A 57,410-nucleotide genomic window follows, 5' to 3' on the forward strand; every position below is an offset into this window, starting at 1 on the left:
CGTTCGTCACGGGCTGGGCCGAGATCGAGGTGGCGCCGTACGGCGCCGGGTCCCTGGTCGCGTGGCGCGAGGAGATCCGCGTGAGCCCGCTGCCACGATGGTGCGACCCGCTGCTCGCGAGGGCGGGCCGCATGCTGTTCGGCCGAGCCGTCAACAGACTTCTGCAGTACGGCAGTTGAGACCGCGCGTCGGCCGCCCACCCACCCTCCGCGGATCGCGCCCCCTGTCCCGACTGCTCACCCTCTCCCGATGACGCGTCTGGCGCCCGCGAGGACCGCCGTCGCCAGTGTCCAGCCGGACACCATGAGGAAGACGGCGACGGCCTTGCCCGCGCCCTGCGGGTCCCAGGACCCGCGGTAGCCGAGGCTCGCCACGGGGACGAGCAGGTCGACGCTGTACAGGACCGGGTCCCAGGTCCGCTGCCCGGAGCCGCCGACCGCGCGCGGCTCGTGGTACGCGAACCACAGGGACCCCGCGGCAGCCAGGGAGATCAGCCAGACGAGCGCCCGGCGCGGGGCGTAGCCGTAGCCGAACAGCAGGTCCTGGACCAGGCCCCAGACACGCCCCGAAAGCCGGTCGAGGCGGCGCACATGGCGCTCCCTCGCGTGCCGCACGACGCGCGCGGACCGCTCGTCGCCCGCGCTCTCGTAACTCGTCGCCAACTGCTCGAAGGAGCCCGCGCCCGCGTTCGGGTCGCGGGTCAGCCAGCCGATGCGGGTGCGGACGTCGAGAGGCTCGGCGGTTTCGAGGCGCTTGTACGTGAAGCCCTCGACGTTGAGCCGGCCCGGGGCGGGCCATGTGGCGGCCGAGTCCACGAGTACGTCGACGGCCGCGTCCTGGAGCACCACCGCGCCCGCCGGTGGTTCGCGCAGATCGAGGCGGAGCCGTGGCACCCGGAGCCGGCTCAGGAGCAGCGCGCCCGAGGGTCCGCCGACGACGCTGTCGTGGAACGTCACGACACCCTCGATCGCGGCGGCGCGCAACAGCACCTGCCCGGCGCTGCGGAAGCCCCAGTCGGCGTACAGGCCGCGCCCGCAGGCGAGTCCGGTGCCGTCCAGGCCGCCGACGTCCGCGCCGTGGAGGTTGAGGGCGTAGGAGATCTGGGCGTCCCGCAGATAGAGGGCGCCGGAGGCCGTGAGGCCGCGCGCGTGGACCGAGCCCGACACGTTCAGGCGGGGGGCGAGCAGGGACCAGGGGCCCGAGTCGGCGACGGTGAGCTGTTCCACGACGAGGTTGCCGCCCATGCGCGCGTCGGCCAGTTCGAGCACGGCCGAGGCGGAGTCCTCGGGCAGCCGACGCGGCACGCGGGCGCCGTCTCCGGCCGCGGGCGGCCCGGTCAGCGGCCGGGGCACGGGCGTTCCGCTGCCGAGCGTGGCCCCGGACAGCCGCAGGTCGCCGTCGACGGTGATCCGGTTCGCGTGCAGGGCAGGCGCCTTCGACCCCGACAAGTCCAGTGCGCCGACGGTGAGTTCGGCGAAGCGCAGGGGCTCGTCGAAGACGCAGTCGACCATTTCGAGCACGGAGTCCACGCGGCAGCGGGACAGGTCCAGCCGGCCACGTACGCGCAGCCCCTCGAATCTGAGCGGGCCGCCGGTGCCGGCCTCGTGCCCGGTGATCTCCTCGCGCAGCCGTGCCGCGTCGACCGTGTCACCCGGCGCCGGGCGCCACCTCGGGCGCCTGCTTCCCCTCAGACGTACCATCGCCGTCTCCCCCTTCTCGTCCTCCTCGCAGGAGATATCACGCGAGGGCGAACACGCGCGCGGTCCTTGCGGTGATACTGAATTGATGGACGGCTCCCCCCAGTTCGCCCGGTTCGGTGCGCGCACCGCCGCGCTGCTCGACCAGTGGCAGCAGCAGAACCACCGCCCGCTGACGGCCCTGGCCTGGCTCGACACCGGGGGCAGCGGCGCGTCCCTGGCCTCCGTGTTCGTCCGGGACAGCGACCCGGGGCGCACCGCACGCCGGATGATCATCAAACTCTGCTCCCCGGACGGCGACTCCTCGATGGAACCGGGGCGGCTCATCGCCGCGAGGCGGTCCCTGCCGAACGGCGACCCCTCGTTCCCCCGCGACCATCTCGTGGAGCAGCTCTACGATCCGATGCCGGTGGACGACGCCTGGCTGATGTTCCAGGGCTTCGCGGGCAACGACGAGAGCATGGTGACGCTCAGCACGATCCTGCGGCAGCGGCGCATGCCCGGGGTGGCGGCGCAGATCACGCGGTCCCTGCTGGCCGACTGGAACCCGGACGAGAAGTCGGACGGGGAGATGACGGCGGCCGCGTTCGTCTCCGAGCTCCTCGACCAGCGCCTCGAACCGGCGGAACCGCTGGCCGTCTGGGTCCGCGACGCACTGGGCCTCGACCTCGAAACCGCCTGGATCCGACCGGGCCGCGCGAACGCCGCCCTCTTGCCCAACCCCGTACACCTGAGCGGCAGTTGCCCCCTCGCGCAGCACACCCTCGACTATCCGATGCGCGGGCGGGCCCACGGCGATCTGCACCCGGGCAACATCATGGTGCCCAAGGAGCCCGACGCGGACATCGGCCGCTACGTCCTGATCGACCTGTCGCGGTTCGACGAGCGGGCGCTGCTCGCCCGTGACCCCATGCATCTTCTGCTCTGCCTGGTGGCCGACTTCCTGCCGCACATGTCCGACGACGCCCGCGCCGAACTCCTCGACCTGCTCGTCGGCCGGGACACCCCCGGTCTGCTGATCCCGCAGGGGCTCGCCCGGACCGTCGAGGAGGTGCGCAGGGCGCCGGACGGCTGGCTGCACCAGCGCACCATCTCGGGCCAGTGGACCGGTCAGTGGCTCCTGTCGATGCAGGCGTGCGCGCTGATGTTCACGGCCCGCGTCCGGTACGACGCGCGCGACAGGTGGTGGTTCTTCCGGCTCGCGGCGGAAGCGGCAGGCGCCTATCTGGGGCCGGCCGACGCCTACGAGCCGGGTCAGGTGAAGGTCGTGCCGGGGCCACGGGAGGCCGAACCGACGGTGATGGAGGCGGTGGCGGCAGCGGTGAAGCTGCCGCGACAGGTGAACCCGGCCGAAGCGAAGCCCGGGACGGAGCCCGCGCCCGACCCCGTGCGCATCCCCGCACCCGCCTCCACGCCCTTACAGGAGTCCGTCGCGTCCGCCGCCCCCGCAGCCGACGGCACATCACTCCCGGACACAGCCCCCGGGACTCCCGTGGAAGAGCTGCCGGACGCGCTCCCGGCGCTCCTGACCGACCTCCGCAACACCTTCGCGGACCGGCTGGGAGAGCTCAGGCAGTACGAGGCGGGGTCGGTCACCGCCAGGACTCTCGGGCTCATCAGGGAGCAGGCCGACCGGGGACAGGCCGCCGTCGAGGCGCTCCTGACCGCGCGCCACGACACCCTCGGCGAAGAGGCCCGCGACCACCTCGACACGGTCCTCGGCCGGCTCGCCCGTGTCACCGAGGTGGCGAACGCGCCCGGCTTCTCGTACGGACAGCCCTTGTTTCTGCGCGACTTGGCTCATCGGGCGCTCGTCGTGGCGCTCGACACGCTGCTCGGATCCACCCGGGAGGCGGAACTCAGCCTTCAGGCCGGTCGGCCCGGTCAGGGCGGTCAGGGCGGTCAGGGCGGTCAGGGCGGTCAGGGCGGTCAGGCCACTGACCCGATCCGCCCGGAGGGCGACCGCACACCGTCGGGGTGAATCGGCGTGTGGGCGCCCGTCAGCGCGACCCCGCTGCCGCCGCGCCGGTTGGCGACGATCTCCGAGGCGATGGACAGCGCCGTCTCCTCGGGGGTGCGGGCGCCGAGGTCGAGACCGATCGGCGAGCGCAGGCGCGCCAGTTCGAGCTCGGTGACACCGACGTCACGCAGGCGTTCGTTGCGGTCGAGGTGGGTGCGGCGGGACCCCATCGCGCCGACGTAGGCGACGGGCAGGCGCAGCGCGAGCTGGAGGAGCGGGACGTCGAACTTGGCGTCGTGGGTGAGGACGCACAGGACGGTGCGTCCGTCCGTCCGCGTGCGCTCCAGGTACTTGTGGGGCCATTCCACGACGATGTCGTCGGCGTCGGGGAAGCGGGCCGGCGTCGCGAAGACGGGGCGCGCGTCGCACACCGTCACGTGGTAGCCGAGGAACTTGCCGATCCTGACGAGCGCCGCCGCGAAGTCGATGGCCCCGAAGACGATCATGCGGGGCGGCGGGACGGACGACTCGACCAGGAGAGTGAGGGGCTGACCGCAGCGCGAGCCGCTCTCGCCGATCTCGACCGTGCCGGTGCGTCCGGCGTCGAGGAGCGCGCGGGCCTCGCCGGCCGCGGTGCGGTCCAGTTCGGGGTGGCCGCCGAGACTGCCCTCGAAGCCGCCCGCGAAGCCGCTCCCGGGGTCGCCGTCGTCGTGTACGAGGAGGGCGCGGCCCATGAGTTCGGCCGGTCCCCGGGTGATGCGCGCGACCGCCGCCGCCCTTCCTCGGGCGGCGGCGGACAGCGCCGCCGCGAGCACCTCCCGTCCCGGGGTGTCCGCGCGAACCGGGGTGACCAGGATGTCGATGATTCCGCCGCAGGTGAGCCCCACGGCGAAGGCGTCGTCGTCGCTGTAGCCGAAGCGTTCGAGGACGGTCTCGCCGTCCTGGAGCGCCTGTTGGCACAGTTCGTAGACGGCGCCCTCCACGCAGCCGCCGGAGACCGAGCCGATCGCTGTGCCGTCGCTGTCGACGGCGAGTGCGGCTCCCGGCTGCCGGGGCGCGCTCCCGCCGACGGCCACCACGGTGGCCACGGCGAAGTCGCGTCCCTGCTCGACCCACCGGTGCAGCTCTTCGGCGATGTCCAGCATCTCTAGGTCTCCTTCTCGGTTGCGTGGAGGGCGCGGGGCCCTCTCGGGCCGGGCGTCAGTGGACGCCCAGCCATCCTTCGATCGGGTTGAGGGCGAAGTACACGAGGAAGATCACCGTGAGGCCCCACATGAAGGCCCCGATCTCCCGTGCCTTGCCCTGGGCGATCTTGATGGCGACCCAGGAGATGACGCCCGCGGCCACACCGGTGGTGATGGTGTACGTGAAAGGCATCAGGACCACGGTCAGGAAGACGGGGATCGCGGTGGCGCGGTCCGCCCAGTCGACATGCCGGGCGTTCATCATCATCATCGCGCCGATGACGACGAGCGCGGCGGACGCGACCTCCTGGGGCACGATCGCGGTGAGCGGGGTGAAGAACAGACAGGCCGCGAAGAACAGACCGGTCACGGCGGACGCGAGGCCCGTGCGGGCTCCTTCGCCGACGCCGGTCGCGGACTCGACGAACACGGTCTGGCCCGAGCCGCCGGCGACGCCGCCGATGGCACCGCCCGCTCCGTCGATGAACAGGGCCTTGGACAGGCCGGGCATGCGGCCCTTGTCGTCGGCGAGCTCGGCCTCGGTGCCGACGCCGATGATGGTGGCCATCGCGTCGAAGAAGCCGGCGAGCACGAGGGTGAAGACGATCATGCCGACGGTCATCGCGCCGACCTTGCCCCAGCCACCGAACTCGACGTGGCCGAAGAGCGAGAAGTCGGGCGTGGAGACCGCGCTGCCGTGCAGCTCGGGGGCTCCGTTGGCCCACTGCTTGGGGCTGATCACGTCGAGCGCGTTGAGGATCACCGCGACGACGGTGCCGGTGATGATGCCGATGAGGATGGCGCCGGGGGTGTTGCGGGCCTGGAGCATGAAGATCAGGAGCAGGGTGCCCGCGAAGAGCAGCACGGGCCAGCCGGCGAGTTCTCCGGTGGGGCCGAGCGTGAGCGGGGTGGCCTTGCCGACCTGTACGAAGCCGGACTTGTAGAGGCCGATCAGGGCGATGAAGAGGCCGATGCCCATCGTGATGCCGTGCTTGAGCGCGAGCGGAATCGCGTTCATGATCATCTCACGGAGGCCGGTGACCACCAGAAGCATGATCACCACGCCGTACATCACGCACATGCCCATGGCCTGCGGCCACGTCATCTGGGGGGCGACCTGTGAGGAGATCACGCCCGAGACGGAGAGACCGGCGGCGAGCGCGAGGGGCACCTTGCCGACGAAGCCCATGAGGAGCGTGGTGAAGGCCGCGGCGAAGGCGGTGGCGGTGATGAGGGCCTTCTGGCCCATCATGTCGCCCGCCACGTCCTTGCCGGACAGGATCAGGGGGTTGAGCAGCAGGATGTACGCCATGGCCATGAAGGTCGTGACGCCACCGCGCACCTCACGCGCGACGGTGGATCCTCGTTCGGATATGTGGAAGTACCGGTCGAGCCAAGACCTGCCGGCCGACGGACGCGAGCCTGCGCCCGCGTCTTCGGCGGTGGTCTTCGGCTCCAGAGACTGCTGGGTCATGGTGCCTACTCCCAAGGTTCACAGGGACACCCGCACGAACGTGGTTGGAGATCGCGGGATTTGGGATGGTGCGTGGGCTGCACGACCCGGGGGACGGCCCGAGACGAACGGGGTGATGCGTAGCTGCGCTGCGCAAGAAACCGTGCTGCTGGTGATGAGCTGATGCCTGTACTGCTGGAGGTGCCTGTGGTGCTGGAGGTGCTGGTGGTGCTACTGGTGCTGGTGGTGCTGAAAAGGACCGCGAGCGGTGCGGTACTTGTGCGGTACTCGAAGGCTCCGGACGGTGCGGGCTGGGAAGTGTGACGTTCCTGGGAGGCACGCACCGTCCGGAGAGCTGTCAGGCCGGGCCCGTTCCCGTGAGGTGCTCGGGGCGTACCGGGGTCCGGTTGAGCTCCAGGCCCGTCGCGTTGCGGATCGCCGCGAGGACGGCCGGCGTGGACGACAGGGTCGGGGCCTCACCGATGCCGCGCAGCCCGTACGGGGCGTGGTCGTCGGCGAGTTCGAGCACGTCGACGGGGATGGTCGGCGTGTCGAGGATGGTGGGGATCAGGTAGTCCGTGAAGGAGGGGTTGCGCACCTTCGCGGTCTTCGGGTCGACGATGATCTCCTCCATGACCGCGACGCCGAGGCCCTGGGTGGTGCCACCCTGGATCTGGCCGATCACGGACAGCGGGTTGAGCGCCTTGCCGACGTCCTGCGCGCAGGCCAGTTCGATGACCTTGACGAGGCCGAGCTCGGTGTCGACCTCGACGACGGCGCGGTGCGCGGCGAAGCTGTACTGGACATGGCCGTTGCCCTGCCCGGTGACGAGGTCGAACGGCACGGTCGGGCGGTGGCGCCACTCCTCCTCCAGCTCGACGACGTCGTTCTCCAGTACGTCGACGATGTCGGCGAGAACCTCGCCGCCGTCGGTGACGACCTTGCCGCCCTCCAGGAGGAGTTCGGCAGTGGCCCACGCCGGGTGGTAGGTGCCCTTCTTGCGGCGCCCGATCTCCAGGACCTTCTCGCGGACCAGCTCACAGGCGTTCTTGACGGCGCCGCCGGTGACGTACGTCTGACGGGACGCGGACGTCGAACCCGCGGAGCCGACCTGGGTGTCGGCCGGGTGGATGGTCACCTGCGCGACGCCCAGCTCGGTGCGGGCGATCTGCGCGTGGACGGTGACGCCGCCCTGGCCGACCTCCGCCATCGCGGTGTGCACGGTCACCACGGGTTCGCCGCCGATGACCTCCATGCGCACACGGGCGGTCGAGTAGTCGTCGAAGCCCTCGGAGAAGCCGACGTTCTTGATGCCCACCGCGTAGCCCACACCGCGTACGACGCCTTCGCCGTGTGTGGTGTTGGACAGACCGCCGGGCAGCTGGCGCACGTCGGAGCCCTCGGAGGACTCCCACTGGCGCTCGGGCGGCATCGGCATCGCCTTGATGCGGCGCAGGAGTTCGGCGACGGGCGCCGGCGAGTCGACCGGCTGGCCGGTCGGCATCAGGGTGCCCTGCTCCATCGCGTTGAGCTGGCGGAACGCGACCCGGTCCATGCCCACCTCGTCGGCGAGCTTGTCCATCTGGGCCTCGTACGCGAAGCACGCCTGGACCGCGCCGAAGCCGCGCATGGCGCCGCAGGGCGGGTTGTTGCTGTAGAGCGCGATCGCCTCGATGTCGACGTCGTCGACGACGTACGGGCCGACCGCGAGGGACGAGGCGTTGCCGACGACCGCCGGGGAGGCGGACGCGTAGGCGCCGCCGTCCAGGACGATCCTGCACTTCATGTGCGTGAGCTTGCCGTCCTTCGTCGCCCCGTGCTCGTAGTGGAGCTTCGCGGGGTGGCGGTGGACATGGCCGAAGAACGACTCGAACCGGTTGTAGACGATCTTGACGGGCTTGCCCGTGCGCAGCGCGAGGAGGCAGGCGTGGATCTGCATCGACAGGTCCTCGCGGCCGCCGAAGGCGCCGCCGACGCCGGAGAGCGTCATGCGGACCTTGTCCTCGGGCAGGCCGAGGACGGGGGCGATCTGCTTGAGGTCCGAGTGCAGCCACTGGGTGGCGACGTACAGCTCGACGCCGCCGTCCTCGGAGGGCACGGCGAGGCCGGACTCCGGGCCGAGGAAGGCCTGGTCCTGCATGCCGAAGGTGTACTCGCCCCTGACGACGAAGTCGGCCTTCTTCGCCGCCTCGTCGGCGTTGCCGCGGATGATCGGCTGGCGGTGCACGATGTTCGGGTGCGGGACGTGACCGATGTGGTGGTCGTCGCGGTTCTCGTGGATGAGGATCGCGTCGGGCGCGGTCGCGGACGCCTCGTCCGTGATGACCGGCAGCTCCCGGTACTCCACCTTGATCTTGGCGGCGGCGCGGCGCGCGGTCTCCGGGTGGTCGGCGGCCACGAGCGCGACGGGCTCGCCGTGGTGGCGGACCTTGCCGTGCGCGAGGACCGGGGTGTCCTGGATCTCCAGGCCGTAGTTCTTCACGGCCGTGGGCAGGTCGTCGTAGGTCAGGACGGCGTAGACGCCGGACTGGGCGAGGGCCTCGGAGGTGTCGATGGAGACGATCTCCGCGTGGGCGACCGTGGAGCGCAGGATCTGGCCCCACAGCATGTCCTCGTGCCACATGTCGGACGAGTACGCGAACTCGCCGGTGACCTTGAGGGTGCCGTCGGGACGGAGCGTGGACTCGCCGATGCCGCCCTTGGTCTTGGAACCCTGCGTGATGTTCGTGGGTGTACCGGTGGTTCCCATGGTCAGACCGCCTCAGACTGACGGGCGGCCGCGAGGCGGACCGCGTCCATGATCTTCTCGTAGCCGGTGCAGCGGCAGAGGTTGCCGGAGAGCGCCTCGCGGATGTCCGCGTCGGTCGGGCTCGGGTTGTGCTCCAGCATCTCGTCGGCCGCGACGAGCAGGCCGGGGGTGCAGAAGCCGCACTGGACGGCTCCGGCGTCGATGAACGCCTGCTGGATCGGCGAGAGCTCGTCGCCCTCGCCGGTCTGCGAGTCGCTCGGCTTGGACTGCCACTGCTGGGCGTCCTGGAGGGAGGTGCCCGCCTTGCCCGCGTCGTCGCCGCAGGCGCCGCTCGCGCAGCCCCCGTGCTGTGCACGCTGCTTGGCAAAGTCGGCGAGGCCCTCGACGGTGACGACGTCGCGGCCCTCGACCTGGCCGGCCGCGACCAGGCACGAGCAGACCGGCACGCCGTCGAGGCGGACGGTGCAGGAACCGCACTCGCCCTGCTCGCAGGCGTTCTTGGAGCCGGGCAGCCCCATGCGCTCACGCAGGACGTACAGGAGGCTCTCGCCCTCCCACACATCGTCGGCTTCCTGCTGACGGCCGTTGACCGTGAAATTGACGCGCATTACGCGACTCCCTCCGTGCTTGCGGCGGTGCCGCGGTACGACTCCCAGGTCCAGGTCAGGGTGCGGCGGGCCATGATGCCGACGGCGTGCCGGCGGTAGCTCGCGGTGCCCCGGACGTCGTCGATCGGGTTGCAGGCGGCCGAGCAGAGGTCCGCGAACTGCTTGGCGACCGAAGGGGTGATGATCTTGCCGTTGTCCCAGAAGCCGCCCTCTTCGAGCGCCGCGTTCAGGAACTCCTCGGCGGCCTTGGCACGGACCGGGGTCGGCGCGGCGGAGCCGATGCCGGTACGGACCGTACGGGTCTCGGGGTGCAGCGCCAGGCCGAAGGCGCACACGGCGATGACCATCGCGTTGCGGGTGCCCACCTTGGAGTACTGCTGCGGGCCGTCGGCCTTCTTGATGTGGACGGCCCTGATCAGCTCGTCGGGGGCGAGCGCGTTGCGCTTCACGCCGGTGTAGAACGCGTCGATCGGGATACGGCGCGAGCCGCGTACGGACTCCACCTCGACCTCGCAGTCGGCGGCGAGGAGCGCGGGGTGGGCGTCACCGGCGGGCGACGCGGTGCCGAGGTTGCCCCCGACGCCGCCGCGGTTACGGATCTGCGGCGAGGCCACCGTGTGCGAGGCCAGGGCCAGGCCGGGCAGCTCGGCGCGCAGATTCTGCATGATCTTGGTGTAGGGGACGGAGGCGCCGAGACGGACGGTGTCCTGTCCGACCTCCCATTCGCCGAGCTCCCCGATGCGGTTCAGGTCAAGGAGGTACTCGGGGCGCCGGTGGTCGAAGTTGATCTCGACCATCACATCGGTGCCACCCGCGAGCGGCACAGCGGTGGGGTGCTCGGCCTTGGCGGCGAGCGCCTCCTCCCAGCTGGCGGGGCGAAGGAAGTCCATGAGCGGCTCTCTTCTTCGTGATCTCGTGGTCGGTCGTTCGAACGGATCGAGCCACGGGATGTGCGGACCTCGAAGGCTCGTTCATGTGCTGTTTACGTGGAGTGGGCTCAGTACACAGCGCGGCACTCCGCCGTGGTCAGTCACGGAAACCATGAAGGAGTTGGCTGGCCAACCTGGACGTCTTGTAGATTCATATAAACGGCGGTCACCGGAAACCTCACCGCTTCCCCCTGGAAACGCAGAACCACGCGCAACACGGACGCGGTGCCGGGGAGCGGCCCCGGCCGCCTCACCTTCAGACAAGCACAATCTTCGAGACAGATCGGCGGCAACGAGATGCGGCTGCGCGCCCTACTTGATACAGACGCGCTGGGCCTCAGGCTGCTCGGCGGCGAGGACGAACTCGACCGCACCGTGCGCGGTGTGATGACCACGGACCTGCGGGACCCCAGCCGCTACCTCTCCGGCGGCGAGCTGGTCCTCACCGGACTCGCGTGGCGCCGCGACGCGGCGGACGCCGAACCGTTCGTCCGCATCCTCGCGACGGCCGGCGTGGCCGCGCTCGCGGCCGGTGAGGCGGAGCTCGGGGACATCCCCGACGACATCGTCGAGGCCTGCGCGCGCCACCGGCTCCCGCTGTTCGCGGTGAACGAGTCCGTCGCCTTCGCGACGGTCACCGAGCACGTCGTGCGCCAGGTCTCGGGCGAGCGGGCCGGTGACCTGGCCGCCGTCGTCGACCGGCACCGGCGCCTCATGACATCCGGTCCGGCGGGCGGCGGTCCCGACGTCGTCCTGGACCTCCTGGGCACCGACCTCGACCTGCGCGCCTGGGTGCTCTCCCCCGCGGGCCGGGCCATCGCCGGGTCGAGCGCGGCGGGCCCCGAACTGCCCACCGCCGTGTGCGCCCGCCTCGCGGCCGAGCACCTGGCGGCCACCCGCACCGGGCGGCGCGGGCCGCACCGGGTGACGATCGAGGGGGGCGGCGCGAAGCGTCTCGACGAGGGGCGGCGGCCGGGCGACGGGTCGGGAGGCACGACGTACTCGCTCTTCCCGATCCGCAGCGCGGGCCGCGGCGCGACGCCGGGCTCCCGCGACGTGCGCGAGACGGTCCTGTCCGACTGGCTGCTCGCCGTCGAGGCGGACGCGAGCGACTGGCCCGAGGAGCGACTCGACCTGCTCCAGGGCGTGACCCAGCTGATCGCCGTCGAGCGGGACCGGCGCGACGCGGCCCGCACCGTGCGCCGCCGGCTCGCGCAGGAGGTCCTCGAACTGGTCCAGACGGGCGCCGCCCCCGCCGAGATCGCCGCACGCCTGCGCGTCGCCGCGCCCGTGCTGCTCCCCGGCCTCGGCGCCGCCCCGCACTGGCAGGTCATCGTGGCGAAGGTCGAGTGGGACGGCGGCGACGTCGAGGGCGGCCCGGTCGCCCAGTCGCTCCTGGAGGAGATCCTCGTCGACCCCCTGTCGGCCGGGCCCGAGCCGTCCGACCGCATCGCCGTCGCCCACAACGGCGACGAGGCCATCGCCCTGGTGCCGCTGCCCGCCGTGCCGGACGAGCACGACGGGGCGGAGACGGGGCTGCACGCCGACGCGCTCCTGGACTTCGTACGCGACCCGCTGACGGCGGGCCTCGCGGACGACGGCCGGCTCACGCTGGGCGTCAGCGCCGCCGTGCACTCGGCGGAGGGGCTGCGCGGGGCCCTGGAGGAGGCCCGGCACGCCCGGCGCGTCGCCGCGGCCCGCACGGGGCGCGTGTGCGCCGCGGGCCACCAGGAGCTGGCCTCGCACGTCCTGCTGCTGCCGTTCGTCCCGGACGACGTGCGCCGCGCCTTCACGGCCCGCCTCCTCGACCCGCTGCGCGACTACGACCGCAAGCACCGCGCCGAGCTCATCCCGACCCTGGAGGCGTTCCTCGACTGCGACGGCTCATGGACGCGCTGCGCGAGCCGTCTGCACCTCCACGTCAACACGCTGCGCTACCGCGTCGGGCGGATCGAACAGCTCACCAACCGCGATCTCTCGCGGCTGGAGGACAAGCTGGACTTCTTCCTGGCCCTGCGTATGAGCTGAACTCGGGCCCCCTGAAGGGTGTTTCGAACCCCGTCCGCCACCCCATGCGTTTGTGAAATCTTTCACCCACCCCCTTGGCCGAGTGTGCCCATCCGTGCTGAGATGCGCGCACGACAGCTCGGCTCAATGGTGTGCTCGGGGAGGGCAACGTGGCGCATACCGCCATGTCTGGTTCCGGAACGACTGCAGGGGACGATCCACTCCAGACCGCGGTATGGCGGCTGCGCTCGCGCGCCTGCTGGACCGACGCGGCCGCGCTGCTCGAGCGGCTCGCCGCGACGGACGCGCGGGCCGCGCTCCAGCGGGCCGCGCTGCTCGGGGAGCGCTGCCTCTACACCGAACAGGGCTGGGCCGCCGCGGAGGACGCACTGCGCGCCGCCGAGGCCCTGGCCCACAACGACGGCGAACGCGGCGCCGCGGCCTGCGAGCGCGGTCAACTCGCCTACTCGGCAACGCTGTTGGGGGTGCGCGACCGGGCCGACGAGGCGCGCTCCGCGCTCGGCCGGGCCGCCGCGCTGCTCCCGCCCGGCGCCCCGGGACGCGCCCTGCTCGACTTCCGGCGCGGCCTGATGGCGGAGAACCTGTCCGACTCGCCGCAGGCGGCCAGGGCCGCGTACCGCAGGGCCCACGCGGGCGCGACGGCTCACCCCGATCCGCTGCTGCTCTCCTTCACCTGGCGCCATCTGGCCGGACTCGCCCTGCGCGACGGCGAGTTGGCGGAGGCGCGGCACGGCTTCGCCGAGTCGCTGCGGATCCGTGAGGAGCTCGGCTACCTGGTCGGCACGGCCCCCGCGCTCACGTCCCTGGCGGAGGCGGAGCCCGATCCGGAGGCGGCGGCGCGACTGCGCGCGGAGGCGTCCCGCCTGTTCCGCCTTCTGGGCGGCGTCCCGACGTGGCTTGCGGAGCACCTGCCGACGGCGGCCTGACGCCCCGAGGCTCCGCCGGAGGCCCTGGGGTCTTTCGTTTGCATCAGGCCGCCGGACCAGGCCTCCGGATCAGGGAGCCGGGCCCGGCGCCGTGCAACACAAGGCGGCACAAGCAGCCCACCCGGAACGTCAGCGACCGACCACGAGGCCACAGGGCGCGGCGCCGCGCCCCGCGCGAGCCCGGCACGACCCGAACGAAAGGCGGCCCTAGTCCGCCGCTCCGGCGAAGTGCTCCCGCACCAGCGCCTGCACCACCGCGAGGTCCTGGGCCTCCAGCGCCGCGAGAAGTGCCATGTGTTCCGCGGCGTCGGCCACCAGGTCGGCGCGGCGGGACAGCGGTCCGCCGCCGGGCAGGGGCCACTGCGAGCGGCGGTGCAGGTCGTCGGCCACCTGGACGAGCTGTTCGTTGCCGCCGAGGGCGAGCATCGCGCGGTGGAAGGCACGATCCGTCTCCGCGTAGTGCGCGCGGTCGCCGCCGGCCGCCGCGACGGCCGTGGCGTCGGCCAGGGGCCGCAGCTCGGCCCAGTGCGCCGCCGGCACCGTACGGGCGAGCCGCAGCACCACGGGCACCTCGATCAGCGCCCGTACCTCGGCCAGCTCGGCGAGCTCGCGGGCGCTGCGCTCGGTGACGCGGAAGCCGCGGTTCGGCACGACCTCGACGGCGCCCTCGCGGGCCAGCTGCTGCATCGCCTCGCGCACGGGCGTCGCCGAGACGCCGAGGCCGTCCCCGAGGGCGGGCGCGGAGTAGACCTCGCCGGGCACGAGGTCGCCGTCGACGAGCGCGGTGCGCAGCGCGTCGAGCACCTGCCCGCGCACGGAGGTCCGCTCGACGCGGGGACGCGGCAGCGGCGTCTCGCTGTGGGTGTGCTCGCCCCGGGTCTGCTCGGGCACCTGGTGCCACCCGGCGGCGCCCCGCTGCTCGGGAACGCCCGCGGGCAGCACTGAAGCGGCGCTGTCGGCGCGCGTTCTGGCCTGCTCCACCCAGGTCCTCCCCGGTCGTCGGTAATCCGCGGAATTCGTCCAACGCAGAACCATAGGCCGCCGGACCCTCAGTTCAAACCCCCGACCGTTCGGGTAAGGTAAGGCTTACCTGCAAACGATCGCGATTCGGTGGTCCCCTGCATGCCTTTTCCCGCCTCGGCCCCCGCGGCCACCAGCGCGCTCACGCCCGCGTACACCCGGCTGACCGAGGTGTTCGCGGGTCTGCGGATCACCGAGCTCGCCGAGACCGAGCGGCCCCCTCAGGGCAGCGGCTGGGTCGCCGCCGCCCGGCTCGCGGAAGGCGGACCCGCCCTCGACGCGTTTCTCGCGTGGGACAACGCGCAAGTGCTCAAGGACTACGGGCGACAGGCCCGCCCGGACGTCGTGGCCAGCTTCGGGCTGCACCGCTACGCCTGGCCCGCCTGCCTGCTGGTCACGGTGCCGTGGTTCCTGGACCGCCGCGTCCCCCGCCTCCCCGTGACGAACGTCGCCTTCCAGCGCACGCTGGGGCGGATGGCCGTACGCGTCACCGACTTCGCCTGCCTGCCGGGCGACCCGGCCGCCGCGCTGCCCGGCGCCCACGTCGTGCCGGACGAGGAGGCGCTGCGGGCCGAGGTGCGCGCGGCCGTCGCCGACCACCTGGGCCCGGTGCTCACCGGATTCGGACCGCGGATGCGTCGCGGCCCGCGCGCCCTGTGGGGCATGGCGACGGACGAGATCGTCGAGGGCCTCTGGTACATCGCCCACCTGCTCGGCGAGGAGCGCCGGGCGATGGAGGAGCTGGAACTGCTGCTGCCCGGCACGACGAAGCCGTACGTCGGCAAGCCCGCGTTCCGTGAACTCACCGGCCCCGAGGGGCAGTCGCTGCCGACCCGCGACCGGGCGAGCTGCTGCCTCTTCTACACGCTGCGTCCCGAGGACACCTGCGTGACGTGCCCCCGCACCTGCGACGCGGACCGAGTGGCGAGGCTGAGCGCAACCGCCTGAACGTGACGACGGCAACCCCCTCACCCTGAACCACCCTTTCGGGTGGCGCTATTCGAACTCGACTTCCCTCATTCTCATGGGAGTTCGAGCGCATGCCCGCTTCGTACGCCCCCTCGCACTCCAATGGCGTTCTCTTGTCCCGAAACTCCTTGCGCACCGGCGGCCTTGAGCCAATATGGCGGCCGAAAAGCCCTACCGCGACGCAAGGGACCCCAGATGAGACTGACCGACATATCGCTGGACTGGCTGCTTCCCGGCGCCGTGCTGCTCCTGGGCCTGCTGGCGGCGGTGGCGGTCCTCGCGCGCAGCAAGCGCGCCGGGGAGAGAGCGGCCGCGTCGTCCGACGACTCGTGGGAGCGCAGCGAGGAACGCCGCAGGCGCAAGGAGGCCGTCTACGGCACCGCGTCCTACCTGCTGCTGTTCTGCTGCGCCGCCGTGGCCGCCGCGCTCTCCTTCCACGGGCTTGTCGGCTTCGGCCAGCAGAACCTGAACCTGTCCGGGGGCTGGGAGTACCTCGTCCCGTTCGGCCTCGACGGCGCGGCCATGTTCTGCTCCGTGCTCGCGGTGCGCGAGGCGAGCCACGGCGACGCGGCGCTCGGCTCCCGGATACTCGTGTGGACCTTCGCGGGCGCCGCCGCCTGGTTCAACTGGGTGCACGCGCCGCGCGGCATCAGCCATGCGGGCGCCCCGCACTTCTTCGCCGGCATGTCACTGTCGGCAGCGGTGCTCTTCGACCGCGCGCTGAAGCAGACACGCCGTGCGGCCCTGCGCGAACAGGGCCTGGTGCCACGGCCGTTGCCGCAGATCCGGATCGTGCGGTGGCTGCGCGCGCCCCGTGAGACGTACGGCGCCTGGTCGCTGATGCTCCTCGAGGGTGTGCGCACCCTGGACGAGGCGGTGGACGAGGTGCGGGAGGACAAGCGGGAGAAGGAGCAGACCCGGCTGCGCAGGCGCGAGCACGAGAAGCTGGAGCGGGCCCAGCTCAAGGCGATCAGCCGGGGCCACCCCACGCTCGGCGGGCGCGGAGGACGCCAGGTGGACGTGCAGGCCGCCGTCGCCGCGGGGGCCGGCACAGGGCAGGCGGGCTCGGAGCCTGCCATATCGGAGGACCCGCCGCCCTCACTGCAGGAACAGCTCCCGCTGCGCGCGCGTCCCTCCCTTCAGGCCGTCAGAGGCGGCCCTGAAGCCGGCTCGCCCGTCACGGTCGACCTCACGGCGGAGGACGACACCCAGGCCCTGCCGCGGCTCGACTCACTGGAGCGGAAGCTCAAGGACCTCGAGCAGCAATTCGGCTAGGGCCTGTCGTCCCATTCCCGTCGTCCGCACGAGGGGCGGGCCCGGCGGCGTCCGGTGCGTGCGATCGCAAGGCGCCGGAGAGCCCTGGTAGCGGAGCTACCAGGGCTATTCGGCAACGCCGCATGGGGGTCTCCCCTGCTCGAGCAAAGCCGAGAGCCAGGGGGAGTGCGTGCCAGACGCCGCCGGGCAGACGGGAATGTGACGACCGGCCCTAGGGGCGCCCGAAGGGAGTTCGACGGGACGGGCGTGCCGTTCCGGGCGGCGGTCCCGCGGTGTCACGCGGGGCCGCCGTCCAGTTCGAACCAGACCACCTTGCCCACACCCAGTGCCCGTACGCCCCAGGCGTCCGCGAGGGACTGCACCAGGAGGAGGCCCCGGCCGTTCGTACCGTCGTCGGCGACCGGTACGCGCAGCCTCGGCCTGCGCCCCACGAAGTCCCTGACCTCCACCCGGAGCCGCTTCGGCCCGACCGTGGCCGTGAGAACGGCGTCGTGGTCGGTGTGCACCAGGGCGTTCGTCACCAGTTCGCTGGTGAGCAGCTCCGCGGTCTCCGACCTCTCCGGCGGGCCCCACTCGTCCAGGAGTTCGCGCAGTGCGCGCCTGGCCTCGGGCACCGCCCGCAGGTCGGACCGCCCCAGCGTGCGCCTCAGCAGCGCGCCTGCGGCGCCGTCGTCCGTCGTGCCATCGTGCGTCGCGCCATCGTCCGTCGTGCCGTCGTTCGCCGCCCCGTCGCGCCCTGGCGCTTCCTCCGTCGGGGGGCGTCCGGCCACCGTGGTGGGAACGCGCCCTCGTACCAGCCGTTTCATGACCCCCGCCCGCACACCGATGACCTTGACCCTTCTCCTGCGACCACGCTCGAACGCGTACACGGGAATGCATGCCCCACACGCATGTCCGCACTCCTGCGGATTCATCCACCAACGAACTCGTCGCCCCGGCGGTGCTACGGGCGCGGCACGTTGCGGATGTTGGAGCGGGCCATCTGCACCATGCGGCCGACGCCGCCGTCCAGGACGATCTTGGAGGCGGAGAGCGCGAAGCCCGTCACCATCTCGGCGCTGATCCTGGGCGGGATCGACAGGGCGTTGGGGTCGGTGACGACGTCGACGAGGGCGGGGCCCTTGTGCTTGAAGGCGTCCTTGAGGGCCCCGGCGAGCTGTTTCGGCTTCTCCACGCGCACCCCGTACGCCCCGCACGCCCGGGCGACGGCCGCGAAGTCGGGGTTCTTGTTCGTCGTCCCGTAGGACGGGAGCCCGGCCACGAGCATCTCCAACTCGACCATTCCCAGGGAGGAGTTGTTGAAGAGGACGACCTTGACCGGCAGTTCGTACTGGACGAGCGTCAGGAAGTCGCCCATCAGCATGGAGAACCCGCCGTCGCCCGACATCGAGACGACCTGGCGGTTCCGGTCGACGAACTGGGCGCCGATCGCCATCGGCAGCGCGTTGGCCATGGAGCCGTGCGAGAACGAACCGATCACGCGGCGGCGGCCGTTGGGCGAGATGTAGCGCGCCGCCCAGACGTTGCACATACCCGTGTCGACCGTGAACACCGCGTCGTCGGCGGCGAGTTCGTCCAGCACGGAGGCGACGTACTCGGGGTGGATCGGGACATGTTTCTCGACCTTCTTCGTGTACGCCTTGATGACGCCTTCGAGCGTGTCCGCGTGCTTCTTCAGCATCTTGTCGAGGAAGCGCCGGTTCGCCTTCGGCTGCACGCGCGGGATCAGACAGCGCAGCGTCTCGCGCACGTCGCCCCACACGGCGAGGTCCAGCTTCGAGCGCCGGCCGAGGTGCTCGGGCCTGACGTCGACCTGGACGATCCTCACGTCCTTCTGCGGCAGGAACGCGTTGTACGGGAAGTCCGTGCCGAGCAGGATGAGCAGATCGCACTCGTGCGTCGCCTCGTACGCGGCGCCGTACCCGAGCAGCCCGCTCATGCCCACGTCGTACGGGTTGTCGTACTGGATCCATTCCTTGCCGCGCAGGGCGTGCCCGACCGGCGACTTGATCTTCTCGGCGAACTCCATGACCTCGGCGTGCGCGCCCGCGGTGCCGCTGCCGCAGAAGAGGGTGACCTTGGCCGCGTCGTCGATCATCCCGACGAGCCGGTCGATCTCGCTGTCGCCGGGACGGATCGTCGGCCGGGACGTGACGATCGCCGTCTCGATCGACTTCTCGGGGGCGGGCCGGTCGGCGACGTCGCCGGGCAGCGTGACGACGCTGACGCCCGACTGGCCGACCGCGTGCTGGATCGCCGTCTGCAGGACGCGCGGCATCTGCTGCGGGTCGGAGATCATCTCGCTGTAGTGCGCGCACTCCTGGAAGAGCCGGTCCGGGTGGGTCTCCTGGAAGTAGCCGAGGCCGATCTCGCTCGACGGGATGTGCGAGGCGAGGGCGAGGACCGGGGCCATGGAGCGGTGGGCGTCGTAGAGCCCGTTGATGAGGTGCAGATTGCCGGGCCCGCAGGAGCCGGCGCAGGAGGTCATCTTCCCGGTGATCTGCGCCTCCGCCCCGGCGGCGAACGCGGCGGTCTCCTCGTGCCGTACGTGGATCCAGTCGATCGCGGAGTTGCGGCGGATCGCGTCGACGACCGGGTTCAGGCTGTCGCCGACGACGCCGTACATGCGCTTGACGCCCGCGCGGACGAGGATGTCGACGAACTGCTCGGCGACGTTCTGCTTGGCCATGACTCACGCGCCCCTTCACGAACCGGGTCCTGAGGACACTCCTTTCCCCATGAATCCACAGCAGGCGCCGTTACGCCTCCCAAACGGCGGCGGCGGTGCGGTCGTCCGCGTACCCCTTGACCCGTACCTGCGTGTCCGCGAGGAACGCGGTGAGGCCGGGCGGGCCGCTCCCGTCCCAGCGGCGCGTGAGGTGCCCCGACAGCTCCGGTTCGCCGCGCAGGGGCTCGGCGAGGCCCGCCGTGCACAGCAGGAGCGTGTCCCCCGGACGGGCGACGGAGGCCCGGAAGCGGAACGGGTCGCGAGGCTGCTCGGGAGCCGGCTCGTACGGGCTCGGGGGCGTGGTGATCCCGAGGTCCATGGTCAGGCGGTCGCCGTCGGGGGTCTCCGGCGACGGCGAACCGTAGCCGACGACGGGGGCGCCCGACACCTCGGAGACCTGCGGCTCGATGTCCTGCCACTCACCGTCGCGCAGCCGGAACAGGCCGCCCCCGCCGACGCCGAAGAACACCCGGGTGCGGCAGCCGGGGTCGGCGGGGAGCAGGAGGCAGCGCAGGCTCGCCGTGTACTCCTCCGGTTCGAGGCCCTGCTCGGCGGCGCTCGCCCTGAGTCTGCCGAGGCTGCGGTCGGTCAGGCGGTGCAGGCCCGACTTGAGGTCGCCCCGGTGGGCGGCGCGGATGTCCTCGGCGAGCCTCGCGTGACTGCGGCCGACGGCGCGGCCGATCCACTCGCAGGCCTCGGCCGCCGCGCGGTGCGCTCCGGGTGCCGCGCGGGCGCCGGTGGCCATGGCGACCAGGACGAGGGCGCCGGGGCCCGTGCCGAACCGGGCGGTGAGCAGGCAGTCGCGGCGGGGCTCACCCCGGTAGCGCGCGGAGTCGCCGCGCACCGACACCGCGCGCAGGGTGGAACTCCCGTACCTGGCGCCGTCCAGGACGGTGTCGGCGACCAGGTCGTCGAGGGTGTCGGGGTCGGCGGGCGGAAGCGCGGTGGGTTCGGCGTCGTAGGTGGGAGGGCCGTCACCCACGTAGGGGATGAACAGGGGTTCGAGGCGGGCCTCTGGCTCTTCGGCGACGACCTCGTCCTGGCCGCGGCCGGGGCCGGCGTCGGGGACCGCGCCGGGGGCGTGCGCGTCTGCGTCGGGCGCGCGGAGCTCCGGCGCGGCGGCGGGAGGGGGCGGTGGTGGCCGGTGGCCGGGCGGTGGTGGCCCGGGCGGAAAACTCCGGGGGCGCCCCGGAGCGTGCGCCGGAGGTTCCCACGGGGCCCGCGGGACACCCGGATCCGGCGGCGGCTCCACGGGCCGGGCGGGCGCCGGCGTCGATGGCGGTGGCGGTGGCGGTGGCGGTGGCGGTGGCGGTGGCGGTGGCGGTGGCGGTGGCGGCACCATCCGCTGCTCCGGGACCGGTGCCCGCTCGGCGACCTGCTCCGGAACCGGCGCCCGCTCCGTGCCCTGCCCCGGGACCGGCACCTGGCCGGCGACCTGCTCCGGGACCGGCGCCTGGCCGGCGATCTGCTCCGGGACCGGCGCCCGCTCCGTGCCCTGCTCCGGGACCGGCACCTGCTCATCGCCGCGTTCAGGCCCCGTCCCCGCCGCCGACACCGTCCCCGATGCCGAGGCGAAGCGGTCGTCGAGGGTGTCCGGGGCCGGGGTCGGACCCGTGTCGTCGGTGGAGTCGTCGTACAACTGCCCCCACCAGTCGTCGCCTTGACCGTGTCGGCCGGAGTTCCTCTCCCCCTGCTGGCTCATGCCCTTATTGTCCACCGCGCGGGCCGTACGAAAACGGGACACTCGAAAACGACCAGAAATGGCCCGGAACGACCTGGCTTGAAACGAAAAAGGCCCGCCGGACGACCCCACCCCCCACGGGAAGGACGCCCGGCGGACCGGCTCGTTCGGTGATCAGCGCACGTCGTAGGCGCGCGTCACCGTCTGTTCGACCGAGTTGCCGTTAGAATCGGTCAGTTGGGCCTTCAGGGTGACCTGCTTGCCGGAGGCGCCCGCGTGGTTCACGGTCGCGCTCCACTTGCCGTCGGTCTGCGCGGTCGGCGCCTCGGTCCAGGTGGTGCCGCCGTCGTAGGAGTACGACAGCTTGACCGAGGTGAGCTTGCCGGGTGTGTAGCCGGCGTGTCCGGTCGCGGTGAGGGTGATCCGCTGGCCGTCCGCGGCAGGGAGCGTCTTGAGGTCGTCCTGCGGCAGGGCGTAGTGCGGGAAGAGCAGCGGGATGCCCTGCGAGTAGACGTCCTCCTCCAGGTGCGAGCGGAACGACCAGGTCGTCTGCGTCTCCGGGGAGCGGTTCCAGGCGCCGAAGCTCTGCTTGAAGGTGTGCAGCGACAGGTCGTACGAGGCGTCGTCGGCCGGGACGTCGAACACACCGAACGGGTAGGGGCTGTGGCTGACGAGCTCACCGTCGCGCTTCAGGTCCATGGATCCGAAGTCACCGAAGCTTCCCTGGACGCCCTGGTGCTCGCTGTCGCCCCAGAAGCCGGGCGCGACGCCGATCAGGTTGCCCTGGCGTTCGGCTGCGAGGGCCGGCTTGCCCGCCTCGTCGAGGGGTGTGGTGGGCGCGAGCACTCCGCCGTACCACTCCTCGGTGCGGTGCTCACCCTTCTGGTAGGTGCGCACCGGATCGATCATGAACTCGCCCCAGGGGAAGCTGCTGGAGACCTGGTGGCCGAAGCCGGTGGTACCGGGCGAGTAGAGCTCGGTGCGCCGTGAGGGCGCCGCGACCGTCTCGAAGTCGCCGAAGTAGGCCGACAGTCCGCTGGGGCGCGTGACATTGGGGATGTCCAGGTAGTCGGTGGGGGTGCCCATCGCGCGGTACGTCGCCTTGTTCTCGGCGAGGTCACGGTCGCGGACGGTGTAGGTGCGCGCGCTCTGTACCGGGCCGGTCTCGGGGAAGGCCAGGTTGTACATGTACGGGCTCTTCGCCGTGGCCTTCCAGTGAAGGGTCACCTCGCCGCCCGCGATGCGGGCCAGCAGGTCGGCGGCCTCGTCGGACGGGATACCGATGACGGCCAGAGGGCCGCCGATGAAGCCGACGGACGGGTAGAAGCGGCCCGGGACCGAGCGGTACGCGAGGACGGCGGTGGCTCCGGCGTCCTTGGCCGCCTTGGACACGGCCGCGGCCGCGCCGCTGTCGGCGAGCTCGACCAGGGCGATCTTGCCCTTGACCCCGGCCGCTGCGAGCTCGGCCGCCGTACCGGACTTGGCGTCGACGACCTGTGCCTTGCCGGTGCCGTCGAGGTTCGCGGAGTTGGTCGCCCCGGCCACCGCGTGCAGCGCGGGGCCGCCCACGACGCCGAACTCGGCGAGCTGCGGGGCCGCCGCCCGCCAGAAGCTGTCGAACTCGAAGGTGCCGTCGGTGGCCCGGCCCTCCACGTCGGCGTAGTAGCCGGCGATCGTGCGGCCGCCCGCCGCGGTGCCCGCGTGCAGCCAGGTGTCGTCCCAGCTGCGCGCGAACCCGAGGGTGGCGCCGCGTGTCTCGGAGGCCCGGTCGGTCTTCACCGTGAGCCGGCCGGCCTGGCGCGCGTCCAGGACGACGGTGGTGTCCTTCTTGACCTCGACCTGCGGACGGGCCAGGTAGGAAAGGGAGTTGATGAGGGTGCCCTCGGTGTCGGGCGTGGTGACGAAGCTGGACAGGAAGTAGCGGCCCGGGCGCACCTGGTACGTCTGGTCGGCCGCGCCCTCGTTGAAGCGGCGCTCGCCGCTGGCGTCGTCGGTGCCGATCAGGTCGACGGACGACTGCCCGGCGGCGGGCGCGCCCGAGCGGTCGACGAGCTTGACGCGGAGCGTGACCGTCTCGGGCTGCACGTACAGCGAGAAGGGCGTGGAGACGCCGACGCCGTCGGCGGTGGCGAGCACGCGGCCGGTGACGTCGCCGTACTGGGCGGCCTTGAGCGAGGCGGTGGGGTCGATCTTCAGGGGGACCTTGACGGTCGCCCCCGCCGGGACGGTGACCGTGCGCTCGCCGAGCCTGGCGACCGAGGAGCGGACGGCGGAGCCGTCGTTGCCGGTGACACCCTTGACGTCCAGGTTCAACCGCACCTGCTTGTCGGTGGTGTTGGTGTAGGGCACGTCGACGGTGGTGCGGTCGCTCGCGTCCTGCGGCCAGTTGAAGCTGCCGCCCTGGACGGCGCTCGCGCCGAGGACCTTCTCGTCGATCGCGGCCTTCACGTCGAGGCGCCCGCCGCCGGTCTCGCGCACGTCGCCGGGGATGGCCGCGTCCGCGGAGGACACGAGGGCCGACTTGATCTGCTGCGCGTTCCAGTCGGGGTGGCGTTCCTTGACGATGGCGGCGGCGCCCGCGACGTGCGGGGTCGCCATCGACGTACCGCTCATCGACTGGTACGCGTAGATGCCACGGCCGCCCGCGGCGGCGGCCGAGATGGCGACGCCGGGCGCCGTGATCTCGGGCTTGAGGGTGTGCGAGCCGTAGGCGGGGCCGCGGCTGGAGAAGTTCGCGGTGGAGTCGTCGCTGTCGACGGCGCCGACGGTCAGGACGCTCGGGGCGCAGCCGGGTGAGGAGACCGTGTTGTTCGCCGGGCCGGTGTTGCCCGCCGCGATGACGAAGAGGGTGTTCTTCGCGGACTGCGCGAGTTCTTCGGTGGCGGTGGCCATCGGGTCGGTGCAGTCGGTCTGCGCGGGGTTGCCGAGGCTCATGGAGACGACGTCGGCGCCCTGGTCGACGGCCCACTGCATACCGGCGATGATCCACGAAGTGGCGCCGGAGCCCGAGTCGTTGAGGACCTTGCCGTTGAGGAGCGTGGTGCCGGGGGCGACGCCGCGCTGCTTGCCGTCGCTCGCCGCGCCGGTGCCGCCGACGGTGGACGTGGTGTGGGTGCCGTGGCCCTGGTGGTCGCCCGTGTCCGCGGAGTCGGTGAAGTTCTTCGACTCGGCGACGCGCCCCTTGAGGTCGGGGTGGTCGGTGTCGACACCGGTGTCGAGGACGGCGACCTTGGTGCCCTTGCCGTCGTAGCCCGCCGCCCACGCCTCGGGGGCGTGCACCTGCTTCGTCGACTGGTCGAGGCTGGCCCGCACCTTCTGGTCGAGCCACAGCTTCTTGAGGGAGCCGGCGGCCCGGGAGCGCTTGTCGGTGACGTCGGCCCAGAAGTCGGCCGCCTTCTTCTTGTCGGCCTTCAGCGCCACGCCGTCGACGGGGTCGAGCACGAGGCCGCGCTCGGCGCCGCGCGGGGCGGCGGGCGCGCTGCGGGCGACGTCGACGGACTTGTCGTAGACCGCGATGAGCGGCAGCGACTTGCTGTGCGCGTCGTCGTAGCCCTGGCGGACGAGGCCCGTGACGTTGAAGAGCTCCTCGTCGACGCGGCCGTCGGCGATCGCCTTGACGGCGCCCGCGGGGTAGACGTAGAGGTCCTGGCCCGACGTCCGTGTCTGCACGAGCGGGGCGGTGCCGTCCTCGCCGGGGAGCGCGGTCGCCGCGCTGTGGCCCGAGCCGTCCTTGGTCACCAGGATCCGGTCGCCCGTGACGAGCGTGACGACGGAGCCCGACGCCTCCTTCGCGGCCGCCTCGCTGCCGACGAGCGGTCTCTTGGCGTCCTGCCGTGGTGCGGCCACGGTAGGCAGGGCCGCGGTGACGGCCAGGACGACGGCGGTCGCCGCCACCGAGGCCGTACGCGATATCGCGCGCATCGCTCTCCCTCTCCCCAGGTGAAAGCGCAGGTGAATACGGCGCAAAGGCCCTATTCCCGGCGGATGTTGGTGCTGCGGTGGCGCCACATTGGCAGAGAGAGCGGTGGTGCGGGGAAGATGGGGCGCGGCGGGTTTGCGCCGTGGCCGTTTCCCGCCACGGTGCCGCCGGAACCGAGGCTCGGGGAGGGGCATCGCCGCATGCTGGGTGCGATAGGTCTGGACGAGATGCACGAGAGCGCCTACCGCGCGCTCGTGTCACTGGGCGCGGCCGACGTGCCCGATCTCGCGGGGCGGCTCGCCCTCGCCGAGTACGAGACCGAGCACGCGCTGCGCAGGCTGGAGCGGCACGGGCTCGCGGCCCAGTCGTCCGCGCGGCCGGGGCGCTGGGTCGCGGCTCCTCCGGGCGTCGCGCTCGGCGCGCTCCTGACGCAGCAGCGGCACGAGTTGGAGAAGGCGGAGCTGGCGGCGGCGCTGCTCGCGGAGGAGTACCGGGCGCAGGCCGCCGAGCCCGCCGTGCACGATCTGGTCGAGGTGGTCACGGGCGCCGCGGCCGTCGCACAGCGGTTCCTCCAGCTTCAGCTGGGCGCGACGGACGAGGTGTGCGCGCTGGTCACCGGCAATCCGATCGCCGTCTCGGGGATGGACAACGAGGCGGAGGAGCAGGCCACCAGCCGGGGCGTCGCGTACCGGGTCGTGGTGGAGCGCGAGGTGCTCTCGATGCCGACGGGGCTGACGGAGCTGTCGGCCGCGATCGGGCGGGACGAGCAGGTACGGGTCGTGGACCGGGTGCCGACGAAGCTGGTGATCGCCGACGGGGCGCTCGCGATGGTGCCGCTGACCTCGCGCGCGGCGGAGCCGGCGGCGCTCGTCGTCCACGCGAGCGGGCTCCTGGAGTCGCTGTCCGGCCTGTTCGAGGCGGTCTGGCGGGACGCTCTGCCGCTGCGGCTCGGCGAGAGCAGCCGCGCCATCACCGAGCAGGAGCCGGACGGCCCGGACGGCACGGACCTGGAGATCCTCTCCCTTCTGCTGGCCGGGCTCACGGACGCGAGCGTCGCCAAGCAGCTCGACCTGGGGCTTCGCACGGTCCAGCGCAGGGTGAAGCGCCTGATGGAACTGGCCGGGGTGACGACGCGGCTCCAGCTGGGCTGGCATGCGTACGAGCGGGGCTGGGTGGCTCGGGACGCGCCGGCGGAGCCGCGCGGGGAGCACGTCACGGAGGGTTGAGTTCCGCGGCCGGAAGCCGTCGGCGGTGGCGGAGAGTGAAGCTCAGCGATCTGCGGGTTCCGTCGTTGTCCGGCACTCTTGGCAGATGGGCGCCTGGGAACTCCTGCTGGTGGGAGTGGTGATGCTGCTCGGCCTGTGCGGGGTGCTCGTACCCGGGGTGCCCGGGTCGTGGCTCGTGTGGGCCGCGGTCCTCGTGTGGTCGCTCCAGAACCCGAACGGGCTGGCCTGGGGTGTTCTGGTCGGCGCCACCGCCGTCCTGCTCGCCGCCCAGGTGCTGCGCTGGCAGCTTCCGCCACGCCGGCTGCGGGAGAGCGGGGCCACGCGCCGCACCGCGACATGGGCGGGAGTCGGAGCCCTCATCGGCTTCTGCGTGATCCCGGTGATCGGATCGATCCCCGGGTTCATCGGAGGTATCTACCTCTGCGAGCGCCTGCGCCTCGGCCGGCACGGTGACGCCGTCGCCTCCACACGGACCGCGATGCGCGCCGGCGGCTCCAGCGTCCTGGCCGAACTCTTCGCCTGCCTGCTCATCGTGGGCGCCTGGATCGGGGCCGTGATCTGGGGTTAGGCGTTCTTGTTCATGTATGCGTACAGCATCCACGTAGCGCGAGTCACATCGGATCTCTCCCGGCATATTGACGGACTCTCGTCACATCTCTAGCTTGCCGCAGGGGATAGCTCCGATGAATCGACGTCTGCTTCGACACGTGGAGGCCGCGCCATGCCAAGACCGTCCAGAAGGACCGTGCTCGCCACCGGATCCACCCTCGCCGGGGCCGCGCTGACGGGCGGGCTGCCGTCGCAGGCCACCGCCGCGACCGCCGCCCCCGGCGCGACCCCCGCCACAGCGGCGAGCGCCCCCTCCGAGGACGCCTGGCGCACCGTCCTCGACGACGCCGACCTCGTCTGGCAGAAGATGCCGAAGACCTGGTACGAGGGCCCGTACCTGGGCAACGGCCTGCTCGGCTCCGGGATCTACCAGGAGCCCGGGAAGAACGCGATCCGCTTCAACGTCCAGCACTCCGAGGTCCAGGACCACCGCCCGGAGTTCGGTTCGCTGTTCGGTCTGGCGCGGCTGCCCATCGGCTACTTCACGCTCGAACCCGTCGGCGCCGTCACCGGCCTCGACTGGCGCCTGCGCCTTCGTGACGCGGAGCTGACCGGCACCCTCACCACCGACAAGGGCACACTCACGATCCGCGCCCAGGTCACCAACGCGCTCTCCGTCCTCACCGTCGAGGTCACCCCGTCCGAGGGCGAGCGCGGCTTCGCATGGGTCTTCCACCCCGCGCAGTCCATCAGCCCGCGCGCCGCGTTCCAGCCGATCCCGGCCGGCTACGAGGGCAATCCGCCCGCCGAGTCCGGTGAGTACGACGGTGTCTCCACCTCCGTCCAGCCGCTCCTGTCCGGCGGCCAGTACGTCACCGCCTGGCGCGAGCGCACCCGCGGCGAGCGGCGGACGCTGTACGTGAACGTGGCGCACTCCTTCCCGAAGTCCACCGCCCGCGACCGGGCCGTCTCGACGGTGCGCGCCGCCGCCCGGCTCCCCTACGACGCCCTCGCCGTGACCCACCGCGCCTGGTGGCGCGCGTACTACCGCAAGAGCTTCCTGTCCGTCCCCGACGCCCGGATCCAGCGCTTCTACTGGATCCAGCTCTACAAGACGGCGTCCGCCGCCCGCCGGGACGCGCCCGTGATGGCGACCAGCGGCCCCTGGCTGGAGCCGACCCCGTGGCCCGCGACCTGGTGGAACCTCAACGTGCAACTGGAGTACTGGCTGATCCACGGCTCGAACCACCTCGAACTCGACGCCGTCACACGGGCGCTGGGAGAGTTCCGGGACAACCTCAGCGCCGAGATGGCCGCCCCGTACCGAGCCGACTCGCTCGGCATCCCGCGCACCACGGACATGCACCTCGTGAACGGCGGCGCGACGAGCAACGCACAGGGGTACGGCGTCGGCATCCCCGGACAGGACCCTCCGACCCCCGAGGTCGGCAACCTCACCTGGGCGCTCCACAACGTGTGGCTCAGCTACCGCCACACCATGGACGAGAAGATCCTGCGCGACGTGCTCTTCCCCCTGCTGCGCAAGGCGATCAGCTACTACCTGCACTTCCTGGAGCCGGGGGCCGACGGCAAGCTGCACCTGCCCGCGACGTTCTCGCCCGAGTACGGCGGAAACACCCGCGACTGCAACTACGACCTGATGCTCCTGACGTGGGGCTGCCGGACCCTCCTGGATGCGGCCGAACTCCTCCGCATCGACGACGAGTTGGCTCCCCGCTGGCGCGAGGTGCTCGCCCGGCGCGTGGCCTACCCGACGGACACGAACGGCTTCATGATCGGCGCGGACATCCCCTTCGCGAAGTCCCACCGCCACTACTCGCACATGCTCGCGGTGTACCCGCTGTACGAGCTGACCGGCCGCACTCCCGACGAACTCGCCCTGATCGAGAAGTCACTGGCCCACTGGGTCGGCTTCGAAGGGGCCCTCCAGGGCTATACGTTCACGGGCGCGGCCTCGATGTCGGCGCTGCTCGGCAAGGGCGAGGACGCGCTCAAGTACCTGGGCCAGCTGATGTCCCGCTTCATCCAGGCGAACACCATGTACAAGGAGTCGGGCCCCGTCATCGAGACGCCTCTGTCGGCCGCCCAGTCCTTGCACGACATGGTGTGCCAGTCCTGGGGCGGCGTGATCCGCGTCTTCCCGGCCCTGCCCGCCGCCTGGCAGGACCTCACCGTCCACAACTTCCGTACGCAGGGCGCCTTTCTGCTGACCGCGGTGCGCGAGGGGGGCACGACGCGCTGGGTGCGGCTGGTGAGCGAGGCGGGCGCGCCGTGCGTGGTACGGCACGGGATCGCCGGCGCGGTCGACGTACGCGACGGGCGGGGCAGGCCGCTTCGCCACGAGGACGCGGGCGACGGGGCGATCCGGATCACCCTGGGCAAGGGCGACACGGCGCTCGTCACGGCGCGGGGCGACCGCCCCGACCTGAGCGTCGGGCCGGTCACGGCGAACGCGCCGGCCGCGCGCTGGGGACTGCCCGCCTGACGCGAACCCACGGCCGGTGTCCCGGTCCTGCCCGGCTCCGGGCAGGACCGGGACACGCGCTCCCGCCACAACGGGAGCACAAATCCTTGTCCTACCCCTAGGAGATACCGACTGGACGGTATTAACCTCCCCGACCATGCACGCGCTGGCGTGTGTCTCGACAGCAGGGAGGCATGATGTCGGTTTCGTCACCGGCGGACACGGCGCGGCCCACCAGCCGGCCGTTCCCGTCGGCACTGAACGGCCTCGGCGGCAGACGGCTCGACCACTACCCCGAGAGCGGCCCCCGGTACTGGTACCTGGCGATCGTCGTGCTCGCCACGATCGTTCTCTACTACCAGCTGTACATCCAGTACGCGGTGTCGACGGCCATCATCAGCCACTACCACATGACGTTCCTGTACTTCGTGTACATATCGGTCGCCGCCAACGCGGTGGGCGCCTTCTCGTCCCTGGTGGCCGGTCTCGCCGACCGCTGGGGCCGGGCGAACATCGTGGTCTACGGCCTGCTCCTGGTCGGCCTGCTCACCACGTTCGCCCTGCCCAACGCCCCGGGCAAGGTGAGCTATCTGGTCGTCTACTCGGCCGTGTCACTCGTCGAGGGCATGATCCTGGTCGCCACCCCGGCGCTCATCAGGGACTTCTCGCCACAGCTCGGCCGGGCCTCGGCGATGGGCTACTGGACGATGGGGCCGATCATCGGCAGCCTCGTGGTCACCGCCGTCACCTCCCGCACCTTCAGCGGGGCCACCACCTGGCAGGACGAGATCCGCTACGCGGGCATCAGCGGCCTCGTCGTGTTCGTCGTCGCGCTGTTCGGACTGCGCGAGCTCGCCCCGGCGCTGCGCGACCAGATCATGGTGAGTCTGCGCGACCGTGCGCTGATCGAGGCGCGGGCCAAGGGGATGGACACCGAGGCGGCGCTGGGCGGTCAGTGGCGCCAGATGCTCCGCCTCGACGTCATCGGCTCCGCCGTCGCCATCAGCGTCTACCTCCTGCTGTACTTCGCCGCCGTCGGCAACTTCGTGCTCTACTTCGCCACCACCTTCGGGTACTCCCCCCAGCGCGCCAACGCCCTGCTGAACTGGTACTGGGGAGCGAACGCGATCTCCCTCGTCCTGGCCGGCCTCTTCTCCGACCGCCTGCGCGTGCGCAAGCCCTTCATGCTGCTCGGCGCGCTCGGGTCCATCGGCTTCACGCTGGCGTTCACCCTGCACGCCACCCAACCGCACACCGGCTACTACACGTTCGCCTTCATCGTGGCGGGCATCGGCGTCACCAGCGGTATCGCGTACTCGCCGTGGATGGCGAGCTTCACCGAGACGGTCGAGCGGCACAACCCGGCGGCCACCGCCACCGGTCTCGCCGTGTGGGGCTGGATCGTGCGGATCACCGTCGCCCTGTCCGCCGCCTTCGTGCCGCTCGTGGTGAGCACCGTGACCCCGCTGATCGAGCATGGAGCGGAGGTCAAGGCGGCGTCGGCGCAGGCGGCTCCGGCCCTCGCCGTCACGAAGGCCCACCCGAAGGTCTTCGCCGAACTCGACTCCTACGCACCGGGCAAGGTGCCCGCCTCGCTCCTCGCCCAGGCGCAGAAGGAGGTCGGCGCCGAAGGGCTGAGGACCGTGCAGAAGGCGGCGCCGCAGCTGAAGATCCTGCGGGAGCACGGGCCCGAGGTCCAGCGGGCGAGCGCGGACAACGCGCACGCGTGGCAGACCTGGTGGTGGGTGTGCCTCGGCGGGCAGGTGCTGTTCCTGCCGTTCATCTTCGTGATGACGGGCAGGTGGCGGCCGCGCGACGCCCGCCGCGACGTCGAGGAGCACGAGGAACTCGTGGCCCGGCAGGTCGCCGAACTGAAGGAGGGCGCCGCGTGACCGCCCCCACTCAGCTGCACGCACTCGGAGCGCTCGAACAGGCTGCCGCCGTCCGCAAGGGCGAGGTCGGCCCGGTGGAACTGGTCCGACACCACCTGGACCGGGTGGAGCGCTACGACGAGCGGTTCGGCGCCTTCCTGACGGTGACGGCCGACGCCGCTCTGGCCGGGGCGGTGGCCGCGCAGGAGCGGCGCGCGGACGGGGACCTGCCACCGCTGTTCGGCGTACCGACGGCGGTCAAGGACCTGGTCGACACGGCCGGCGTACGCACGACGTACGGGTCCAAGGCCTTCGCGGACCATGTGCCGGAAGCCGACGCCTACACCGTGACGCGGCTTCGCGACGCAGGCACGATCAGCCTCGGCAAGACCAACACCCCGGAATTCGGCTGCTGCTGCTACACCGACAACGAGGTGACGGGTCCGGCCCGCAACCCGTGGGACCCGGCCCTGTCCGCCGGGGGATCCAGCGGCGGGGCCGCGGTGGCCGTGGCGCTCGGCCTCGTGCCGGTCGCCCACGCCAGCGACGGGGGCGGCTCCATCCGGATCCCGGCGAGCGTCTGCGGCCTGTTCGGCATCAAGCCGTCGCGGGGCCGGGTCAGCTCGGGCCCCGCCGGGATCGAGGTCAACGGCCTCTCCGTACAAGGTCCGTTGGCGCGCGGCGTGCGTGACGCGGCGGCCCTGCTCGACGCGCTGGCGGGCCCCGAGCAGGGCGACCCGCACTGGGCGCCGCCGCTGCCGCCGGGCGAGACGTTCCTCTCCCACGCCGAGCGCTCCCCCGGGCGGTTGCGCATCGGCCGGTACGCGCGGCCCGCCGCCGAAGGCGTGACGGTGGATCCCGAGTGCGTGGCGGCCTGGGAACATGCCTCGCGCCTGCTCGAGGATCTCGGGCACATCGTGGAGGACATCCCGACGCCGTTCGGCCCCGAGATCAGCGGCCACTTCGTGACGGCGTGGGGGGTGCAGTCGCTCGGCCACGCTCTCGACGCCGGTGCGGAGGAGCTGCTGCGGCCGGTGACCCGGGCCTGGCGCGCGTTCGGGCGCGGGGTCAGCGGCGAGCAGCTCGCGGCCGCGATCACCGGGATGCAGCGCGCGGCACGCCACGCCGTACGGGCGACGTCCGGCTACGACGCCGTGCTCACCCCGACCCTGGCGACGCTGCCGCAACCGCTCGAGTTCTTCGACGAGTCCGGCGACCCGCTCGACAACCTGCGCCGTCAGAGCGCGTTCAGCGCGTTCACCAGCCCGTACAACATGACGGGCCAGCCGGCGGTCAACGTCCCCCTGTACTGGACCCCGCAGGGCGGCATCCCGGTGGGCGTGTCCCTGGTGGGCCGCCCCGCCGACGAGGCCACCCTGATCGCCCTGAGCGCGCAGCTGGAGGAGGCGCACCCCTGGCACGACAGGTACGCAACGCTGCTCTCGTAGCCGAAGGAACGCATCGGGCAACAGCCCTGGGGCCGGGGCCCGATGCGTGGCGGGGGCGATCGTGTTTGGCTGAGGCCATGACCGAATTCAGCGAGGCCGAGATCGCGTATCTGAAGTCCCAGCGCCTGGGACGGCTGGCCACCGTCGATCCGAAGGGCCAGCCCCAGGCGAACCCGGTGGGGTTCTTCCCGCAGGACGACGGGACGATCCTGGTCGGCGGATACGCGCTCGGGACAACGAAGAAATGGCGCAACCTCCAGGCGAACCCGAAGGTCGCGCTCGTCGTCGACGACATCCTCAGCCTCGAGCCGTGGAAGGTGCGGGGCGTCGACATCCGGGGCGAGGCCGAGCTCCTCACCGGCCCGCACCACCTGGGCCCGCACTTCAGCGAGGAACTCATCCGCATCCACCCGCGCAAGATCCACAGCTGGGGCCTGGACGAGTAGAAGCGACCAGGAGAAGCGACGGCGCTACAGGACCCCCTCCAGGGACAGCAGCTGCTGCTTGCGCTCCAGGCCGCCCGCGTAGCCGGTGAGGGAGCCGTCCGCGCCGATCACGCGGTGGCAGGGGCGGACGATGAGGAGGGGGTTGGCCCCGATCGCGCCGCCGATGGCGCGGACCGCGGCGCGTGACGCGCCGATGCTCGCGGCGACGGCGCCGTACGTGGTCGTCGCGCCGTACGGCACGGCGTCCAGCGCCGCCCACACCTTCTCGCGGAACTCGGTGCCCTCGGTGCTGAACTCCAGGTGGAATTCCTTGAGTTCACCGGCGAAGTACGCGGTGAGCTGCCTTTCGGCGTCGACGAACCGCTCAGGGGCGCGCCGCCACCCGGGCTGCACCGTGCGCCCGCCCTTCTGCCCGGGTACGGACAGTGAGGTGAGGGCGCCCGACTCGTCGCCGGTGAGCAGGAGTTCACCGACGGGGCTGTCGAGCACGGTGTAGTAGACGGTCATGACTGCTGCTCCAACTGTCGCTGTGTCCAGAGGTGTTGCTGTGCGTACGTGCGCCAGGGGCGCCAGGTGTCCGGTACGCGTTCCTGCCCCGGCCCGTCGGGCAGGGCCACGTCCGGGTCGGCCAGCGACCGCATGCGGACGAGGGCGGCGGTACGGGCGTCGACGCCGGGCAGGGCGCGCAGGGCGGCCTCGGCGTCGTCGCGGTCGGCGCCCGGATCGAGGCGCAGGGCGCCGGCGGCGAGGGCCGTGGCGAGCGCCCCGACGGGGCCCGGCTCCCCGGCGAGGTCGTCGGGTGAGGGGAAGACATGGGTGAGGGTGCCGCAGGGCGCGTCGACGGCCTTCGCGTACCGCTCGACGAGCCGCGCCGACCGTGCCCGCCCGGCGAGGAGCCGCACGGCCAGCTCGTCGGGGTCGGCCGCGCCCGGCGCGCGCAGGCCGGGCCGCGCGGCAACGAGCGGTGCGAGGCGCGGGTCGGCGCCGAGGCGCTCGTCGATCGCGTACGGGTCGCTGTCCAGGTCGAACAGGCGCCGCAGGCGTCCCACGGCCGTCGTCAGGTCGCGCAGGTCGGTGAGGTGGATGCGGGCGTCCAGCCAGCCGCCGTGGTGCGCGGCGCGGCTCGCGGGCGTCGACCTGGTCCGCTCGTCGACGGAGACGACGCCCGTGCCGTACGGCAGGCGCAGGGTGCGCCGGTAGACGCGGGCGCCCGGCGTGCCGGTCATCTCCTCGACGCCGTCGAGGGCCTCGCGGGCGAGGGTGTCGAAGAGGGGGCGGGCCTGGTAGGGGCCGCGGTGGGCGAGGCGCAGGGGGATACCGGCCGCGGTGGCGGTGGCACGGGTGGCGGGGGCCTCGGCGCGCAGCTCCGTGGGCGTACGGGCGTAGACCGCGCGGATCGTGTCGTTGAACTGGCGCACGCTCGCGAAGCCCGCGGCGAACGCGATCTCCGTGATCGGCAGGCCGGTCGTCTGGAGCAGGACGCGCGCGGTGTGGGCGCGCTGGGCACGGGCCAGGGCGACGGGTCCGGCGCCCAGCTCGGTGGTGAGCTGGCGCTGCACCTGGCGGGCGCTGTACCCGAGGCGCACCGCGAGTCCCGCGACGCCCTCGCGGTCGACGACGCCGTCGCCGATCATGCGCATGGCGCGGCCCACCACGTCGGCGCGTACGTTCCAGTCGGCCGACCCCGGCACGGCGTCGGGGCGGCAGCGCCGGCAGGCACGGAAACCGGAGCCCTGCGCCGCCGCGGCGGTGGCGTAGTAGCGGACGTTCTTCCGCTTGGGGGTGACCGCGGGGCAGCTGGGGCGGCAGTAGATGCCGGTCGTCTCGACGGCGAAGAAGAACTCGCCGTCGAAGCGCGCGTCGCGGCTGCGCACCGCTTCGTACCGCGTGTCCTCATCGATCATCACGCCCTCCAGTGTGCGCCTGCGCGCCGCCGGGGGCTGGCGGAATTCGGACAGGGCGCTGGGGCGCGGGGATGCCGCGGCCTCCGCCGTCCCGTACGGGACGGCGGAGGCCGCACGCGGGGCCGGCTCAGCCGAGGCGCCCCCGCTTGGCCTCCATCGCGGCGCGGCCCTGGGCGCCGCGCATCTTCCAGACGCGCCGCATCTCGTCCCGCAGGCGGGCGTCGGTGCGGGCGGCGAGCCGCTGGTTCTCGCGCAGCAGCTTGCGGTAGCTGTCGAGGCGGCGCGGGGGCAGCGTCCCGTCGTCGAGCGCGGCCAGCACGGCGCATCCCGGCTCGGCGTCGTGGGCGCAGTCGTGGAACCTGCACCCCTGTGCCAGGGCCTCGATCTCCGAGAAGACCTGCCCGACGCCGGCCTCGGCGTCGAAGAGCCCGACGCCGCGCAGCCCGGGGGTGTCGATCAGGACGCCGCCGGTCGGCAGGACCAGGAGGTTGCGGGTGGTCGTGGTGTGCCGGCCCTTGCCGTCGACGTCGCGCACGGCGTGCACGTCCATGACGTCGGCGCCGAGCAGGGCGTTGGCGAGCGTCGACTTGCCCGCTCCGGACTGGCCGAGGAGCACTGACGTCCCGTCGAGGACCGCGCCGAGCACGTCGATGCCGTGGCCCTGCTCGGCGCTGACCGCGAGGACCTGCACGCCGGGCGCCGCCGTCTCCACGTCGGAGACGAGGTGCGCGGTGGTCGCGGCGTCCGGCACCAGGTCGGCCTTGGTGAGGACGACGACGGGCTGGGCCCCGGACTCCCACGCCAGGGCGAGGAACCGCTCGATACGGCCGAGGTCGAGCTCGGCGGCGAGCGACACGGCGATCACGGCGTGGTCGACGTTGGCCGCGAGGATCTGGCCCTCCGACCGCTTCGACGAGGTCGACCGCACGAAGGACGTGCGGCGCGGCAGATACGTGCGGACGTAGCGGGGATCGCAGCCGTCCGCGTCGACCACCGCCCAGTCGCCGGTGCAGATGACCCGCAGCGGGTCGTGCGGGGTGACGAACTCCGTGTCGGCGCGCACGGGTCCTTCGGGCGTGACGATGTCGCACTGACCGCGGTCGACACGGACGACGCGACCGGGCACGAGGCCCTGAGCGGCGTACGGGGCGAACGCGGCGGCCCAGTCGTCGTCCCAGCCGAAGTCGGCGAGAGGATGCCGGGACATGTCAGTGGAGAAAGGGGAGTTCAAGGGGTGACCCTTCGCAAGGGTGGCCCCGGCGCGCGCTCACAGGCGCGGGAGAGGTGGTTCGGTCAGCCGGTGGCCACGGAGGTGGGACGAACGGGCTTCTGGACGCGGGCGGCGCCCTGCGTGACGGCATTCATCGAAGTCCACCTCCTGGCTTCTCGCGTGTGTGCGCACACCACTGCGTGGCGGGCGTCGCCGAGCGTACGGGACGGGACGGGCGGGGCGCCAAGGATTATTCCCGGCGGGTCGCCCCGCCGGCCTGAGCCTCCGTTGCGACACCGCTCCTCGCGCCCCAGAAATCGGCCAGGAGGGCAAGCAGTGACGTCCGGTCGAGGTTCGGGTGGAGGCTGTAGATGACCTGGCCGAGGCGCAGCGCCACCGCCACCTGTTCACCCGGCTGGAGCCGCAGGCGCTCCATGACGTCCGCGGCCGTGAACGGCAGGCGCCGTCCGATCTCCGCGAGGAGCGCCTGCTCCATATGGCGGCTGGTCACCTCTTCGAGGTCGGCGGTCGCGGGGACCAGGGACAGCGCGTCCGACCAGCGCTTGCGGTAGCGGTCGCGGATCTGGACGAGGTCGAGGCCTTCGCAGCCCAGGTCACCGGCCGCCCGCTGAAGAGCTTCCAGGTAGTCGACGACGACGTCCGTGCGACTGAGACGGTCCCGCCACTGGTTGGCCATGCTCACGCTGTCGGGGTGCTGCTCGACGGCCCGCGCGATGCCGATGGCGACCTCCAGGTAGGCGAGCGCCGATTCGAGCAGCTTCGCCAGGCACGGTTCCCACTGGGTGGGCCCCGGGACCCGCGACCCGCAGGCATCCTTGAACCAGGTGTAACAGGTGTCCCGGGTCGCACGGTCGCGCGTGGAGCCGGGGTCGAGGTTGTGGGCGAAGAACGTACGCAGCCGGCCGAGCGCGTACGTGAACCGGCCGGCCTCCTCGGCGTCCGTGCCCACCCGTCCGGCCTGCGCCAGAAGGTACTTGAGGCTGGTCCCCCACGCTTCGACGAGCCAGGAACTGAGCCAGATCGTCGTGGTGACGAAGCCGTGCTGCGGGCTGGACAGGTCGGGCCGCGGCGCCGTGACATCGTTACCGACTCGACAGGACGTCAGCGCGTCACAGAGTAGTTCCAACTCGGCTTTGCGTGCGTCCAGTTCGGCGAGGGTGACGAGCAGTCCGGGGGGTGCGAGGGCCAGTTGCCGGCCGGTTCCGCTCACCGTTGCACCGGCCCGGCGGGGGTCCGCCTCACCTGTGCCGGGATGCCGGTGACGATGGTGGGACCTCGCCGGTCACCGGGCCTGCGAGCGGGCTCCAGGAGCAGTCCGCGCAGGTTGAAGGCGACGTAGGCTTCGGACAGGGCCTGCCCCTGGGCCGGGTCGCTGATGCCGAAGTCGTAGGGCTGGAAAGCCACTTCGCGCCCGAGCTCCTCGACCCAGCACAACCCCTTGCGCTGGTCGGGGTCGACGCGGCGCACGACGGGGTGGTACCTGCGCGGGTTCCCGCCGGGCTCACTGGCCAGGTACATCACGACGACGCGCCGACGGTAGGCGTAGGACTGCTGGTCCGCCCTGCGGAACGAGTCGAAGGCGGACGACACCTGGCCGAGATGGAAGAGCGCGAGCGCGCGCATGAACTCGACGCGCATCAGGGACAGTTCGTCCGCCGCCTGCAGCCGGCCCGCGAGTTCCAGGCACTCGGACCAGTCCCGCTGCGTGAGCGGCAACGTCAGACGTTCGCCTCCCATGAACCGGTAGCCGGTCTTGGCCAGCCAGAACAGGTCGACGAGGAGGCGGATGCAGCGCTTGTCGTTCACGGCCTCGGCGTGGGTGCGCAGGTGTTTCAGCGCGACGAGGATCCCCTCTGGATCCGGTTCGTTGCGGATGAGGCCGCTCACCCTGAGCGCGTACAGATAGGCGGCGAGGGGCGCGTCGTGCCGCGCGAGCTCCTGGAGACGCTCGTCGGCGACTTGGTCGTCACCCGCGATGGTCGCGATGTCGGCGAAGCGCGCGTTGTACTTGGCCTCCTGCTTCGGGCTGAGCTCACCGACGTCGATGAGCAGCAGCCGTGAAAGGCATTCGGCGAGCAGCATGGTGGCTTCGCGCTGAGGCAGGGCTTTCTTGTCGAACACGTCGACGGTGACCCAGCACAGGACGTCCACCGGGTAGTACTTGTCGGTCGCCTGGCTCATCGAGTCGGTCGTGATGCGCAGCACCCGCAGGACGAGTTCGACGACTTCGGTCTCCGGCATCGGCGAGGGCACGGAACCGTTCGGTCCGCTGCGCAGCAGCTCGTAGATCTTCGCTCCGGCGACACTGGCCTGTTCCACCATCAGGTTGGCGCGGACACCGGTGCGCGACGAGGACGACAGGGTGGCGAGGGCCGACTCGACGACCAGCTCGGCCCGTTCAAGGACCTCGGCGCGCTGCTCCACGTTGGGCTGCCGGTTGCGCTGCGCGAACTTGACCCACTCGCGGCACAGGTTCGTCTCCAGCAGGGCGAGCCGCGGATTGGCGATCACACTGGCCCCGTTGGCCTGCGCGATGGCGTCCGCCATGCGCAGGAAGTGCTGGGCGTAGCGCGCCTCCTGCTCCCCCTGCGGGCCGATGCGGTTGAGGAGGTCGACGGCGAACTGGACCTCGGGGCCGCCGACGTAGGTGCTGTCCGGGCGGATCGCGGAGAGTACCTCGGCGATGGCCTTGATCTCGGACTCTCCGCTGGTCTGCTCGGCCGTGACGAGGATCTGCGCCTCCAGCTCGTTGCGGGCGGACAGCAGGTAGTTGCCGTGCCGGTCCTCGAGCCAGCGGACGAGGTCGACCTTCCCCAGGAGTTGGGGAAGGTTGCGCACGCCGTCGCGTCCGACGACGCGCAGGGCGAGTTCGAGGGGGATGGACTGACCGTGGCGGGAGGCCACGAGGACGACGTTGACGAGCCGCTCGTACGGGCCGCGGAAGGCCTCCGAGCCCGAGGAGTCGCCCATCTCGCTGAGTGCGGCCTCCAGGTTGTCGACCAGACCCGCCTTCTCCAGGGCCGCTGCCATCGCGGTCGGCGGTACGTACTCGGAAGACGTGCTGATGGCGGAGGCCAGGGCAGACTCGGTGTGCCGCAGTTCGAGCACGAGGCCGCCGCTGACGGGGCCCCGGCTCTCCGGGAGCAGCCGGTAGAGGGCCGACAGGAAGGTCTTGTCCTTCTGGATCAGGTTCTTGTCCCGGTCGGGAATGGTGATCCCGAGGGATTCGAGGTGCTGCGAGAAGCGGGTCATCTCGGCGCCGCTCAGCGACGCGGGGGCCTGGACGACGTGCCGGGCCGCCTTGCCGGTGTCGTCGGTCCGGTAGCAGCTGCCGACCAGCACCGCGCGGCGGCCCCGCGAGTCGAGATACTTGGCGAGCCGGAAGTACTCGTCGGGGTCGACCATGCCGTCCCAGACGAGGAGCGTGGTCGGGATGGACACCTTCTCGGCCCACTCGCAGAACGAGTCGATCGCCTCGAAGGAGGGGCGGTTCGCTCGGCGCGGTATGTGTACGACCGCGTGCTGCCCCTCCCGTGCGATGGCGTGCGCCAGCGACGCCAGGGCGATCGTCTTGCCGCTGCCCGTCTGCCCGCGCAGCAGCAGCGGCCGTTCCAGGAAGCCGCGGCTGGCGAGCGCCGCGTCGACCCGGTCGCGCAGCACACCCTCGTAGTCCCGGCGGAACGGCAGGCCGCCCGCGACCGCCGACCAGATGTTGGACGACTCCGTCGCGCCGAGGAACTCCCGGAACTTCAGATAGCGCAGCTCGTGCGACTGGGCGGGCGGTGCGGTGAGGAGGTCCACGTCGAGCGGCTGCCCGAAGGAAGCGACTGTGTTCCAGATCTCGCGCGGCACCTCGTGCAGTTCTCGGCCGTGCCGGATCTGGTGGCCGCCGGTGTCGAAGCGCTGGAGGTCGGTGAGGCGCCCGCGTCCCCTGGCGTCCTCGACATAGCTCGCGAAGTCCTCGGCGTGGGTGACGAGGGTGCCCTCCTCGACCGCCGCCGCGATGTACTCGTCCTCCAGCTCCGCGGACGTCGCCGAGAACAGGTGCGCCTGCTCGTGGCCGAGACGGTGCAGGACCCCGTACAGGTCCTCGGGGCTGAACCAGTCGTCGACGCCCCATGCCTCGATGACCAGCACGCCGCGTGGGGTGATGAGTTCGTCGGGCAGGCGCTGCGCCAGGGCGCGCGCCTCCGACTTGCGGGCACCGAGCGCGAGGCGGCCGGTGGGCGGCTGATTCTCGGGCGGCTGGTCGGCGCCGCCGAAGAGGAGAACGGCCTGCACCTGGCTCGTGCTGCGGGGCGCGGACGGGCGGAACGCTGATGAGGCCACGGGCTGCACCTGGCGCCACTCGTTGCGCAGGGCCCGCACGAACATCGAGTCGACCGCGGTGCTGAACACTCCGTTCCACGGGAGGCCGGCCACCAGGTCGAGCCAGGCGGGTGTGGTGAGTTCCGAGGCGGCCGAGGACAGCGCGGACAGGACCGCTTCCTTGCGGTCCTTCTTGACGCTCAACAAGACTTGATACAGGTCGAGTCGGCCGGTCGAGTCGGCCGCCGCGCGCGAGACGGGTCCGACGAGCGGATCCTCACCGCTCTCCAGGCCCAGGTATTTCTGCCCCAGGAGGAGGAAATTGGGACCCTGCTCGAGACGGTTGACCAGGTCCTCGTAGTGAGCGCTCATCGCTCTCCTCACGAACGGCGTGCCCGACCTGCCCAGCATAGAGATCGCCGGATCGGCACGGCGCGAGTCGACGGAATCGGAATCGTCGTCGACAGCGCTTCCCGCGACTACTTACCGCCCAGTAATATCGCGGGCGTCGCTCCAGATCTCCCCAGGAGGCCCCCGTGCCCCGATCACCTGCCGGCCCCGGCACCGACACCCGTAACGGTTCCCGCTCCGGCCCGACGGCTCGCTCCAGGTCCCGTTCGTCGTCCACGCGCACGTCACTCGCGCTCGCCGGGCTGCTCGCCGGTGCCGGAGTGACGCACTTCGTCGCCCCGAAGCCCTTCGACGCCACGGTGCCCCGCGCGCTGCCGGGCTCCGCGCGCGCGTGGACGTACGCGAGCGGTGCCGTCGAGCTCGCGCTCGCGGCCGGTATCGCGCTGCCGTGGACGCGCCGCAGGGCCGCCCAGGCCACGGCCGCGTTCTTCGTGGGCGTCTTCCCCGCCAATGTGCAGATGGCGGTCGACTGGCGCGACAAGCCCGCGCCGCTGAGGACCGCGGCCCTCGCGCGGCTTCCCCTTCAGGTGCCGCTCGTCCTGTGGGCGCGCGGCGTGGCCAAGGCCCAGGAGGCCGGATCATGAGCAAGCGCGTCGAAGCGGGCGACACCGTCGAGGACTTCACCCTGCCGGACGAGAGCGGAACCCCGACGCGGCTGTCGGAGCTGCTGAGCGAGGGCCCCGTCGTCCTGTTCTTCTACCCGGCGGCCATGACGCCCGGGTGCACCGCCGAGGCCTGTCACTTCCGGGATCTCGCGGCCGAGTTCGCGGCCGTCGGCGCGCGGCCCGTGGGGGTCAGCGCCGATCCGGTCGAGCGCCAGGCGGAGTTCGCCGGGAAGCACACGCTCGGCTTCCCTCTGCTCTCGGACGCGCAGGGCGAGGTGCGCGAGCGGTTCGGGGTCGCGCGCGGCTTCTCGATCGCGCCGACGAAGCGGGCCACGTTCGTCCTCGGACAGGACCGCGTCGTCCTCGAGGTGGTCCGCAGCGAGTTCCGCATGAGCGCCCACGCCGACCGTGCGCTCGCGGTGCTGCGGGAGCGGGCGGCCTGACCACAGCCGGACCGGGCGGGCGGCCTGCCGTCACCGCACCTCGGCGACCACCGGGACGCCCCGCCGCCCTCCTCGGGCTTCACTGTGGCGACCCGGCCGGTCGCGTACGCACTCGGTGAACTCGCCCTGCTCCTGGGCCGAAAGGACGATGCCGCCGCCCGTCTCGCGCGGGCGACGGCCGTCGCCGACCGGGGGCACCGTCCGTGCGGGCGAAGCCGCGGCTAGCCGGCCGGGGCGGTCTCCGGCGCGAGACTGTCCATGAACGAGCTGACGGAGAACACGGCGCGGCCGGCGCCCGCGGGGCCGTAGCCGGGGGGCGAGGACAGGCCGTACTCCTCCATCGTGGAGCGGTAGGCCTCCAGGAGCCGGATGTGGTACTCCAGCGGCGCGCCCTGCGGGTTGGCCTTGCCGAGCGGGGTCGTCGGCTCGGGGCACCACGTGGTGAAGCGGGGCGTGATGCCGTGCGACATGAAGAAGCGCAGGCCCTCGGTGGTGGAGGCGATGGCCTCGTCGACGGTGGTGAAGCCGGAGGGCTCGGCCATCTCGACGCCGGCCACGAAGTTCGGGATCACATTGCGCGCGCCGAAGACGTCGGCCGAGTCGAGGATGCGCTTGTGCCACTCGTCACGGCCGACGTAGCGCTCCTTGCCCGGGCAGTACAGCTCGAACAGGCGGCGGTCCCACACCTCGTAGTTGGGGTGGTAGATCTGCACGCCGTAGTCCTTGAAGCGCTGCACGTCGTCCTTGGGCAGCGCCTGGGCGACGACCTTGCCGATCCAGCGGCCGGGGAAGTGCTCCTCGATGGCCTTGGCGTACAGGCCGTAGAAGTCGGCCTCGTCGCGGCCCTGGAGCTTGGAGGTGATCGCGCCGCCGGTGAGCGTGTAGGCGGTGGACGCCTTCGTGGTGTCGTACTTGTCGATGATCTGGAGGGCTTCGAGGACCTCGTCGACGTCCTTGACGCCGGTGTACGGGCGACCGGCCGCCTTGTGCTGGCGCCAGTTGTGGTTGATGTCGCAGTACTGGCACTCCTCCTTGGCGCCGAAGTACTGGCAGACGCGGAAGACGGTCAGATAGATCAGGTAGCCCCACTGGATGGTGGGGGCCACCTCCATGACGGACTTTCCGTTGGAGAGCTTGTGCCGGTAGTACTCCGGCATCGGCGGGACGCCGACGTCCGAGATCCGCTTCCCGTCGAGGTAGAGGCCGAGCATCCCGTCCTCGTCGGCCGCGACCCGGTAGGGCGACGACGGGTTCACGCGGACCGAGACGACCGTGCGTCGCAGGTCGTACGGGCCGCCGGTGAGGATGATCTCCTCCGGCGGGCGGCGCAGCGCGGCCTCGCCGAGCTCGGGGAGCGTGCCGTGGTCGAAGGAGAAGATGAAGTACGACTTCGGCTTGACGTCACCGGACTCGTTGTCGCTGAGCGCGGACTTGTCGAACGCCACGCCGCCGCGCAGCAGGTCCTCCTTGAACACCGCTTCCCGCGGTACGTGCGGGAAGCGCTCCATCAGGTCCTCGACCAGTGCCGTGCGGCTCTGCATCCCGTACTCCTCGCTCCCAGATTCAGTGCTCGAGAACTCACGGTATGCCCCCGCTTGCCGGTCAGCCCTGCCGGGTCCCCGCGCGCGCCACGATGTGGGCCGGGGCGGTGATGCCGGGCGGCAGCAGCGGGTCGGCGGTGGGCGCGCCCCAGCGGGAGGTCAGGGGCAGGGTGCCGGCCCACAGGCCGAGGGCGGCGTCGGGCCCGTCGCCGTCGTCGGGCGCACCCGAGCGGATCTTGACGGAAGCCTCGTCGAGGGGCAGCACCAGAAGGGTGGTGGCGGCCAGTTCCTTGCGGCTGGGCCGACGGGCGTACGTCCACTGGCCCGGGGTCGCGTGCTCGGTGAGGCGGCGCAGGCCCGCGAGTTTCTCGTCGGGGTCGGTGACCGTGCGCGGTACGCCGTGGATCATCGCGCTGCGGTAGTTCACGCCGTGCTCGAAGACGGAGCGGGCGAGGACCAGGCCGTCGACGTGGGTGACGGTCACGCATATCGGCGCGTCGGGTTCGGCGGCAAGGCTGCGGCTCGCCACCGATCCGTGCAGGTAGAGCCGGGTGTCGTCGCGGCCGTAGACGGTGGGGACGACGACGGGGCGGCCGTCGACGAGGACGCCGAGGTGGCAGACGAACCCCGCGTCGAGGATCGCCTCGAGGTCGGAGCGTTCGAGGCTGCCCTGCTCGCGGAGCCTGCTGTGGCGCGTGCGGTCGGTCTGCGGGAGCGTGCGCGACAGCGTTGTCGCGTTCTCGGTCTGGGTCATGCGGTCGGACGGTACTCCGTGGCGGTCACCCCCTCGCGGGCGGGGACTTTCACCAACCCCTTTTCAAACCCCTTGTCGAAAGGCCGCGGGCGGCCGTAGCGTCGAAACGGGCGCAGGAGGGGGACACGGTGAAGCGCACTTCCCGGGACATCAGGACGGCGAACCGGTACGCGGTGCTGCGCCACCTCGTCGCCAAGTCCCCCGCCTCCCGGGGCGAGTTGGCGGCGGCGACCGGGCTCAGTCAGGCGACGGTCGCCACGCTCGTGGGGGAGCTCACGGCGCTCGGTCTGCTCGTCGAGGTCGGTTTCGAGGAGTCCGCGGGCGGGCGTCCTCGCTCGCTGGTCGCGGTGGACGCGGCGGGCGGCGCGCTCGTCGGCGTCGACGTGGCGGAGACGTACGTGCACGCGGAGCTCTTCGATCTCGCGCTGGGCGTCGTGGCGCGCGCCGAGGAGGAGCTGCGGCCCGGCGAGTCTGCACCCCAGGAGGTCGTCGGCCGGATCGCCGCGGCGGTGGGGACCGTGGTCGACGCCGCGGGCGCGCGCCGGCCGCCGCGGGTGCTCGGGGTGGGCGTCACGATGCCGGGGCAGGTCGACCGCGAGCGAGGCGTCGCGGTCCGCGCCGCGAACTGGGGCTGGCGCGACGTGCCGCTCGCCGCGCTGCTCGGCGAGCGCCTCCCCTACCCGGTCCACCTCGACAACCCGCTGCGGGCGGCGACGGTCGCGGAGCTGTGGTTCGGTGCCGCGCGGGGCCGCGACGACGCCGTGGTGATCAACCTCGGCACCGGCGTCGGCGCCGGCCTCGCGCTCGGCGGCGCCCTGCACCGCGGCGTCACGAACAGCGCCGGCGAGTGGGGTCACACCACCCTCGTGCTCGACGGGCGGCCCTGCCGCTGCGGCGGCGCCGGGTGCGTGGAGGCGTACGTGGGAGCGCCCGCCATCATGCGCACACTGCGCGAACTCGCCCCGCACAGCGTGCTGTCGACCGACGGGGACCAGACCGCCACGATCGGCGCGCTCGGCCGCGCGGCCGCCGACGGCGACCCGGTGGCGTTGCGGGTCGTCCGGGAGACCGCCCGCCATCTCGGCGCCGCCGTCGCGGACCTGGTGAACCTGCTCAACCCCGAAGTGATCGTCCTCAGCAGCTGGGTGGCGGCCGCGCTCGGTACGCCCCTGCTGACCGAGGTGCGCGAGGCCGTCGCGCGGCACGCGCTGGGCAGCCCGTTCGCGGCCACCGAGATCGTCCTGTCCCCGATACCGACCGACCCCGTGAGCCTGGGCGCGGCGACCTTCGCCCTGGAGGGCGTGCTGTCGTCGCCGGGCCTGACCGGCACCACCCTCACTCCGCACACGACCTGACCGTCGACACGACCTGACCGTCAAGGAGAACGATGTCCCTCCCCGAGGTGTCCCTCCCCGAGGAATCCGCACTCCCCTACTACGAGCAGGTGTCCCCCGGGACCGGCGGTGTCGCGCCGCGCTCCTGGTACGCCGCCTCCGACGCCGCGTCCCTGTCCCTGGACGGCCAGTGGCGCTTCCGCCTCTCGGCGACGGCTGACGCGCACGACGAGTCCTTCGCTCGTCCCGGCCACGACGCGTCCGCCTGGACGGAGCTGACGGTGCCCGGGCACTGGGTGCTCCAGGGCGACGGGGTCCACGGGTCACCGGCGTACACGAACACCGTCTACCCGTTCCCCGTCGACCCGCCGCGTGTCCCGACCGAGAACCCGACCGGTGACCACCTGCGCGTCTTCGACCTGCCGGACGACTGGCCGGCGTCGGGCGCGGCCGTGCTGCGCTTCGAGGGGGTCGAGTCGTGTGCGCGGGTCTGGCTGAACGGCGAGGAGCTCGGCGAGTTCAAGGGCTCACGGCTGCCGCACGAGTTCGCGGTCGAGGGGCTGCTGCGCCCGGAGGACAACGTCCTGGCCGTACGCGTCCATCAGTGGTCGTCCGGCTCGTACCTGGAGGACCAGGACCAGTGGTGGCTGCCCGGCATCTTCCGTGGGGTCACGCTGCTGCACCGGCCCGACGGCGCGGACGCCGACTTCTTCGTGCACACCGCGTACGACCACCGCACCGGGGAGGGCACGCTGCGGGTCGAGGCGAGCGCGGGCGGGCGCGTGACCGTGCCCGAACTCGGCGTGGACGTCCGCGCGGGTGAGCCGGTGACGCTGCCGGTGGAGCCGTGGACGGCCGAGACGCCGCGTCTGTACGCGGGTGAACTGGCCACGCCGGGCGGGGAGATCATCCCCTTCCGCGCCGGCTTCCGGACCGTCGCCGTGCAGGACGGCGTCCTCAAGGTCAACGGGAAGCGGATCCTGTTCCGCGGCGTCAACCGGCACGAGTTCCATCCGGAGCGCGGCCGCGCCGTGGACGAGGAGACGATGCGGCACGACGTCCTCCTCATGAAGCGGCACAACATCAACGCCGTGCGGACCTCGCACTACCCGCCCCACCCGGCCTTCCTCGACCTGTGCGACGAGTTCGGCCTGTGGGTGATCGACGAGTGCGACCTGGAGACGCACGGCTTCACCCACGAGCGGTGGCGGCGCAATCCGGTCGACGACGAGCGCTGGACCCCGGCGCTCCTCGACCGGGCGGCCCGCATGGTGGAACGCGACAAGAACCACGCCTCGGTGATCCTCTGGTCGCTCGGCAACGAGTGCGGCACGGGCGCGGGCCTGAGCGCGATGGCCGCCTCGATCCGCGACCGCGACCCGTCCCGCCCCCTGCACTACGAGGGCGACCCGTCGTGCGCCGACACCGACGTCTACTCCCGGATGTACGCGGACCACGCCGAGGTCGAACGCATCGGCCGGTACGAGGACGAGGGCCCCGAGGCGCGCCGCGCGCTCCCGTTCGTCCTGTGCGAGTACGCGCACGCGATGGGCAACGGACCCGGCGGACTCTCCGAGTACCAGCGCCTGTTCGAGACGTACGACCGGCTCCAGGGCGGGTTCGTCTGGGAGTGGATCGACCACGGCCTCGCGGACGGGCGGTACGGGTACGCGTACGGCGGTGACTTCGGCGAGGAGCTGCACGACGGCAACTTCGTCTGCGACGGGCTCCTCTTCCCCGACCGCACGCCCTCGCCCGGACTCGTCGAGTACAAGAAGGTGATCGAGCCGGTCCTGATCGAGGGCGACGGGACCACCGGCACGGTCCGTGTCACGAACCGCCACGACTTCGCGGACCTCGCCGCGCTGGCCTTCACCTGGTCCTACGAGGTGGACGGCGCGGCGGTGGAGTCGGGCCCCCTCACCGTGCCCGCGCTCGCGCCCGGCGAGAGCGCGGACGTCAAGCTGCCCGCCCCGCCGGACGCGGCGCGGGGCGCGGAGACGCAGTGGACGGTACGGGCGGCGCTCGCCCGCGACACCGCGTGGGCGGACCGGGGTCATGTGGTCGCATGGGGTCAACTCCCCGTGTCCGGACGGCAGTCGGTGGTTCCCGCGGACGGGGTGTCGCCGGCGCGGGAAGCGGACGTCATCACGCTCGGCCCGGCCGTCTTCGACGCGCGGACGGGCGCGCTGCGGAGTGTCGGACAGGTGCCGGTCACCGGGGTGCGCCTGGACGTGTGGCGGGCGCCGACGGACAACGACAACGGCGCCGACTGGCAGGCGGACCGCCGGTTCGGCCCCCTGTGGCGCACGGCGGGTCTGCACCGCATGCGGCACCGCATCGACCAAGTCGCTCTGGAATCGGACGCGTTGTCGGTACGGACCCGGGTGGCCCCCGCGGCCGAGCAGTTCGCGCTCGGCACGGAGTACCGCTGGACGGCGGACGAGGCGGGCCGCCTGACCCTGACGGTCTCGGTGACCCCCGAGGGCGACTGGACGGTACCCCTCCCCCGCCTGGGCGTCCGCCTCGGCCTGCCGTCGTCCGCGACGCACGCACGCTGGTTCGGCGGCGGTCCCGGCGAGGCCTACCCGGACACGCGGGCCGCGTCGCGGCTCGGGCGGTGGGAGGCGTCCGTCGACGAGCTCCAGACTCCGTACGTGCGCCCGCAGGAGAACGGTGCGCGCGCGGACGTCCGCCGGGTGGAGATCGGCGGCCTGCGGATCGACGGCGAGCCGGAGTTCTGGTTCACGGCCCGTCGCTGGACGAGCGAACACCTCGACGCGGCCGAACACCGCACGGACCTGGTGGCCGGGGACACGGTGTGGGTGAACCTGGACCACGCCCAGCACGGCATCGGCTCCCAGTCCTGCGGCCCCGGCCCGCTCCCCCCGTACGTGCGCGAGGTGGCCCCGGCCACGTTCGCCTTCACGTTCTCGGCGGCGGGGTGAGCCGGGGGACACCGGAAGGTACGGCTCCGCACTCGGTTCGATCACGTATGGGACACGAGGCGTATGCCGGGACCGGGGGCGGTTCAGCCTGACCGCGTGGAGAGACAGCGCGGTGGATGCGTGCTCAACGGCTGCCTGACGTTGCTCGTCGTGGCCCTGGCCCTGGTGGGGTACGGCTGGTGGCGGCTCGAGACCGCCCCGGGACGTACCCAGGCCAGGGCCAGGGACGACGTCACGCTGGCCGCCGCCGAGACGAGAACCCGGCTGTCGGCGGCGGCCGCCGGAGGCACGCTGTTCGAGACGGAGCTGGACCGCGTGTTCCGCACGGGTCCTGACCGCTGGGCCGAGAAACGCGACGGACGGCACGTCACCGTCACCGCGCTCCTCACCGGCCGGACGGGCGTGTGGATGGGGACCGTGACCGCTGACGGCTGCTACGAGTTCACCGTCACCCCGGCCGCCGCACCGCCCCCGGTCGGCGAGCGCGAAGTGCCGGACGGGCGGTGCGAGCGGCTGCCCCCGCGCCCGGTCCGCGAACCGGCCGACGTGGCCCGGGACCTGGCCGCCGAACTGCGCGCGACGGCGTCGGAGGGGACGGCCGGCGACTCCGCGCGCTGGACGATCCTGACGTCGACCCCCGGGGTGCGGCTCCAGGACCGCGTGTACGAGGGCAGCGGGGCGGCGCAGTCGACCGTGGCGCTCGTCCGGCTCGACGGCGGGAGCGGACCGCAGGGGTGGGACTGCTACGAGTTCCGCGTACGGGCCCCGCACACCGCCACCTTCAAACCCCTGAAGCCGGACGGCTGTCACCGGATCCAGCGGCAGCGGGAGGCTCAGGCGCAGGCGGCCCGGCGGGACCGGCTCGATGAGGCGGCCGGAAGGATCCGGCGGGCGCTCGGGGACGCGGTGGCCGGGGACGGCCGGCTGACGGACGCCGAGACGCGGCGGGTGTTCGCTCTCCGGCAGGAGGACGCGGTCACGCCGCGGCAGGTCCTGGCGAACCTGACGCACACGGACCGCTCGGCGGACGGGGCCCGGATCACCCTGACCGCCCGCGTGAACGGGTTGCGCAGCACACCCTGGTACGAGGGCTGCTACGCGTTCCGGGTCGACCTGCGCGCCGGCTCGGTGACGGCCCGTACGACGGCCAAGGCTTGTCCCGTGCCCGGGAGTTGACGGTGCGAGCGGGCCGGAGTCGATCACGAACACCTGCTCGTAGGGGCTAGGTTGTTGTCCCTGTGACGGGATTCCTTCGTCCGGTGGTGAAGCGAATCTGACGATCGCGACGCGGAGCGTCGCCGCGTCCCTCCCTGCGGAGCAGGGAGGTGCGGCCCTGTGGACTGCCGGTGCAGAGCATCACGGCTCGCCTCCCGCTCGACCCGATCGAGCGGACGATGTACCGCGACATCAACGACGTCACCGACGACGACATCAACGTGTACGCGGCGGTGGCCTTCAAGCGCTGATTCCGTCCGGGCCCGGCAGGTTAGCGTCGTCGTATGACGTCACCTCCTCTTGCCGAAGCCCTCGCCGCGGGGCCGGTCGTCCTGGACGGCGGGCTCTCCAACCAACTGGAGTCCGCCGGGTACGACCTGAGCGACGACCTGTGGTCGGCGCGGCTGCTCGCCGAGCGGCCCGAGGCGATCGTGGCCGCGCACCTCGCGTACTACGAGGCGGGGGCCTCGGTGGCGATCACGGCGAGCTACCAGGCGACGTTCGAGGGGTTCGCGCGGCGCGGGATCTCCCGCGAGCGGGCCGCCGAGCTGCTCTCCCTGAGCGTCGGTTCGGCGCGCGAGGCGGCCCGGCTCGCGGCGGCGAAGGGGGTGCGGGGTCCGCTGTGGGTGGCCGCGTCGGCGGGTCCGTACGGGGCGATGCTGGCCGACGGTTCGGAGTACCGGGGCCGCTACGGCCTGACGGTGGCCGAGCTGGAGGCCTTCCACCGGCCCCGGCTCGACGCCCTCGCCGCGGCCGGGCCGGACGTGCTCGCCCTGGAGACCGTGCCGGACACCGACGAGGCACGGGCTCTGCTGCGGGCCGTGCGGGGGCTCGGCGTCCCGGCGTGGCTGTCGTACAGCGTCGCCGGTGACCGCACCCGCGCCGGGCAGCCCCTGGAGGAGGCGTTCGCGCTCGCCGCCGACGCGGACGAGATCGTCGCGGTGGGCGTCAACTGCTGCGCCCCCGAGGACGTCGAAGCCGCGGTGGCGCTGGCCGCACGCGTCACGGGGAAGCCGGTGGTGGCGTATCCGAACAGCGGCGAGTCCTGGGACGCGCGAGCGCGCGGCTGGCGGGGCGCGGCCACGTTCACCGCGGACCGCGTGGCCGGCTGGGAGCGGGCCGGGGCGCGGCTGATCGGAGGATGCTGCCGGGTGGGCCCCGCCCAGATCGCGGCGCTGGCCGACTCCGTACGTCACTGAGGTGGCGCGGGACACCGCGTTCAGCGACCGAGCGGGACGTGGCGGAGCGGTGTCCGATTCGTTCAAGACCGGTGCGGGGGCGCGTGCCTACGGTGGGGGCATGACCGAGATCACCGCACGACTCGACGCCGTGGGCGTCGTCGTCTCCGACATGGCCGCCGCCGTCACGTTCTACCGCCGCCTCGGCCTCGCGTTCCCCGAGGGCGCCGAGGAGCAGCCGCACGCGGAGGCCGTCCTGCCCGGCGGCCTGCGCGTCCTGCTCGACACCGAGGAGACCGTGAGGTCGTTCCACCCGTCCTGGCGGGCCCCCTCCCGTAGCGCCTCCCGGCACGGGCTGGCCTTCGACTGCGGCGACGCGGCCGGGGTGGACGCCGTCTACGAGGAGCTGCTGGCCGCCGGGTACGACGGCGAGCTCAAGCCGTGGGACGCGTTCTGGGGCCAGCGGTACGCCGTGGTCCTCGACCCGGACGGCAACGGGGTCGACCTGTTCGCACCGCTGACCACCACCACGTGAGAGGGGCCCGCCCGGCTGGGACGCGGCCGCCCGGCTAGGCCGCGTTCGCCCGGCGTTTGCGCACCCCGTCGAGGAGCCGGGCGCGCTGTTCCCCGGACGTCGCGAGGTCGACGCCGACGAGGGCGAGGGCCGTCGCCCCGTCGAGCACCGCGAGGTCGGCGCCCGGGGTCTTGCCGTGCGCGGTGAACTCCGGGGTGTGCTGTTTGGCACCGCCCGTGTCGTAGCCGACCGTCGGGTGGATCGAGGGGATGCGCTGCGAGACGTTGCCCATGTCGGTCGACGCCATCGTCTCGCCGTGCAGCGAGACGACCGTGCGGCCCAGCTCAGCGGCGGCCCTCGCGTAGGACCGGGTCATCTCCTCGTCCTGGCGCAGGTCGGCGAAGTCCCTTCCGTGCGCGCGCACTTCGAGCTCGGCGCCGGTGGCGAGCGCGCCCGCCTCGAAGCACGCCCTGACCCGCCGCCAGGCCTCGGCGAGCTGCTCCACGGTGCGCGCCCTGACCTCGTAGCGGGCGGCGGTGCGGGCCGGGATGACGTTCACGGCCTGGCCGCCGTCGGTGACGATGCCGTGCACGACGACGCCGGGCGGCAACTGCTGGCGCAGGAGGCCGACGGCGGTCTGGGCGACGGTCATGGCGTCGAGCGCGTTGACGCCCTCCCAGGGGGCGAGCGCCGCGTGCGAGGGCCTGCCCCGGTAGGCGAGGTCCCAGGCGCCGATGGCCAGCGAGGAGGCGCCCACGGTGTCCTCGGGGGCGGCGTGCACCATCATCGCGGCGGCGACGTCGTCGAAGATCCCGGCGTCCATGAGGAGGACCTTGCCGCCGATGTCCTCCTCGGCGGGCGTGCCGATCAGTTTGACCGTGACGCCGAGTTCGTCGGCGACGGCGGCGAGGCCGAGGGCGGCACCGACGGACGCGGCGCCGTTGACGTTGTGCCCGCAGGCGTGGCCGATGCCGGGCAGGGCGTCGTACTCGGCGCAGAAGGCCATGACGAGGTCGCCGGTGCCGTAGGTGGCGAGCACCGCGGTGGGGAGGTCTCCGGCGCCGCGGGTGACGGTGAATCCGGCGCTCTCCATGAGGTCGGCGATCCGTGCCGCCGCGCGGTGCTCCCGCAGGGCGGTCTCGGGGTCGTCGTGCAGGGCGTGGCTGAGGGCGACGACATGCTCGCGCCAGTTCCGTACGGCGCCCGTCACGGTCTCGCGCGCGGTGGTGGTGTCGGTCATGCGAGGTCTCCGGTGGGGGCGAGGTGCGGTACGGGGGCTGCGTCGGCGCGAGGCGCGCGGTAGCGCAGAGCGAGGGCGGTGCCGACGACGGCGGCGCAGGCGCACGCGCCCCAGCCCCACAGGTAGCCGGACTCCGCGATGCGTGTGGTGCCGCGCACGGCGTGGGCGGTGAAGAAGCCGCCGATGACGGCGGCGCCGATGGCCGCGCCGAGCGAGAGGGCGAGTTCGTTGAGGCCGACGGCGAGCGCGGTCTCGTGCTCCTCGACGACCTCGGCCGACAGGGTCCGCGTGATCGACTCGAAGAGCCCGGTCGACAGGCCCACGACAAGGGCGGAGGTCACGTACTGGCCGAGGCTGTCGTGGAAGAGGGCCATGCCCAGGAAGCCGAGCGCGACGAGGACACCGCCCGTGGCGAGCACGGCGCGGTCGCCGATGCGCCGGGCGAGGCGCGGCGTCAGCGTGGATCCGGCGAATCCGGCGACGACCATGGCGAGCGAGATCGTGGCGATGGCCTGCGGGCCCATGTCCATGCCGTAGCCGTTCTCGGACCGTGAGGAGCCGAGGAAGAGGGCGTTGGCGCCGAGGAAGCCGATCGTGCCGAACGAGGCGCAGAACGTGTAGCCGCTGACCACCGCGAGCCGCGGGTTGGCCAGCATGCGGACGCTGACCAGCGGGTTCTCGGACCGGCGCTCGACGGCCACCCAGGCCACGAGGACGGCGACGGCCACGACGGCGAGCCCGATCGTGCGCGCCGAGCCCCAGCCCCACGTGCTGCCCTGCGCGAGGACGAGGACGAGCGCGACGAGGCCGGCGGTGAGCAGCGCCGCCGCGCCGTAGTGGAAGCGGCCGCCGCGCGGGATGTCACTGTCCGGCAGCACGAGACCGGCGACGACGGCGAGCACGGCGACGGGGACCGCGGTCCACAGCCCGGCCTGCGCGTGGTCCTCGCTGAGCGCGCCGGCCACGAGCCCGCCGACGCCGATAGCGATGAGCAGGACGCCGACGAGGAGGGAGATCCCGGTGCGGTTCTGCTCGGGGGCGCGGGAGCGGAGGATGCCCACGAGGAGCGGGAAGAAGCCGACGAGGGCGCCCTGGAGGGTGACGCCTACGGCGAGGGTGACGGCGGACGGCCACACGGCGATCAGGAGCGAGCCGCCCGCCACCATCGCGAGCGCCACCCGCAGCAGCCTGCGGTGTCCGTGCAGGTCACCGAGCCGGGACAGCAGCGGTGTCAGCACGGCGCAGGCAAGCTGGAAGAGCAGGTAGATGTTGTTCTGCCCGACGGTGCCGATGTGCAGGCTCCGGCCGACCTCGGGGAGCAGCGGGGTCAGATAGCCCTGCACGATGCCGCTGAACAGGATGACGACGGCCATCGTCGCGACCATGGCCGGGCCGGAGCTCACCGCTCCGGGTCCGCGCCCCGTTCCTGTTGTGTGTCTGGACACAGCTTCACCTCTGGATCTTCTGGTGGCCGGAACCGAATGTGGTCGCTACTGTGCGGGCCGAGGCACGGACGGCCCCGAATATTCATGGATTCGTACGTACGGAGTGCTTGTGATGCGAGAAACGGTCACCGCCAGCGAGCTCGACCTCGCTCTGGTGAACGCCCTCCAGCTGCGGCCCCGGGCGTCCTGGTCGGAGCTCTCCCCGCTGCTCGGCGTGACGGCGGGCACGCTGGCGCGGCGCTGGGACCGGTTGACCCGGGAGGGGCTCGCCTGGGTGTACGCGGCGCCGGGCCGTGAGTTCACCCGCAACCGCTGCACGGCGTTCGTGCTGCTGCGCTGCCTGCCGCAGGAGCGGGCGCGGCTGCTCGCCCGGCTGAGCGTGCTCCCGGAGGCGGTGACGATCGAGGTGACCGCCCCGGGCAGCTCCGACCTGCTGCTCGACGTGCTGGCTCCCGACCTGCCCTCGCTCAGCCGCTTCCTCACGCGGGAGCTGGACCAGCTGCCGGGGATCGTGTCGGTCGGCGCCCTGTTCGCCACGTCGCTCTACGTCGAGGGCAGCCGTTGGCGGCTGCGCTCGCTCGACCCCTCGCAGATGACGGCGCTCGGCGCTGCCACGGCGGCGCAGGAGCCGGCGCGCGGGCTCGAACTCGACCCCGTGGACCGGGCCCTGCTCGGCGAACTCGTCCGCGACGGTCGGCTCGGCCTAGCCGAACTCGCCGAGCGCACCGACACCAGCCCGCCCACCGTCCGCCGCAGGCTGCGCCGCCTCACGGACTCGGCGGTCCTGACGTTCCGCTGCGACATCGCGTCCGCGCTCGCCGGGCACCCGGTCCCCGTGTCACTGCTCGGCCAGGTCCCCGCGCGGGACATCGGCACCGTCCACCGCACGCTCGCCGCGCTCCCGGAGTGCCGTCTCGTCGCGGCCGTCACGGGTCCCGCGAACATCTTCGCCACGCTGTGGGTGCACGACCTGGGAGACATCCAGCGCCGCGAGACCGCGCTGTGCGCCCGGCTGCCCACGCTCACGGTGACGGACCGCATCGTCGGTCTGCACACCGTCAAGCGCATGGGGCACCTGCTCGACGAGGAGGGGCGCCGGGTCGGGATCGAGCCGATCTCGCCCTGGTAGGCGCGGCGGCCCGGTCAGACGAGGCGGGTCAGCGGCACGCCCGCCAGCTCCCTCACGTCACGTGCCAGATGGGCCTGGTCGGCGTATCCCGCCCGGGCGGCCGTCTCGGCGAACGGCACTCCCCCGCGGGCCAGCGCGAGGGCGCGTTGCAGGCGCAGGACGCGGGCCAGGGTCTTGGGTCCGTAGCCGAACGCGGCGAGGGAGCGCCGGTGCAGGCTGCGGGCGCCGAGCCCCGCGCTGTCGGCGGTCTCGGCGACGGTACGGCCCGCGCCGAGAGACGCCACGATGTGCGCGAGGACGGCGTCGGGCGGCGCGGCTCCCCGTTCGAGGGCCACGGTTTCGAGGGCGGCGGCCGGGTCGTGTGCCGCGTCGACGCGCTCGGTCAGGCGCCGCACCTGGTCCGACGGCCACAGGTCGGCGAGGTCGACACGCCGGTCGCGCAGTTCCTGGGCCGGGACGCCGAGGACGGCCGGCGCGGTGCCGGGGAAGAAGCGGATGCCGGCGAACCGGGTGGCGCCGCTGATGCCGGGCCGGTACGCGTGCGTGTCGGGTCCGGCGACGAGGAGGCGCCCCTCGGTCCACAGGAGGTCCATGCAGCCGTCGGGCAGCACGTCCGGTGCGGGGCTCGGGCCGTCGCCTCCCGGGGTGACGGTACGGGTCCACAGGACCGCTCCCGCCACGCTCGGTGCCGCCCGCTCCCGGTACACGTCAGCCACGACCTCGAGGCTACGCCGCGTGCGCGAGGTCGCGTCGGCCGGTCAACTGTGGCCGTCGTCGTCGTGGTGGTCGCGCCGGTCGGGGTCCTGCGGATGGTCGCCGTTCTTGCGCACGTGCGCGCGCAGGCGGGACGACACGTCGTCCGGTGGCAGGAACTTCGACCAGCGCTCGGGGAACTCGGACGGCATGTCGGGGTCGTCCGCGTCGTCGACGCCGCCGTGCGCCTCGCGGGCGGCGGAGCGGGCGACGTACTCCGCGGCCTGCTTGGTCCGCCACCGCTCGTTGGCGGCGCGGGCGACCGAGGTCGCGACGGACGGCCAGACCCGGTCGATCGCCGCGTTCACCGCGGCGCCGACGAGCACCGCGAACGCCGATACGCCGATCCACAGGAGCACGGCGACGGGCGCGGCCAGGGACCCGTAGATGGTGGGGCCCTCGATGGCGCTGGTGATGTAGAGGCGGAGCAGGAAGCTGCCCGGCACCCACATCGCGAGGGCCACGAGGGCGCCGGGGACGTCCTCGATCCAGGGCGAACGCACGGGCACGGACACGTGGTAGAGCGTCGTCAGGAAGACCACGGACAGCAGGAGGACGACGGGCCAGTACAGGACCTGGACCACGGTCTCCGACCACGGGACCAGGGCGATCACCGCGTCCGGGCCCGCGATCATCAGCGGCAGCGCGACCGAGCCGACGATCAGCGCGATCAGGAACAGCAGGAAGGCGAGCAGGCGGGTCTTGACGATGCCGCGCACCCCGTCGAGCCCGTACATGACCGTCACGGTGTCGACGAACGTGGACACCGCGCGCGAGCCCGACCACAGCGAGAACAGGAAGCCGATCGAGATGACGTCCGGGCGTCCCTTCATCGCGTCGTCGAGGATCGGCCGGGCGATCTCCTTCACGCCCTGGTCGCTCAGGACGGTGCGCGACGCCTCCAGGATGTTGTCGCGGACGCCGGCGATCGTGTGGGCGCCGGTCCAGGTGTCGACGTAGGCGAGCAGCCCGATGAGGGAGAGGAGCAGCGGGGGCACGGACAGGAGTGTGAAGAACGCCGCCTCGGCGGCGAGCCCGAGGATGCGGTACTCCATGCACGAGTTGACGGTGTCCTTGAGCAGCAGCCAGGCGGTCCTGCGCTTCGAGACGTTGCGATAGAGGGCGCGGGCCCGGTGGAGTCGGCCCCTGCGTGGCCGATCGGGTGTTTCTTTTGCCTGGTGCACGTCCTTACCGTATCTGTCATGGCAGCCACCACCCACGCAGTGACCAACCAGGCTCCGCCCCTGGTGGGATATGACGTTTTTGCCGCGGACAGGGCTCTCACCGAAGGGGTCGAACGGCATCT

44 protein-coding genes (2 of these 44 cut by a window edge) are annotated in these 57,410 nt (G+C 72.3%); 22 read left to right on the forward strand and 22 right to left on the reverse strand.

The window, feature by feature from the left end; translation table 11 throughout:
* Positions 1-179: the final stretch of an SRPBCC family protein gene (locus ACFC96_RS02400; protein ID WP_376219936.1), read on the forward strand. The gene continues 262 nt to the left of window position 1, outside the view; the window shows 179 of its 441 coding nt (coding positions 263-441); the start codon falls outside the window, past its left edge; its stop codon occupies positions 177-179.
* A 57-nt stretch (positions 180-236) separates the two neighbouring features.
* On the opposite strand, the gene ACFC96_RS02405 is transcribed toward ACFC96_RS02400, so the two are convergent.
* The gene (locus tag ACFC96_RS02405; protein ID WP_376609707.1) at positions 237-1,700 is read right to left on the reverse strand and encodes a hypothetical protein; all 1,464 of its coding nucleotides are present in this window, start codon (positions 1,698-1,700) and stop codon (positions 237-239) included.
* An 85-nt stretch (positions 1,701-1,785) separates the two neighbouring features.
* Between ACFC96_RS02405 and ACFC96_RS02410 the strand changes: the two genes are divergently transcribed.
* Entirely contained in the window at positions 1,786-3,678 is a 1,893-nt protein-coding gene (locus tag ACFC96_RS02410; RefSeq protein ID WP_376609709.1) for a hypothetical protein, read from the forward strand.
* Here ACFC96_RS02410 and ACFC96_RS02415 read toward each other — a convergent pair.
* Positions 3,627-4,802, reverse strand: a complete 1,176-nt coding sequence (locus ACFC96_RS02415) for an XdhC family protein (RefSeq protein WP_376251232.1) — start codon at positions 4,800-4,802, stop codon at positions 3,627-3,629. The two genes, ACFC96_RS02410 and ACFC96_RS02415, sit on opposite strands and share 52 nt — an antisense overlap.
* Positions 4,803-4,857: 55 nt before the next feature.
* Positions 4,858-6,315, reverse strand: a complete 1,458-nt coding sequence (locus ACFC96_RS02420; RefSeq protein ID WP_340459663.1) for an NCS2 family permease — start codon at positions 6,313-6,315, stop codon at positions 4,858-4,860.
* Positions 6,316-6,477: 162 nt separating this feature from the next.
* Here ACFC96_RS02420 and ACFC96_RS02425 point away from each other — a divergent pair, with 162 nt between their 5' ends.
* Positions 6,478-6,618, forward strand: a complete 141-nt coding sequence (locus ACFC96_RS02425) for a hypothetical protein (RefSeq protein ID WP_376609711.1) — start codon at positions 6,478-6,480, stop codon at positions 6,616-6,618.
* A 34-nt stretch (positions 6,619-6,652) separates the two neighbouring features.
* Here ACFC96_RS02425 and ACFC96_RS02430 read toward each other — a convergent pair whose 3' ends face one another.
* Genes ACFC96_RS02430 through ACFC96_RS02440 form a run of 3 tightly spaced genes read right to left on the reverse strand, consistent with a single transcriptional unit; the run spans position 6,653 to position 10,541 of the window.
* Positions 6,653-9,043, reverse strand: a complete 2,391-nt coding sequence (locus ACFC96_RS02430; protein ID WP_376251230.1) for a xanthine dehydrogenase family protein molybdopterin-binding subunit — start codon at positions 9,041-9,043, stop codon at positions 6,653-6,655.
* Positions 9,044-9,045: 2 nt separating this feature from the next.
* Positions 9,046-9,651, reverse strand: coding sequence for a (2Fe-2S)-binding protein (locus tag ACFC96_RS02435; RefSeq protein ID WP_116508360.1), 606 nt, complete (start codon positions 9,649-9,651; stop codon positions 9,046-9,048).
* Entirely contained in the window at positions 9,651-10,541 is an 891-nt protein-coding gene (locus ACFC96_RS02440) for a xanthine dehydrogenase family protein subunit M (RefSeq protein WP_116508363.1), read from the reverse strand. Before ACFC96_RS02440 ends, ACFC96_RS02435 begins: the two co-directional genes overlap by 1 nt.
* A 336-nt stretch (positions 10,542-10,877) precedes the next feature.
* On the opposite strand from ACFC96_RS02440, the gene ACFC96_RS02445 reads away from it, so the two are divergent.
* Together ACFC96_RS02445 and ACFC96_RS02450 are read left to right on the forward strand one after the other, a co-directional pair.
* Positions 10,878-12,608, forward strand: coding sequence for a PucR family transcriptional regulator (locus tag ACFC96_RS02445; protein WP_376609713.1), 1,731 nt, complete (start codon positions 10,878-10,880; stop codon positions 12,606-12,608).
* 164 nt (positions 12,609-12,772) lie between these two features.
* Positions 12,773-13,534 carry a hypothetical protein gene (locus ACFC96_RS02450; protein ID WP_340460498.1) on the forward strand — a complete coding sequence of 254 codons (762 nt, stop codon included), beginning with the start codon at positions 12,773-12,775 and terminating at the stop codon, positions 13,532-13,534.
* A 207-nt stretch (positions 13,535-13,741) separates the two neighbouring features.
* Here ACFC96_RS02450 and ACFC96_RS02455 read toward each other — a convergent pair whose 3' ends face one another.
* On the reverse strand, positions 13,742-14,515 hold the full coding sequence (locus ACFC96_RS02455; RefSeq protein ID WP_376609715.1) for a GntR family transcriptional regulator: 774 nt from the start codon (positions 14,513-14,515) through the stop codon (positions 13,742-13,744).
* 141 nt (positions 14,516-14,656) lie between these two features.
* Between ACFC96_RS02455 and ACFC96_RS02460 the strand changes: the two genes are divergently transcribed.
* The gene (locus ACFC96_RS02460) at positions 14,657-15,502 is read left to right on the forward strand and encodes a (2Fe-2S)-binding protein (RefSeq protein WP_340460901.1); all 846 of its coding nucleotides are present in this window, start codon (positions 14,657-14,659) and stop codon (positions 15,500-15,502) included.
* Between the two features lie 216 nt (positions 15,503-15,718).
* Positions 15,719-16,798 carry a DUF2637 domain-containing protein gene (locus ACFC96_RS02465; RefSeq protein WP_376251224.1) on the forward strand — a complete coding sequence of 360 codons (1,080 nt, stop codon included), beginning with the start codon at positions 15,719-15,721 and terminating at the stop codon, positions 16,796-16,798.
* A gap of 275 nt (positions 16,799-17,073) precedes the next feature.
* On the opposite strand, the gene ACFC96_RS02470 is transcribed toward ACFC96_RS02465, so the two are convergent.
* From ACFC96_RS02470 to ACFC96_RS02485, 4 genes are all read right to left on the reverse strand, one after another.
* Complete coding sequence (locus ACFC96_RS02470; RefSeq protein ID WP_376251222.1) at positions 17,074-17,604, reverse strand: ATP-binding protein; 531 nt, start codon at positions 17,602-17,604, stop codon at positions 17,074-17,076.
* 137 nt (positions 17,605-17,741) lie between these two features.
* Positions 17,742-19,487, reverse strand: a complete 1,746-nt coding sequence (locus ACFC96_RS02475) for a pyruvate dehydrogenase (protein WP_376251220.1) — start codon at positions 19,485-19,487, stop codon at positions 17,742-17,744.
* Between the two features lie 70 nt (positions 19,488-19,557).
* Positions 19,558-21,228, reverse strand: a complete 1,671-nt coding sequence (locus ACFC96_RS02480; RefSeq protein WP_376609717.1) for a protein phosphatase 2C domain-containing protein — start codon at positions 21,226-21,228, stop codon at positions 19,558-19,560.
* 153 nt (positions 21,229-21,381) lie between these two features.
* Positions 21,382-25,128, reverse strand: coding sequence for a S8 family serine peptidase (locus ACFC96_RS02485; RefSeq protein WP_376609719.1), 3,747 nt, complete (start codon positions 25,126-25,128; stop codon positions 21,382-21,384).
* 198 nt (positions 25,129-25,326) lie between these two features.
* Here ACFC96_RS02485 and ACFC96_RS02490 point away from each other — a divergent pair, with 198 nt between their 5' ends.
* From ACFC96_RS02490 to ACFC96_RS02515, 6 genes are all read left to right on the forward strand, one after another.
* Positions 25,327-26,352: a winged helix-turn-helix transcriptional regulator gene (locus ACFC96_RS02490; RefSeq protein ID WP_376609720.1), complete on the forward strand. Its 1,026-nt coding sequence runs from the start codon at positions 25,327-25,329 to the stop codon at positions 26,350-26,352.
* 85 nt (positions 26,353-26,437) lie between these two features.
* Positions 26,438-26,920 carry a DUF456 domain-containing protein gene (locus ACFC96_RS02495; protein WP_376609722.1) on the forward strand — a complete coding sequence of 161 codons (483 nt, stop codon included), beginning with the start codon at positions 26,438-26,440 and terminating at the stop codon, positions 26,918-26,920.
* A gap of 153 nt (positions 26,921-27,073) precedes the next feature.
* Positions 27,074-29,407: a Tat pathway signal sequence domain protein gene (locus ACFC96_RS02500; protein WP_376609724.1), complete on the forward strand. Its 2,334-nt coding sequence runs from the start codon at positions 27,074-27,076 to the stop codon at positions 29,405-29,407.
* Positions 29,408-29,580: 173 nt separating this feature from the next.
* A complete protein-coding gene (locus ACFC96_RS02505; RefSeq protein ID WP_376609726.1) occupies positions 29,581-31,278 on the forward strand; it encodes an MFS transporter in 1,698 nt (565 codons plus the stop codon).
* Positions 31,275-32,705, forward strand: coding sequence for an amidase (locus ACFC96_RS02510; protein WP_376609728.1), 1,431 nt, complete (start codon positions 31,275-31,277; stop codon positions 32,703-32,705). The genes ACFC96_RS02505 and ACFC96_RS02510 overlap by 4 nt, the downstream gene beginning before the upstream one ends.
* A 77-nt stretch (positions 32,706-32,782) precedes the next feature.
* The gene (locus ACFC96_RS02515) at positions 32,783-33,151 is read left to right on the forward strand and encodes a PPOX class F420-dependent oxidoreductase (RefSeq protein ID WP_376251207.1); all 369 of its coding nucleotides are present in this window, start codon (positions 32,783-32,785) and stop codon (positions 33,149-33,151) included.
* A 24-nt stretch (positions 33,152-33,175) separates the two neighbouring features.
* Here ACFC96_RS02515 and ACFC96_RS02520 read toward each other — a convergent pair whose 3' ends face one another.
* The 5 genes from ACFC96_RS02520 to ACFC96_RS02540 all read right to left on the reverse strand — a co-directional run bounded on the left by ACFC96_RS02520 (position 33,176) and on the right by ACFC96_RS02540 (position 40,966).
* Positions 33,176-33,658, reverse strand: coding sequence for a methylated-DNA--[protein]-cysteine S-methyltransferase (locus ACFC96_RS02520; RefSeq protein WP_376251206.1), 483 nt, complete (start codon positions 33,656-33,658; stop codon positions 33,176-33,178).
* On the reverse strand, positions 33,655-35,055 hold the full coding sequence (locus ACFC96_RS02525; protein WP_376609914.1) for a DNA-3-methyladenine glycosylase 2 family protein: 1,401 nt from the start codon (positions 35,053-35,055) through the stop codon (positions 33,655-33,657). Before ACFC96_RS02525 ends, ACFC96_RS02520 begins: the two co-directional genes overlap by 4 nt.
* Before the next feature lie 127 nt (positions 35,056-35,182).
* A complete protein-coding gene (gene rsgA, locus ACFC96_RS02530; RefSeq protein ID WP_376609730.1) occupies positions 35,183-36,262 on the reverse strand; it encodes a ribosome small subunit-dependent GTPase A in 1,080 nt (359 codons plus the stop codon).
* Positions 36,263-36,515: 253 nt separating this feature from the next.
* On the reverse strand, positions 36,516-37,496 hold the full coding sequence (locus ACFC96_RS02535) for a hypothetical protein (protein ID WP_376609732.1): 981 nt from the start codon (positions 37,494-37,496) through the stop codon (positions 36,516-36,518).
* Complete coding sequence (locus tag ACFC96_RS02540) at positions 37,493-40,966, reverse strand: hypothetical protein (RefSeq protein ID WP_376609733.1); 3,474 nt, start codon at positions 40,964-40,966, stop codon at positions 37,493-37,495. The genes ACFC96_RS02535 and ACFC96_RS02540 overlap by 4 nt, the downstream gene beginning before the upstream one ends.
* A 281-nt stretch (positions 40,967-41,247) precedes the next feature.
* Between ACFC96_RS02540 and ACFC96_RS02545 the strand changes: the two genes are divergently transcribed.
* The gene (locus ACFC96_RS02545) at positions 41,248-41,589 is read left to right on the forward strand and encodes a hypothetical protein (RefSeq protein WP_376252094.1); all 342 of its coding nucleotides are present in this window, start codon (positions 41,248-41,250) and stop codon (positions 41,587-41,589) included.
* Positions 41,586-42,053 carry a peroxiredoxin gene (locus ACFC96_RS02550; RefSeq protein ID WP_227298035.1) on the forward strand — a complete coding sequence of 156 codons (468 nt, stop codon included), beginning with the start codon at positions 41,586-41,588 and terminating at the stop codon, positions 42,051-42,053. The genes ACFC96_RS02545 and ACFC96_RS02550 overlap by 4 nt, the downstream gene beginning before the upstream one ends.
* Positions 42,054-42,274: 221 nt before the next feature.
* Here the strand turns inward: ACFC96_RS02550 and ACFC96_RS02555 are convergent, their stop codons facing one another.
* Together ACFC96_RS02555 and ACFC96_RS02560 are read right to left on the reverse strand one after the other, a co-directional pair.
* On the reverse strand, positions 42,275-43,594 hold the full coding sequence (locus ACFC96_RS02555; RefSeq protein WP_376251202.1) for a radical SAM protein: 1,320 nt from the start codon (positions 43,592-43,594) through the stop codon (positions 42,275-42,277).
* A gap of 61 nt (positions 43,595-43,655) precedes the next feature.
* Positions 43,656-44,348: a pyridoxamine 5'-phosphate oxidase family protein gene (locus tag ACFC96_RS02560; RefSeq protein WP_227298029.1), complete on the reverse strand. Its 693-nt coding sequence runs from the start codon at positions 44,346-44,348 to the stop codon at positions 43,656-43,658.
* A gap of 128 nt (positions 44,349-44,476) precedes the next feature.
* Between ACFC96_RS02560 and ACFC96_RS02565 the strand changes: the two genes are divergently transcribed.
* From ACFC96_RS02565 to ACFC96_RS02585, 5 genes are all read left to right on the forward strand, one after another.
* Positions 44,477-45,703: an ROK family protein gene (locus ACFC96_RS02565; protein ID WP_376609735.1), complete on the forward strand. Its 1,227-nt coding sequence runs from the start codon at positions 44,477-44,479 to the stop codon at positions 45,701-45,703.
* Between the two features lie 32 nt (positions 45,704-45,735).
* A complete protein-coding gene (locus ACFC96_RS02570) occupies positions 45,736-48,630 on the forward strand; it encodes a glycoside hydrolase family 2 TIM barrel-domain containing protein (protein WP_376609737.1) in 2,895 nt (964 codons plus the stop codon).
* A 96-nt stretch (positions 48,631-48,726) separates the two neighbouring features.
* Complete coding sequence (locus ACFC96_RS02575) at positions 48,727-49,806, forward strand: hypothetical protein (RefSeq protein WP_376227881.1); 1,080 nt, start codon at positions 48,727-48,729, stop codon at positions 49,804-49,806.
* Between the two features lie 323 nt (positions 49,807-50,129).
* Entirely contained in the window at positions 50,130-51,044 is a 915-nt protein-coding gene (gene mmuM / locus ACFC96_RS02580) for a homocysteine S-methyltransferase (protein WP_376251195.1), read from the forward strand.
* 100 nt (positions 51,045-51,144) lie between these two features.
* Complete coding sequence (locus ACFC96_RS02585; protein ID WP_376609739.1) at positions 51,145-51,558, forward strand: VOC family protein; 414 nt, start codon at positions 51,145-51,147, stop codon at positions 51,556-51,558.
* Positions 51,559-51,592: 34 nt separating this feature from the next.
* Here ACFC96_RS02585 and ACFC96_RS02590 read toward each other — a convergent pair whose 3' ends face one another.
* Both ACFC96_RS02590 and ACFC96_RS02595 read right to left on the reverse strand, forming a co-directional pair.
* Positions 51,593-52,777 (reverse strand): amidohydrolase, encoded by a 1,185-nt coding sequence (locus tag ACFC96_RS02590; protein WP_376609741.1) that lies wholly within the window; start codon positions 52,775-52,777, stop codon positions 51,593-51,595.
* Complete coding sequence (locus ACFC96_RS02595) at positions 52,774-54,150, reverse strand: MFS transporter (protein ID WP_376609743.1); 1,377 nt, start codon at positions 54,148-54,150, stop codon at positions 52,774-52,776. Before ACFC96_RS02595 ends, ACFC96_RS02590 begins: the two co-directional genes overlap by 4 nt.
* Before the next feature lie 184 nt (positions 54,151-54,334).
* Here ACFC96_RS02595 and ACFC96_RS02600 point away from each other — a divergent pair, with 184 nt between their 5' ends.
* A complete protein-coding gene (locus ACFC96_RS02600) occupies positions 54,335-55,351 on the forward strand; it encodes an Lrp/AsnC family transcriptional regulator (protein ID WP_376251187.1) in 1,017 nt (338 codons plus the stop codon).
* Positions 55,352-55,365: 14 nt separating this feature from the next.
* Here ACFC96_RS02600 and ACFC96_RS02605 read toward each other — a convergent pair whose 3' ends face one another.
* Positions 55,366-56,058 (reverse strand): DUF6597 domain-containing transcriptional factor, encoded by a 693-nt coding sequence (locus ACFC96_RS02605; RefSeq protein ID WP_376252091.1) that lies wholly within the window; start codon positions 56,056-56,058, stop codon positions 55,366-55,368.
* Between the two features lie 51 nt (positions 56,059-56,109).
* Positions 56,110-57,288 carry a YihY/virulence factor BrkB family protein gene (locus ACFC96_RS02610; RefSeq protein ID WP_376609745.1) on the reverse strand — a complete coding sequence of 393 codons (1,179 nt, stop codon included), beginning with the start codon at positions 57,286-57,288 and terminating at the stop codon, positions 56,110-56,112.
* Positions 57,289-57,306: 18 nt separating this feature from the next.
* Here ACFC96_RS02610 and ACFC96_RS02615 point away from each other — a divergent pair, with 18 nt between their 5' ends.
* Positions 57,307-57,410, forward strand: partial view of an acyl-CoA dehydrogenase family protein gene (locus ACFC96_RS02615; protein ID WP_376609747.1) — the 5' end (the start) only. It continues 1,543 nt past the right edge of the window; 104 of the gene's 1,647 nt are visible here — the first part of the coding sequence; it begins with the start codon at positions 57,307-57,309; its stop codon lies off the right edge, out of view.

It is taken from the genome of Streptomyces sp. NPDC055955, assembly GCF_042270245.1.
Classification (GTDB): domain Bacteria; phylum Actinomycetota; class Actinomycetes; order Streptomycetales; family Streptomycetaceae; genus Streptomyces.

Excerpts from the sequence above, each read along its gene's own strand:
- ACFC96_RS02425 (WP_376609711.1), top strand. The coding sequence starts at position 6,478 with ATGCCTGTACTGCTGGAGGTGCCTGTGGTGCTGGAGGTGCTGGTGGTG.
- ACFC96_RS02520 (WP_376251206.1), bottom strand. The coding sequence starts at position 33,658 with ATGACCGTCTACTACACCGTGCTCGACAGCCCCGTCGGTGAACTCCTG.
- ACFC96_RS02600 (WP_376251187.1), top strand. The coding sequence starts at position 54,335 with ATGCGAGAAACGGTCACCGCCAGCGAGCTCGACCTCGCTCTGGTGAAC.
- ACFC96_RS02570 (WP_376609737.1), top strand. The coding sequence starts at position 45,736 with ATGTCCCTCCCCGAGGTGTCCCTCCCCGAGGAATCCGCACTCCCCTAC.
- ACFC96_RS02440 (WP_116508363.1), bottom strand. The coding sequence starts at position 10,541 with ATGGACTTCCTTCGCCCCGCCAGCTGGGAGGAGGCGCTCGCCGCCAAG.
- ACFC96_RS02555 (WP_376251202.1), bottom strand. The coding sequence starts at position 43,594 with ATGCAGAGCCGCACGGCACTGGTCGAGGACCTGATGGAGCGCTTCCCG.
- ACFC96_RS02405 (WP_376609707.1), bottom strand. The coding sequence starts at position 1,700 with ATGGTACGTCTGAGGGGAAGCAGGCGCCCGAGGTGGCGCCCGGCGCCG.
- ACFC96_RS02415 (WP_376251232.1), bottom strand. The coding sequence starts at position 4,802 with ATGCTGGACATCGCCGAAGAGCTGCACCGGTGGGTCGAGCAGGGACGC.
- ACFC96_RS02515 (WP_376251207.1), top strand. The coding sequence starts at position 32,783 with ATGACCGAATTCAGCGAGGCCGAGATCGCGTATCTGAAGTCCCAGCGC.
- ACFC96_RS02475 (WP_376251220.1), bottom strand. The coding sequence starts at position 19,487 with ATGGCCAAGCAGAACGTCGCCGAGCAGTTCGTCGACATCCTCGTCCGC.
- ACFC96_RS02470 (WP_376251222.1), bottom strand. The coding sequence starts at position 17,604 with ATGAAACGGCTGGTACGAGGGCGCGTTCCCACCACGGTGGCCGGACGC.
- ACFC96_RS02560 (WP_227298029.1), bottom strand. The coding sequence starts at position 44,348 with ATGACCCAGACCGAGAACGCGACAACGCTGTCGCGCACGCTCCCGCAG.
- ACFC96_RS02495 (WP_376609722.1), top strand. The coding sequence starts at position 26,438 with ATGGGCGCCTGGGAACTCCTGCTGGTGGGAGTGGTGATGCTGCTCGGC.
- ACFC96_RS02445 (WP_376609713.1), top strand. The coding sequence starts at position 10,878 with ATGCGGCTGCGCGCCCTACTTGATACAGACGCGCTGGGCCTCAGGCTG.
- ACFC96_RS02590 (WP_376609741.1), bottom strand. The coding sequence starts at position 52,777 with ATGACCGACACCACCACCGCGCGCGAGACCGTGACGGGCGCCGTACGG.
- mmuM (WP_376251195.1), top strand. The coding sequence starts at position 50,130 with ATGACGTCACCTCCTCTTGCCGAAGCCCTCGCCGCGGGGCCGGTCGTC.
- ACFC96_RS02505 (WP_376609726.1), top strand. The coding sequence starts at position 29,581 with ATGATGTCGGTTTCGTCACCGGCGGACACGGCGCGGCCCACCAGCCGG.
- ACFC96_RS02450 (WP_340460498.1), top strand. The coding sequence starts at position 12,773 with ATGTCTGGTTCCGGAACGACTGCAGGGGACGATCCACTCCAGACCGCG.
- rsgA (WP_376609730.1), bottom strand. The coding sequence starts at position 36,262 with ATGTCCCGGCATCCTCTCGCCGACTTCGGCTGGGACGACGACTGGGCC.
- ACFC96_RS02465 (WP_376251224.1), top strand. The coding sequence starts at position 15,719 with ATGAGACTGACCGACATATCGCTGGACTGGCTGCTTCCCGGCGCCGTG.
- ACFC96_RS02595 (WP_376609743.1), bottom strand. The coding sequence starts at position 54,150 with ATGGCCGTCGTCATCCTGTTCAGCGGCATCGTGCAGGGCTATCTGACC.
- ACFC96_RS02550 (WP_227298035.1), top strand. The coding sequence starts at position 41,586 with ATGAGCAAGCGCGTCGAAGCGGGCGACACCGTCGAGGACTTCACCCTG.
- ACFC96_RS02410 (WP_376609709.1), top strand. The coding sequence starts at position 1,786 with ATGGACGGCTCCCCCCAGTTCGCCCGGTTCGGTGCGCGCACCGCCGCG.
- ACFC96_RS02500 (WP_376609724.1), top strand. The coding sequence starts at position 27,074 with ATGCCAAGACCGTCCAGAAGGACCGTGCTCGCCACCGGATCCACCCTC.
- ACFC96_RS02585 (WP_376609739.1), top strand. The coding sequence starts at position 51,145 with ATGACCGAGATCACCGCACGACTCGACGCCGTGGGCGTCGTCGTCTCC.
- ACFC96_RS02540 (WP_376609733.1), bottom strand. The coding sequence starts at position 40,966 with ATGAGCGCTCACTACGAGGACCTGGTCAACCGTCTCGAGCAGGGTCCC.
- ACFC96_RS02430 (WP_376251230.1), bottom strand. The coding sequence starts at position 9,043 with ATGGGAACCACCGGTACACCCACGAACATCACGCAGGGTTCCAAGACC.
- ACFC96_RS02485 (WP_376609719.1), bottom strand. The coding sequence starts at position 25,128 with ATGCGCGCGATATCGCGTACGGCCTCGGTGGCGGCGACCGCCGTCGTC.
- ACFC96_RS02480 (WP_376609717.1), bottom strand. The coding sequence starts at position 21,228 with ATGAGCCAGCAGGGGGAGAGGAACTCCGGCCGACACGGTCAAGGCGAC.
- ACFC96_RS02435 (WP_116508360.1), bottom strand. The coding sequence starts at position 9,651 with ATGCGCGTCAATTTCACGGTCAACGGCCGTCAGCAGGAAGCCGACGAT.
- ACFC96_RS02490 (WP_376609720.1), top strand. The coding sequence starts at position 25,327 with ATGCTGGGTGCGATAGGTCTGGACGAGATGCACGAGAGCGCCTACCGC.
- ACFC96_RS02460 (WP_340460901.1), top strand. The coding sequence starts at position 14,657 with ATGCCTTTTCCCGCCTCGGCCCCCGCGGCCACCAGCGCGCTCACGCCC.
- ACFC96_RS02525 (WP_376609914.1), bottom strand. The coding sequence starts at position 35,055 with ATGATCGATGAGGACACGCGGTACGAAGCGGTGCGCAGCCGCGACGCG.
- ACFC96_RS02420 (WP_340459663.1), bottom strand. The coding sequence starts at position 6,315 with ATGACCCAGCAGTCTCTGGAGCCGAAGACCACCGCCGAAGACGCGGGC.